Annotated in this window: 60 protein-coding genes; 26 read left to right on the top strand and 34 right to left on the bottom strand. The window is 67.6% G+C overall.

What is annotated here, in order from left to right:
• Positions 1–171: 171 nt before the first annotated feature.
• Positions 172–888 (bottom strand): TetR/AcrR family transcriptional regulator C-terminal domain-containing protein, encoded by a 717-nt coding sequence (locus tag VH571_RS01800; protein WP_423263035.1) that lies wholly within the window; start codon positions 886–888, stop codon positions 172–174.
• 291 nt (positions 889–1179) lie between these two features.
• On the opposite strand from VH571_RS01800, the gene VH571_RS01805 reads away from it, so the two are divergent.
• The 12 genes from VH571_RS01805 to VH571_RS01860 all read left to right on the top strand — a co-directional run bounded on the left by VH571_RS01805 (position 1180) and on the right by VH571_RS01860 (position 8221).
• Positions 1180–1746 carry an RNA polymerase sigma factor gene (locus VH571_RS01805; RefSeq protein ID WP_423263036.1) on the top strand — a complete coding sequence of 189 codons (567 nt, stop codon included), beginning with the start codon at positions 1180–1182 and terminating at the stop codon, positions 1744–1746.
• Positions 1743–2399, top strand: coding sequence for a hypothetical protein (locus VH571_RS01810; RefSeq protein ID WP_423263037.1), 657 nt, complete (start codon positions 1743–1745; stop codon positions 2397–2399). The genes VH571_RS01805 and VH571_RS01810 overlap by 4 nt, the downstream gene beginning before the upstream one ends.
• Complete coding sequence (locus tag VH571_RS01815; RefSeq protein WP_423263038.1) at positions 2399–2725, top strand: hypothetical protein; 327 nt, start codon at positions 2399–2401, stop codon at positions 2723–2725. The genes VH571_RS01810 and VH571_RS01815 overlap by 1 nt, the downstream gene beginning before the upstream one ends.
• Before the next feature lie 238 nt (positions 2726–2963).
• Complete coding sequence (locus tag VH571_RS01820) at positions 2964–3356, top strand: Asp23/Gls24 family envelope stress response protein (protein WP_423263375.1); 393 nt, start codon at positions 2964–2966, stop codon at positions 3354–3356.
• Positions 3353–3544, top strand: coding sequence for a hypothetical protein (locus tag VH571_RS01825; RefSeq protein WP_123941407.1), 192 nt, complete (start codon positions 3353–3355; stop codon positions 3542–3544). The genes VH571_RS01820 and VH571_RS01825 overlap by 4 nt, the downstream gene beginning before the upstream one ends.
• Positions 3541–3936 (top strand): hypothetical protein, encoded by a 396-nt coding sequence (locus VH571_RS01830; protein WP_423263039.1) that lies wholly within the window; start codon positions 3541–3543, stop codon positions 3934–3936. The genes VH571_RS01825 and VH571_RS01830 overlap by 4 nt, the downstream gene beginning before the upstream one ends.
• A complete protein-coding gene (locus VH571_RS01835) occupies positions 3933–4511 on the top strand; it encodes a hypothetical protein (protein ID WP_423263040.1) in 579 nt (192 codons plus the stop codon). Before VH571_RS01830 ends, VH571_RS01835 begins: the two co-directional genes overlap by 4 nt.
• Positions 4508–5113: a hypothetical protein gene (locus VH571_RS01840; RefSeq protein WP_423263041.1), complete on the top strand. Its 606-nt coding sequence runs from the start codon at positions 4508–4510 to the stop codon at positions 5111–5113. Before VH571_RS01835 ends, VH571_RS01840 begins: the two co-directional genes overlap by 4 nt.
• 354 nt (positions 5114–5467) lie before the next feature.
• Positions 5468–6343 carry a DUF2382 domain-containing protein gene (locus VH571_RS01845; RefSeq protein ID WP_423263042.1) on the top strand — a complete coding sequence of 292 codons (876 nt, stop codon included), beginning with the start codon at positions 5468–5470 and terminating at the stop codon, positions 6341–6343.
• Positions 6344–6369: 26 nt separating this feature from the next.
• Positions 6370–7032 (top strand): hypothetical protein, encoded by a 663-nt coding sequence (locus VH571_RS01850; RefSeq protein ID WP_423263043.1) that lies wholly within the window; start codon positions 6370–6372, stop codon positions 7030–7032.
• A gap of 133 nt (positions 7033–7165) precedes the next feature.
• Positions 7166–7615 carry a YsnF/AvaK domain-containing protein gene (locus VH571_RS01855; RefSeq protein ID WP_423263044.1) on the top strand — a complete coding sequence of 150 codons (450 nt, stop codon included), beginning with the start codon at positions 7166–7168 and terminating at the stop codon, positions 7613–7615.
• A gap of 39 nt (positions 7616–7654) precedes the next feature.
• Positions 7655–8221 (top strand): phosphatase PAP2 family protein, encoded by a 567-nt coding sequence (locus VH571_RS01860; protein WP_423263045.1) that lies wholly within the window; start codon positions 7655–7657, stop codon positions 8219–8221.
• A gap of 114 nt (positions 8222–8335) precedes the next feature.
• On the opposite strand, the gene VH571_RS01865 is transcribed toward VH571_RS01860, so the two are convergent.
• The 4 genes from VH571_RS01865 to VH571_RS01880 all read right to left on the bottom strand — a co-directional run bounded on the left by VH571_RS01865 (position 8336) and on the right by VH571_RS01880 (position 10525).
• Positions 8336–8482, bottom strand: a complete 147-nt coding sequence (locus tag VH571_RS01865; RefSeq protein ID WP_423263046.1) for a hypothetical protein — start codon at positions 8480–8482, stop codon at positions 8336–8338.
• Positions 8483–8544: 62 nt separating this feature from the next.
• A complete protein-coding gene (locus VH571_RS01870; protein WP_194601682.1) occupies positions 8545–8898 on the bottom strand; it encodes a hypothetical protein in 354 nt (117 codons plus the stop codon).
• A 169-nt stretch (positions 8899–9067) separates the two neighbouring features.
• Positions 9068–9670: a TetR/AcrR family transcriptional regulator gene (locus tag VH571_RS01875; protein WP_423263047.1), complete on the bottom strand. Its 603-nt coding sequence runs from the start codon at positions 9668–9670 to the stop codon at positions 9068–9070.
• Between the two features lie 255 nt (positions 9671–9925).
• Positions 9926–10525, bottom strand: coding sequence for a molybdenum cofactor biosysynthesis protein (locus VH571_RS01880; protein ID WP_423263048.1), 600 nt, complete (start codon positions 10523–10525; stop codon positions 9926–9928).
• 51 nt (positions 10526–10576) lie between these two features.
• Here VH571_RS01880 and VH571_RS01885 point away from each other — a divergent pair, with 51 nt between their 5' ends.
• On the top strand, positions 10577–11824 hold the full coding sequence (locus VH571_RS01885; RefSeq protein ID WP_423263049.1) for an MFS transporter: 1248 nt from the start codon (positions 10577–10579) through the stop codon (positions 11822–11824).
• 66 nt (positions 11825–11890) lie between these two features.
• Here VH571_RS01885 and VH571_RS01890 read toward each other — a convergent pair whose 3' ends face one another.
• Positions 11891–12823, bottom strand: a complete 933-nt coding sequence (locus tag VH571_RS01890) for a carbohydrate kinase family protein (protein WP_423263050.1) — start codon at positions 12821–12823, stop codon at positions 11891–11893.
• 82 nt (positions 12824–12905) lie between these two features.
• The gene (locus tag VH571_RS01895; RefSeq protein ID WP_423263051.1) at positions 12906–13544 is read right to left on the bottom strand and encodes a general stress protein; all 639 of its coding nucleotides are present in this window, start codon (positions 13542–13544) and stop codon (positions 12906–12908) included.
• 152 nt (positions 13545–13696) lie between these two features.
• On the opposite strand from VH571_RS01895, the gene VH571_RS01900 reads away from it, so the two are divergent.
• Both VH571_RS01900 and VH571_RS01905 read left to right on the top strand, forming a co-directional pair.
• On the top strand, positions 13697–14671 hold the full coding sequence (locus VH571_RS01900) for an AraC family transcriptional regulator (RefSeq protein WP_423263052.1): 975 nt from the start codon (positions 13697–13699) through the stop codon (positions 14669–14671).
• 245 nt (positions 14672–14916) lie between these two features.
• Positions 14917–16365 carry a PLP-dependent aminotransferase family protein gene (locus tag VH571_RS01905; RefSeq protein ID WP_423263053.1) on the top strand — a complete coding sequence of 483 codons (1449 nt, stop codon included), beginning with the start codon at positions 14917–14919 and terminating at the stop codon, positions 16363–16365.
• 22 nt (positions 16366–16387) lie between these two features.
• On the opposite strand, the gene VH571_RS01910 is transcribed toward VH571_RS01905, so the two are convergent.
• The 4 genes from VH571_RS01910 to VH571_RS01925 all read right to left on the bottom strand — a co-directional run bounded on the left by VH571_RS01910 (position 16388) and on the right by VH571_RS01925 (position 21895).
• Positions 16388–18670: a transglycosylase domain-containing protein gene (locus VH571_RS01910; RefSeq protein WP_423263054.1), complete on the bottom strand. Its 2283-nt coding sequence runs from the start codon at positions 18668–18670 to the stop codon at positions 16388–16390.
• A gap of 90 nt (positions 18671–18760) precedes the next feature.
• Positions 18761–20191 (bottom strand): gamma-aminobutyraldehyde dehydrogenase, encoded by a 1431-nt coding sequence (locus tag VH571_RS01915; protein WP_423263055.1) that lies wholly within the window; start codon positions 20189–20191, stop codon positions 18761–18763.
• A gap of 56 nt (positions 20192–20247) precedes the next feature.
• Complete coding sequence (locus VH571_RS01920; RefSeq protein ID WP_423263056.1) at positions 20248–20817, bottom strand: NADPH-dependent F420 reductase; 570 nt, start codon at positions 20815–20817, stop codon at positions 20248–20250.
• Positions 20818–20914: 97 nt separating this feature from the next.
• On the bottom strand, positions 20915–21895 hold the full coding sequence (locus tag VH571_RS01925; RefSeq protein WP_423263057.1) for a zinc-binding alcohol dehydrogenase family protein: 981 nt from the start codon (positions 21893–21895) through the stop codon (positions 20915–20917).
• 100 nt (positions 21896–21995) lie between these two features.
• On the opposite strand from VH571_RS01925, the gene VH571_RS01930 reads away from it, so the two are divergent.
• Together VH571_RS01930 and VH571_RS01935 are read left to right on the top strand one after the other, a co-directional pair.
• Positions 21996–22601, top strand: a complete 606-nt coding sequence (locus VH571_RS01930; RefSeq protein WP_423263058.1) for a cysteine hydrolase — start codon at positions 21996–21998, stop codon at positions 22599–22601.
• Positions 22602–22616: 15 nt separating this feature from the next.
• Positions 22617–23057 (top strand): MarR family winged helix-turn-helix transcriptional regulator, encoded by a 441-nt coding sequence (locus VH571_RS01935; protein WP_423263059.1) that lies wholly within the window; start codon positions 22617–22619, stop codon positions 23055–23057.
• Positions 23058–23072: 15 nt separating this feature from the next.
• Here the strand turns inward: VH571_RS01935 and arfB are convergent, their stop codons facing one another.
• The 5 genes from arfB to VH571_RS01960 form a co-directional block, all read right to left on the bottom strand.
• Positions 23073–23495 carry an alternative ribosome rescue aminoacyl-tRNA hydrolase ArfB gene (gene arfB, locus VH571_RS01940; protein ID WP_423263060.1) on the bottom strand — a complete coding sequence of 141 codons (423 nt, stop codon included), beginning with the start codon at positions 23493–23495 and terminating at the stop codon, positions 23073–23075.
• A gap of 35 nt (positions 23496–23530) precedes the next feature.
• Complete coding sequence (locus VH571_RS01945) at positions 23531–25369, bottom strand: gamma-glutamyltransferase family protein (RefSeq protein WP_423263061.1); 1839 nt, start codon at positions 25367–25369, stop codon at positions 23531–23533.
• 46 nt (positions 25370–25415) lie between these two features.
• The gene (locus VH571_RS01950; RefSeq protein ID WP_423263062.1) at positions 25416–26045 is read right to left on the bottom strand and encodes a TetR/AcrR family transcriptional regulator C-terminal domain-containing protein; all 630 of its coding nucleotides are present in this window, start codon (positions 26043–26045) and stop codon (positions 25416–25418) included.
• Between the two features lie 124 nt (positions 26046–26169).
• The gene (locus tag VH571_RS01955) at positions 26170–27690 is read right to left on the bottom strand and encodes a reverse transcriptase family protein (protein ID WP_423263063.1); all 1521 of its coding nucleotides are present in this window, start codon (positions 27688–27690) and stop codon (positions 26170–26172) included.
• A 143-nt stretch (positions 27691–27833) separates the two neighbouring features.
• A complete protein-coding gene (locus tag VH571_RS01960) occupies positions 27834–30941 on the bottom strand; it encodes a glycoside hydrolase family 2 TIM barrel-domain containing protein (RefSeq protein ID WP_423263064.1) in 3108 nt (1035 codons plus the stop codon).
• A 517-nt stretch (positions 30942–31458) separates the two neighbouring features.
• Between VH571_RS01960 and VH571_RS01965 the strand changes: the two genes are divergently transcribed.
• Positions 31459–32862: an aspartate aminotransferase family protein gene (locus VH571_RS01965; protein ID WP_423263065.1), complete on the top strand. Its 1404-nt coding sequence runs from the start codon at positions 31459–31461 to the stop codon at positions 32860–32862.
• Positions 32863–32988: 126 nt separating this feature from the next.
• On the opposite strand, the gene VH571_RS01970 is transcribed toward VH571_RS01965, so the two are convergent.
• On the bottom strand, positions 32989–33501 hold the full coding sequence (locus VH571_RS01970) for a MarR family winged helix-turn-helix transcriptional regulator (RefSeq protein WP_055960330.1): 513 nt from the start codon (positions 33499–33501) through the stop codon (positions 32989–32991).
• A gap of 470 nt (positions 33502–33971) precedes the next feature.
• Between VH571_RS01970 and VH571_RS01975 the strand changes: the two genes are divergently transcribed.
• The 3 genes from VH571_RS01975 (at position 33972) to VH571_RS01985 (ending at position 39051) form a co-directional block, all read left to right on the top strand.
• A complete protein-coding gene (locus tag VH571_RS01975) occupies positions 33972–34595 on the top strand; it encodes an antibiotic biosynthesis monooxygenase (protein WP_423263066.1) in 624 nt (207 codons plus the stop codon).
• A 197-nt stretch (positions 34596–34792) separates the two neighbouring features.
• Positions 34793–36202, top strand: a complete 1410-nt coding sequence (locus tag VH571_RS01980) for an aldehyde dehydrogenase family protein (protein ID WP_423263067.1) — start codon at positions 34793–34795, stop codon at positions 36200–36202.
• A 191-nt stretch (positions 36203–36393) separates the two neighbouring features.
• Complete coding sequence (locus VH571_RS01985) at positions 36394–39051, top strand: phosphoenolpyruvate carboxylase (protein WP_423263068.1); 2658 nt, start codon at positions 36394–36396, stop codon at positions 39049–39051.
• 82 nt (positions 39052–39133) lie between these two features.
• Here VH571_RS01985 and VH571_RS01990 read toward each other — a convergent pair whose 3' ends face one another.
• The 11 genes from VH571_RS01990 to VH571_RS02040 form a co-directional block, all read right to left on the bottom strand.
• Entirely contained in the window at positions 39134–39490 is a 357-nt protein-coding gene (locus VH571_RS01990; RefSeq protein WP_123941358.1) for a PRC-barrel domain-containing protein, read from the bottom strand.
• Positions 39491–39757: 267 nt separating this feature from the next.
• Positions 39758–39919, bottom strand: coding sequence for a YqaE/Pmp3 family membrane protein (locus tag VH571_RS01995; RefSeq protein WP_194601749.1), 162 nt, complete (start codon positions 39917–39919; stop codon positions 39758–39760).
• 29 nt (positions 39920–39948) lie between these two features.
• Positions 39949–40359: a hypothetical protein gene (locus tag VH571_RS02000; RefSeq protein ID WP_423263069.1), complete on the bottom strand. Its 411-nt coding sequence runs from the start codon at positions 40357–40359 to the stop codon at positions 39949–39951.
• Positions 40356–41471 (bottom strand): Asp23/Gls24 family envelope stress response protein, encoded by a 1116-nt coding sequence (locus VH571_RS02005; RefSeq protein WP_423263070.1) that lies wholly within the window; start codon positions 41469–41471, stop codon positions 40356–40358. Before VH571_RS02005 ends, VH571_RS02000 begins: the two co-directional genes overlap by 4 nt.
• A 54-nt stretch (positions 41472–41525) precedes the next feature.
• Positions 41526–42329 (bottom strand): aquaporin Z, encoded by an 804-nt coding sequence (gene aqpZ / locus VH571_RS02010; RefSeq protein WP_423263071.1) that lies wholly within the window; start codon positions 42327–42329, stop codon positions 41526–41528.
• 76 nt (positions 42330–42405) lie between these two features.
• Positions 42406–43011 (bottom strand): hypothetical protein, encoded by a 606-nt coding sequence (locus VH571_RS02015; RefSeq protein WP_423263072.1) that lies wholly within the window; start codon positions 43009–43011, stop codon positions 42406–42408.
• Positions 43011–43586: a DUF6286 domain-containing protein gene (locus tag VH571_RS02020; protein WP_423263073.1), complete on the bottom strand. Its 576-nt coding sequence runs from the start codon at positions 43584–43586 to the stop codon at positions 43011–43013. The genes VH571_RS02015 and VH571_RS02020 overlap by 1 nt, the downstream gene beginning before the upstream one ends.
• Positions 43583–43939 (bottom strand): hypothetical protein, encoded by a 357-nt coding sequence (locus VH571_RS02025; protein ID WP_123942331.1) that lies wholly within the window; start codon positions 43937–43939, stop codon positions 43583–43585. The genes VH571_RS02020 and VH571_RS02025 overlap by 4 nt, the downstream gene beginning before the upstream one ends.
• Before the next feature lie 11 nt (positions 43940–43950).
• On the bottom strand, positions 43951–44139 hold the full coding sequence (locus tag VH571_RS02030; RefSeq protein WP_055960357.1) for a DUF2273 domain-containing protein: 189 nt from the start codon (positions 44137–44139) through the stop codon (positions 43951–43953).
• Entirely contained in the window at positions 44136–44582 is a 447-nt protein-coding gene (locus VH571_RS02035) for an Asp23/Gls24 family envelope stress response protein (protein WP_055960360.1), read from the bottom strand. Before VH571_RS02035 ends, VH571_RS02030 begins: the two co-directional genes overlap by 4 nt.
• A gap of 178 nt (positions 44583–44760) precedes the next feature.
• The gene (locus tag VH571_RS02040) at positions 44761–45846 is read right to left on the bottom strand and encodes an AraC family transcriptional regulator (RefSeq protein WP_423263074.1); all 1086 of its coding nucleotides are present in this window, start codon (positions 45844–45846) and stop codon (positions 44761–44763) included.
• 185 nt (positions 45847–46031) lie between these two features.
• Between VH571_RS02040 and VH571_RS02045 the strand changes: the two genes are divergently transcribed.
• Genes VH571_RS02045 through VH571_RS02055 form a run of 3 tightly spaced genes read left to right on the top strand, consistent with a single transcriptional unit; the run spans position 46032 to position 47763 of the window.
• On the top strand, positions 46032–46706 hold the full coding sequence (locus tag VH571_RS02045) for an RNA polymerase sigma factor (protein WP_423263075.1): 675 nt from the start codon (positions 46032–46034) through the stop codon (positions 46704–46706).
• A complete protein-coding gene (locus VH571_RS02050; protein ID WP_423263076.1) occupies positions 46703–47353 on the top strand; it encodes a hypothetical protein in 651 nt (216 codons plus the stop codon). The genes VH571_RS02045 and VH571_RS02050 overlap by 4 nt, the downstream gene beginning before the upstream one ends.
• Positions 47350–47763: a hypothetical protein gene (locus VH571_RS02055; RefSeq protein ID WP_423263077.1), complete on the top strand. Its 414-nt coding sequence runs from the start codon at positions 47350–47352 to the stop codon at positions 47761–47763. Before VH571_RS02050 ends, VH571_RS02055 begins: the two co-directional genes overlap by 4 nt.
• Before the next feature lie 28 nt (positions 47764–47791).
• On the opposite strand, the gene VH571_RS02060 is transcribed toward VH571_RS02055, so the two are convergent.
• The gene (locus VH571_RS02060) at positions 47792–48016 is read right to left on the bottom strand and encodes a hypothetical protein (protein WP_423263078.1); all 225 of its coding nucleotides are present in this window, start codon (positions 48014–48016) and stop codon (positions 47792–47794) included.
• A gap of 227 nt (positions 48017–48243) precedes the next feature.
• Entirely contained in the window at positions 48244–48816 is a 573-nt protein-coding gene (locus VH571_RS02065) for a TetR/AcrR family transcriptional regulator (protein WP_423263079.1), read from the bottom strand.
• A 90-nt stretch (positions 48817–48906) separates the two neighbouring features.
• On the opposite strand from VH571_RS02065, the gene VH571_RS02070 reads away from it, so the two are divergent.
• Both VH571_RS02070 and VH571_RS02075 read left to right on the top strand, forming a co-directional pair.
• Positions 48907–49173, top strand: a complete 267-nt coding sequence (locus tag VH571_RS02070; protein WP_423263080.1) for a hypothetical protein — start codon at positions 48907–48909, stop codon at positions 49171–49173.
• A 113-nt stretch (positions 49174–49286) separates the two neighbouring features.
• Positions 49287–50330: an Rv2578c family radical SAM protein gene (locus VH571_RS02075; RefSeq protein ID WP_423263376.1), complete on the top strand. Its 1044-nt coding sequence runs from the start codon at positions 49287–49289 to the stop codon at positions 50328–50330.
• Positions 50331–50861: 531 nt separating this feature from the next.
• Here the strand turns inward: VH571_RS02075 and VH571_RS02080 are convergent.
• The 4 genes from VH571_RS02080 to VH571_RS02095 form a co-directional block, all read right to left on the bottom strand.
• Positions 50862–52157 carry an NAD(P)/FAD-dependent oxidoreductase gene (locus VH571_RS02080; RefSeq protein WP_199726151.1) on the bottom strand — a complete coding sequence of 432 codons (1296 nt, stop codon included), beginning with the start codon at positions 52155–52157 and terminating at the stop codon, positions 50862–50864.
• 190 nt (positions 52158–52347) lie between these two features.
• Positions 52348–54183: a glycoside hydrolase family 13 protein gene (locus VH571_RS02085; RefSeq protein WP_423263081.1), complete on the bottom strand. Its 1836-nt coding sequence runs from the start codon at positions 54181–54183 to the stop codon at positions 52348–52350.
• Between the two features lie 112 nt (positions 54184–54295).
• A complete protein-coding gene (locus VH571_RS02090) occupies positions 54296–54706 on the bottom strand; it encodes a hypothetical protein (protein WP_423263083.1) in 411 nt (136 codons plus the stop codon).
• A gap of 290 nt (positions 54707–54996) precedes the next feature.
• On the bottom strand, positions 54997–55407 hold the full coding sequence (locus VH571_RS02095) for an ester cyclase (RefSeq protein ID WP_055960389.1): 411 nt from the start codon (positions 55405–55407) through the stop codon (positions 54997–54999).
• Positions 55408–55598 lie beyond the last annotated feature (191 nt).

Below are 55598 nucleotides of genomic sequence, written 5' to 3' on the forward strand. Positions count from 1 at the left end.
TGTCAGGGCCACCCGACGCCGAGCTTTAGCGGTGCAGGGGATGCCAATGTAAGGAGCGAGTATCCCCGGCGGGTGTGGCTGGGTTACTTGCGCACTCGCGCTCGCGGAGACGAGCCAGACCCACGATAGCGACGCGTGTTTCCCGCCAGTTCGTTATCAAATAAGGCGGTTTTACTGAGAAAGCTCGCGATCCAAGCGATCGAGGAGCGCTTCGAGAGAGACTTCGAATTCTTCGTCACTCCGGTCTTGACTCAACAGCACACGGAGGCGCTGGACTTCTGGTGCGACGTCGAGTGAGACATTCCCGTCGCCTTCCGGGATCGCAGCACCTCCCTCATCCAAGGGCTCTTCCGCGGGCCCAGCCTCAGCTCCTTTGACTACAGACTGCAGAAGGAGCTGGCCGAGGAGAAAGCTGCTGAACGCCCGATAGGCATCGACGGCTTGGGCGTCGGTGAAGCCGTTTTCGATCAAGGCCGAGAGAAACGTGTTGACCACTTTCACGCTCCGGAGGGGCGGCCGGAGCCACGGTGCCGCTGGGTGACGGGTTGCAACGAGTGGGAACGCCTTGGGATGCTCCGTCGCGATGCGACGCACCGCGTGAGCAACTGTTTGAAGGAACGCCTGCCAATGATCTCCCTCAGCCTCGTCGAGCTGAGACGTGAGGTCGCTCATCAGCGAGGCGACGATCCCTTCAAGCAGATCTTCCTTGCCATGAACGTACCGGTAGAGGGACATCGCTTCGACGCCGAGCTCCTGCGCGAGAGACCGCATCGATAACCCCTGCACACCCAGACGGTCAACCTGCCCGAGTGCGGTATCGACGATCAGGTCGCGACTGAGTTTCGCGGAGGCCGCGGCGATCCCGTTCGGCTTCTTCGAATTGTTCACGGCTAGTTCCCTCAGCAGATCTGCGGATTTTCGCTGACAACAGGGCTGGAGCCCCGGTCGCACCCGACCGCACAACACTAACTCGACTTACACTGTAAGGTCGCGGGAGGCTTACACCGTAAGTCCGCGACGGCCTCCCTCTTCGAGGAGACCGGCACAGCGAAAGGAACAGTTCCGTGACGTACTGCAAGGGCGGCCTCTGGAGGGCCATCGCCGGCAAGTGCTTAGAAGACGTCTGTGGTGTTCGTGCCTCGAGGAGTCTGTTCGCCACCACAGTCGAGGATCTCTGAGATGCCCGTCACTGAGACACACTTCCTCCTGGAAGACGTCGACGACCCCGTCCTCGCCCGCCGGGCCGGCGATGGTGACGTGCGCGCCTTCGCAACGCTCGTCCGCCGACACGAACCAGTCGTCAGGGTGTACGCCCGCCGCATTCTCGGATCCTCGACTGACGTCGACGACGTCGCCCAAGAAACGTTTCTCACCGCGTGGCAGCAGTTGCCGGGCCTGCAAGAAACGTCTCGGATCCGCGGCTGGCTTCTCACCATCGCGTCGCGGAAGGCCATAGATCGGGTTCGAGCGAGACGCGATCATGCATCCATCGACGACCATGACCAGCTGACCCGCCCGGAGGACGGCCCGGAATCTTCCGCCGAAGCGGCAAGTCGGCAACAGGCCATCGGTGTGGCTCTCGCTACCCTGCCGGCGGAGCAGAGACAGTGCTGGGTGCTCAAGGAGCTGGGTGGCTACAGTTACGACGACATTGCCACCGAGATGGGTCAGCCTCTGAGCACGGTGCGGGGACTGCTTTCTCGGGCCCGCAAAAATATGATTCGCGAAATGGAGGCCTGGCGATGAACACCACCCCCGACCCGGCCCCAGACGCCCCCGTAAAGCACCTCCTCGAAGGCGATGTCCCTGCCTCCGCTGTTCTCGCCCTCGAACCCGAGGATCTCGACGGATACACCATTGACGACCTCGCCGACTACCTCGAGGCGGGCATGACCCCCCAGGACCCGGTGATCGACACGTCGCCCTCCTGCCAAATTGCCCTGGCCGCCCTCATCCGTCTTAGATCACTCACTGCCACCTATCTCGTGGATGAGGCGGCGCTCGAGGAGCCGCGAAATGACTCGTGGCTTGTGGCCCTCCTCCAGAACATCTCCATGGACTCTCGCACTGGGCGGCAAATCCCCTACCGCAGTGTCACTCGCCAGACAGAACTCGTGATCACAGAGGGCGCCGTCCGTGGACTGATCCGCGCCGCGGGCGACATGGTGCATGGGATTCTCGTCGGACGAAGTGCCCTCGTGGGCGACGTCACCGTAATCGACGAGCCGATCACCGTCGAAGTCGACGCGACCGTCATCTGGCGGAACAGCATCCCCGATGCAGCCGAGCGACTCCGGGACGCCATTCAAGACACGTTGGCACGAAACACCGACCTGACCATCCGGGCGATCACAGTGACGATCAGCGACGTGCATACTGCCCCCGAGGGCAACAGATAATGGCCACGACCGAGATCGACCTCGCTGCAACGTTGACCGCCCTGGTGGAATCGACACCCGGTGTCACCGGCCTGTATCTGCCCACCCGCGTCATCCCGGGCAGAGACACGGGGCGTCGCGTTCTCACCGGCCTCCACCTTCCCGTACCCGCGGCTCACGTCGTTGTCGATGAGGCACGACAGGCGGTCTCTGCGTCCATCGGAATCGATATGTCTGCGCCGGCGTCAGATATCGGCGAAGCCGTTTGCGCCCGGATTCGAAGGCAACTCGCGCTCACGGGCCACGACATGAGCGTCAAGGTCACCATCGCCTACACCACTGGCTAACGCCCAGTCCGACCGGGCCGCAGAAAAATGTTGAAGCAACTGTGTGACGAATAGCCATCTCGTCTCGTTTCCTTAGTAGCTGCCCCTCATTCGAGGGCCACCACGTACTCGGGGCAGTGGCATTTTCAGGACGCCGACACGGTGTCGCGAACATCACAAACTTCAGGAGACCGTCATGTCGAACACCACCCCCACCCCCAACGCCGTAATTCCCCCGACCGCGTCGAAAGCCGTCTCCATGTCGAGCACCACCGAGTCCGGCACGACCAACATCAACGACGCCGTCGTCTCCAAGGTCGCTGGCATTGCAGCCCGCGAGGTCCGCGGCGTCCACGCACTCGGCGGCGGTGCCGGGCGTGCCATTGGTGCACTCCGGGACCGTGTTGGACAGACCAACCTCGCCCAGGGCATCAGCGTCGAGGTCGGCGAGACGCAGGTCGCCGTCGATGTGACCCTGACCGCCGAGTACCCCGTCGCCCTCCAGGATCTGGCCGACAACGTCCGCAACGCGGTCGCCGACGCGGTCGAGAACATCGTCGGCATGGAGGTCGCCGAGATCAACGTGACTATCGCCGACGTCTTTGTCCCCTCGGACGATGACGACGACGAGTCCGACAGCCGCGTCAAGTGACCCCCACCGTCACTGGGATCGCCATCGCCGCCGCTCTCGTCCTCACCTGGATGACCCTCGGCTTCGGCGCGTTCATCCTTCTTGTTCTCGCGATGGCCGTCGGCGCGATTATCGGTCGCATTGTGGCCGGAGACATCGAGTTCTCGGCACTTCTGGACGTCTTCAGGGGAAAGCGCTCTTCCTCATGACGATGACCGAAACGACCCGCACCACCGGTCAAAACGAGTGGGCGAAACCGCCGGGGCGCACCAAGATCGCACCCCGTGCATTGGACCGGGTCGTTTCGGCCGTCACTGCCGACGCCCTCGGCGTCGAATCGTACAAGGTATCGGTCAACCTCGACGACGACGACGGCTGCCTCTCTCTCACCGTGTCGACTCCCATCCGGGTCCCTTCGCTCCTTCAGATCGAGGACGAACCCGGCGTCGTCGACCAGCAGGGCGGGCCGCTCCTCGGCCGTGCCAAGACGGCCCAGGAACAGATCCGCACCCGTGTGCAGGATCTAACCGGTAGCCAGGTCGCTCGAGTAATCATCAAAATCACCGGGGTCACTATTCACGAAAATAGGCGCGTCCGATGAGTACGAAATCCACGTATTCGCGCATCGCGCGCCGGGAAACCCACTCGCCCCGGGCGGTCCTCGCGATCCTCCTGGCCGTGATCCTGATCCTCGTGGCCGTCTCGGCGATGATCGAGATCATCCTCTCAATCTCAGACCAGAAGCCGCTACTCGTCACACCCGGCAACGCAGCCAACGCGCTTGTCAGGGCAAACACGCTTCCCCTCTGGATCCTTGTCACAGCCGGCATCGTCCTCGCCCTCGTCGGATTGTGGCTGATCATCGTGTCGTTCGCCTCCGGACGGCGACCGCGACACCTGATTCAGACGGACCGAGCGGTGACGGTGATCGATAACGAGGTCATCGCATCCGCTCTCGCGCGCCATGCGTCGTATGCGGCGAACACGGACCCGGACAACACTCGGGTCAGCGTCACCCACCACCGTGCTGTGGTCGAGATGACCCCGATCACCGGACGGACCGTCGACGAGGGCCGAATCAAGGACGCCGTCGACGCACAGCTCGCCACATACGACGTCACCCCGAAGCTCACCTCAAAGATCGAAATCCGGAAGACCGGGAAGGTCGGCGCATGAACACCACCAACCGCGGCGCCAACCGGCTTCTCCTCTTCATCGTCGGCCTCGTCGTTCTGATCCTGGCTGCCACGGCGATCCTTCTCGGTGTTCTGCCGAGCTTCGCCTCATCGTGGAAGTCGACGGCACCTGCCGTGTCGAAGAATGTCTCCACCACTTTCTCGGCCGTGCCCCTTTTCTCGACCGGGTCGAGCTGGCTCGACCTCGCCGTAGTTGCAGTCCTGCTGATTCTCGTGATTCTGCTGGTGCGTTTCATCGTCAGGCAGGGCAACGGCCACACGACCGAGCTGTTCCACGACGACACCACCGAACACGGGTCCACGATCATCAAAGCCGGCGTCGCCAAGGAAGCACTCCTAGAGGCTCTGAAACGGCGAGACGACCTGGTGTCTTCCTCCGTCAGCTCCTTTGATGTCAAAGGCACGAACGTACTGAAGATCAGTGCGACGGCTCGCCGAGGCGTCTCGCCCAAGGTCATCTCAGACGCCATCCAGTCGAACCTCAAAGCCCTCGACCAGCTGCTCGGATTCGAAGTGCCTGCACTGATCCAGATTTCGGGTGGGTTTCGCGCCCGCACTGCCAAAAAGACCCGCCTCCAGTAGAAGACGAGAACCGGATGATCCGCCTCCTGAAGTACCTCCCCGTCGTTGTCTCGATCGTGGGCATCCTCCGGAACAGCCGAAAAGGCGCCACCGGCCAAACCGGTAAGACCCGGAATGGACGCCGGTCCACGTTCCGGAAGTAGCTCTACGGCATCAACTGCCTCCGACGGGAGGAGCATCGCCGGCAGCACGCCATTTCATTGCCAGCCACAGGGGTCTTTTCTAGCCCTTCATCGCCCGAACGGTCTCGCTAGAAGAGACCCCTCGGCATGCCTGCACCACATCACACCCGACACCACCTCGACCGGACGGAACTCCTAGGTTCTGTCCACAATCCGCAAAGGAATGATCATCGTGATCAGCACCGACGAAATCAACACCCTGCTCTCCGGTAACGGCAATGTCGTCTCCCAGGACGGCAAGAAGATCGGCTCCATCGGCCAGATCTTCACCGACGACCGCACCGGTGAACCCGAGTGGGTCACCGCCTCCACCGGCCTCTTCGGCTCCGGCGAATCGTTCGTCCCCCTCAGCCAGGCGACCGTGACGGGCAACGACGTCCAGGTCCCCTACACCAAGGACCAGGTCAAGGATGCCCCGCACTCCGACGACAAAGACGGCTACCTGACCCTCGAGCAGGAGTCCGCCCTCTACGCCCACTACGGCCTCGAGGACACCACCACTGATCAGGCCGACCTCTACGGCAACCCTCCCGTCTACGATCAGGACGCCCCCACCGGACCCGCTGTGACAGGCGAGTACGCAGAAACCGAAACGGGACGCTCTACCGAAGGTCACGACACGTCGGGCGCGAACACGGACGATGCGATGACGCGTTCCGAGGAGCAGCTCCACGTCGGCACTCGCCAGACCGAAGCCGGCAAGGCGCGACTTCGCAAGTACATCGTCACCGAGCAAGAGACCCGCACCGTCCCCGTCTCTCACGACGAGGTCACCATCACCCGCGAGCCCATCAGCGAGGCCAACCGCGGCGACGCCCTCTCCGGTGGGGACCTCACGGAGGAAGAACACGAGGTCGTCCTCCACGAAGACAAGGTCGTCGTCGACAAGGAAGCCGTCCCCGTCGAGCGAATCAAGCTCGGTACCGAAGAAGTCACCGAGCAGCAGACAGTCACCGAGGACGTCCGCAAAGAACAGATCGAGTTCGAGGACGACACCCACACCGCCGGTCGCACGACCACCGGTGACCTCGACGCCGACCGCGTCTAATCGCGATCACAGAGGGAGACAATCACATGAGCAGCAGCGTTGGCGGCCCCGGGGCCGAAGACAACCGAACCCGCGGCGACGACGGACAACACGATGCCGAGCGAGGCCAGTACGGTGCGAACAGTGACACCCTCGCCAACGACCGCCAGTCGGTCGTGGCGAGGGAGAAGGCCGAGTTCGGCGGAATGAAGTTCGGAAGTGCTTTCTTCGGCTGGTTGACGGCCACGGGGCTCGCCGTGCTGCTGCTCGGGATCCTCTCCGGCATCGGAGTCGGCGTCGCCGCGACCAACGGCGACGCCAAGAACGCCGCCGAAGACAACGCGACGACCACGACGATCGTGAGCGCGATCGTGCTCCTCGTCGTCGTGTTCATCGCCTACTTCGCCGGCGGCTACGTCGCGGGTCGGATGGCTCGCTTCAACGGTATTCGTCAGGGCGTCGCCGTCTGGCTGTGGGCGGTCATCGTCACCGTGATCCTCGCGATCATCGGTCTCATCGCCGGTAGCCAGTTCGACGTCCTGTCAAAACTCGGAACAATCCCCTCCGGAAGCATCGACGGAAACATGACCGCCGGCGGCATCATCAGCCTGGTTCTCGTCGTGATCCTCGCTCTTGTCGGGGCGATCCTCGGTGGGCTCACTGGGATGCGGTACCACCGCAAGGTCGACAAAGTGGGTCTCGGCCTGTAACTCGGCCGAGCCTCGAAACCGGTGCGGGCGGCGTCCCCTAACCGCCGCCCGCACCACCCTCCCCCTTCCGATCGACGTCCACCGACCCGACCACGACCGGCTTCCCGCCGATCAGGACCGAAAGAGCCACTCGATGACCGACGCACAGTCCGTCCCCGATCTGCCGGGTGTCGATGACGACTCGGGTGTTCATCTCACCCGCCTCGAGGAACGCCTCAGCGTCAGCACTTTTTCGGTTCCGAGAGAACGGGTGCGGGTGAAGAAGGTCATCGTCACGGAGGAGAGAACGGTCACCGTGACCGTTCGCCGCGAGGAACTCCGCTTCACTCGAGAGCCGCTAGGCGAGAACGGATACCAGGAACTGCCGAGGAGCACCGCGGAAACTCGCGACCTGGACATCGTGTTACACGAGGAACAGATCGTCATTGCGACCGAGGTCGTCCCGGTAGAACGCGTCCGGATCCGCGTGAACACTCTCGTGGACGATGTCCGGGTAACAGGGGACGTCCTCAAGGAGCGCGTAGACCTCGTCACCAGTTCCTCGCGCGACCCGCGATCGGTCGACGGTGCTCATAACTCCTGACGTCTCCCCGATTCACTGCTCCACCGAACAAAGGCACCCATGTCTCCCTTGTCTCGCCGGTCTCGCCGTTCTCTTTTTCCGTCGTTCGTCCGCGCCCTCGACGAGACCGTGGGACACCGCGTGTACAACACCCATGTCCCCTCCCGGATAAATAACGGCCTCTTCGCCTTGTCCAGCAGCGCGGACAAGACCGCGTTCTGGGCTGCGGTCATCCTCGGAGTCGCCCTCACTGGAGCAAACGGCAGAGTGGCAGCCCGCCGGGGCGCTCTCACCCTCGTCGTGTCCACCACGCTGGCAAACCTCGTCGCGAAAACAGCCATTCGCGCTCCCCGACCCCGACTGCGCGGCCTCACGCACCGGCACCTCAACCACACTCCGACGAGCCCCTCGTTCCCGTCCGGGCACACCGCCACCGCGGCCGCGCTCGCCACTGGAGTGTGGGTTGCCGACCCCACCCGTGGAATCGCCATCACCGCCCTCGCATTAGCGGTCGGATATTCGCGCCTGCACATCGGCGCGCATTGGTTCTCGGACGTGGCCACCGGAAACCTCGTCGGCCTCCTCATCGGCCTCCTCGGCGGACAGATTGTGCCTCCGAACAAATAAGACGGCCAGAACTATCAGCCCCTCGCACGCGGCGATAATCGGGGCCATCGTTTGCCTTCGTCAACCGGACGAGCCTGACGTGAGCGGTGTCGCGACCGCCCACCGACTCGATAGCTAACGCTCGGCGCCGGGGCGGTACTGCACCGAGCGGCGATTGCCTCGGGCGCGCACCGCCAGGACGACGAGGGTCACGAAGAGCGCGACGAGGGCGATGGCCATGAGACCCGCCACGATGGCGAGGAAGACTGCGAAGACCGACATGGTCGGAGTTTATCGCAGGGCGTGAGGGGCCGCCGCGGCCCGGTGGTCAGACGGCCGAGAGCTCAGGCCGCGAGGTAGGCCTTGGCGTGGCCGAAGAGGCGCCGGAACCACGGGCCGCGCGCGGCGACGAGGCGAGCGGCCGTACGGCGGTCGATGCGCGCGAGACCCCGGGCCAGGTCGTGGAGGTTGTTGCGCCGCGTGCCGTCCCAGTTGGCGTAAAGGTACGGGCCGCCGAGAGCGGGGATCGATCGAACCCGGGTGCGCGCGTAGGAGTCGGGGCCTGCGAAGTAGTGCGCTTCGCCTCGGGCGATCTGATCGGAGGCCGCCTCGGCGTCGATGACGCCGTCCGGTGTCACGAGGGCGGCGATGGCTCCCGAGTGATCGCGGACGACGAATTCGATGGTGAGGTCGTGCATACAGCCCTTCCGGCTCAGAACAGGGTGCGCGAAAGTCGCACAAAAGAGAGTGATCGAAGGAAGAGCGGTACGGGTCGAGCACTGAGGGCGTCTCGGCCGGAACCCTCGGTGCTTCCAGTGAGAAGTCTACGAGCCGCACCCGGGATTCTCCAGACCCCCGAAGAAGCAGTCAGGCGTTCTTTCCCGTCGCCTTCCGCCACCAGGTCGGTGCTCCAGCGGCGATGATGAGACTCGCGCCGGCCGGGTCGTCGAGGTCACCGGAGTGGAGCCACACCTCGATGGCGCCCACCGTGCCGGAGGCGGCGTAGGAGGCGATCATCGCCCGCGAGAGGTCGTCCATTTCGTCCTCGGGAAGGGGGGCGATTTCGGGGTAGAGGCGCAGCGCGACCTCGATGTTCTCCTGCAGAAACGACGTGAGCGCTCGACGCACGGGAGCGGCACTGGATCCGCCGAGGGCTGCCCGATAGACGGATCCGAGTTCGGCGATGTGGCGGAGAAGAGCCAGCTCGGCGCTCGCCAACACGTCGACCAGTTCGGAGGGTGTCGGATACTCCTCGCCGACATGGCCCGCGAGGTAGTCGAGTAGGCGTTCCGCAAGTGCCATCGTCAACAGCTCCGAGACCGAGCCGGAATGCCGATAGAAGGTGTCACGGGTAACGCCGGCAGTCCGCGCGACCTCCGAGACGCTGACATCGTCGACCCGACCCGAGGCCGCAAGCTCGAGGACGGCCGCGAAAAGGCGGTCACGACTACGACGGGCTCGGGGATCCACGCTGTCACCGTAGCCCTCCGACATCGGATGCCCCGCGACAAAGCACCGCAACCGGCAAGAGACACAGAGAAGACGGCACGACAGAGAAGCCAAAAGCGAGGCCGGCCGACCCAAACGGCCGGCCTCGCGACGGCACGAGTGCCATCTGCCCCACGATCCTGATCCTTACCGTGGGTGCGTCCAAAGTATCAAACAATTGTCAGCAAAACCACGCCGACCGCGGGTCGAACCCAGGCGCGCCCGACCAGCCCAAGATCAGCGCTGGCGCCTCGCCGGAGGCACGGGAGAAGAAAGCAGCACGAAGGTGGCCGCGCCGATGTGCAGCACGCCATCGGCAAGAGGCTCGCACCGCATGCCGCCCCTCCCCCGGAGGGCCGCGAACGCACCGGGTGCGAGCTCGTGGTCCATCCACGCGCACGGATTCGCGGGGCGGCCAGCGCGGAAAGCGACCGGCCCGGATCCTGAGTCGAGGGTGAAAACGGCACCCCGCAATTGGTCGACAGCGACGCCGCGCAGCAGCACGTTGCGCCGGGTCGCGAGAGGATCGAGCGCGTCGAGGCCGAGTTCCCGGGCCGACTCGTCGAGGGCGTCCAGGTCGAACAGCGTCACCGAGGCCGCCCGATGCGCGGGCTTGCCGAAATAGCGGTCGCCGACGATTCCGAGACCGCCGCGGACGGTCACCGAGGTGCGCGACTCGCTTTCCCCCGGAGCGAGTCCGAGCTCGGTCGGGGGCAGGGCACCGTCGCCGGGCCGACCGGCGTAGCGGTGACGAGGTGACGCGAGCAGAGCCTCGATGGTGACCGGCGTCGGAATGCCGAGCACCGGGATCCTCGGCTCGGTCGTCTCGTGCGGCACGATCTCACGGTACGCGGGAATGGATCACTCGGAGCACCGCTTGGGGTGAGCATGACTCAGACGCCTGATCGGCGCGGCTGGCTCGGAGTGCTCTCGGTAGCGCTCGGGTCGTTCGTGCTGGTGCTCTCCGAATTCCTTCCGATCGGGCTTCTGCCCGCGATCGCCGACGACCTCCACATCGGAATCGGCACCGCGGGCCTCGTCGTCGTGGCGACCGGGCTGACGGCGGCGGTCAGCTCGCCCGTCGTGACCGTGCTGACCTCGCGGGTCGACCGGCGCACCGTTCTCTGGTCGCTCACGGTCCTGCTGGTGATCGCCAATCTCGTCGGTGCCTTCGCCCCCACGTTCGGGCTGCTGATCGTCGCCCGCATGCTGCTGGGCGTCGCCCTCGGCGGCTTCTGGGCCATCGGTGCAGGCATGGGCGCCCGACTCGTCGAAGCCCGGTCGGTGATCAAGGCCACCTCGATCATCACGGCCGGCATCTCGGTCGCCACCGTCGCCAGCCTCCCGCTCGGCGCGTTCGTCTCGAGCTTCGCCAGCTGGCGCGTCGCATTCCTGATCAGCGCCGCCCTCGCCGCCCTGGCGCTGGTCGGCCAACTCGTGCTCCTGCCGTCGATTCCAGCGGTGCAGCGCGTTCGCTTCGCCACCCTCGGCGGTCTGCTGCGGGTGCCGCGCGCTCGGATCGGCCTGATCGCGACGGTCTTCGTGTTCCTCGCCCAGTTCGCCGCCTACACCTACGTCGCCCCCTACCTCGAGGATCTCGTCAAGGTCACCGCGGGCACAATCACGCTCGCCCTGCTCCTGTTCGGCGTTGCCGGAATCGCGGGCAACTTCGTCGCCGGGGCCACCCTGTCGCGCAACATGGTCGCGACGCTCACCGTCGGCAAGGTGCTTCTCGCCGTGGCCATCGTGCTGCTGCCGATCCTCGCCTGGTCGGTGCCGGGCGTCTTCGTGCTGCTCGCCCTGTGGGGCTTCGTCTGGGGTGCGATGCCGCTCGGCATGCAGACCTGGATGGCCACTGCCACACCGGGCGGCTCCGAGGGCAGCCTTGCGCTTTTCGTCACGACGATCCAGCTGTCGATCGCTGCCGGATCGGTGCTCGGCGGCATCGCGGTGTCGTCGTCGGGGTACGGTCTCGACTTCACGATCGCGGCGGCGTTCGCCCTCGTCGGCGCTGTCGTTCTGCTGACGCTCGGTCGAGGCGACAGAACCGAGGATCCGGGCCCGGCCGACCCCGCAGCAGCGCCGCTCTCCGAGCCCAGGTCCGCCGAACCCGCCGTCGACGCCCTGCGCCCTTAGGCCCTGCCGGCCAGGCCCTGCCGCTTGAGCCCTGCCGCCTGGGCCCTGCCGTTTAGGCCCTGATGTCTACGCCTCGGACGGCCCGTACAGCTCGTCGGGGGTGGGCGGGTTCGCGCCCGCCCTCGACACCGTGATCTGCGCGCTCACGAGGGCAGTGCCGACGATGGCCTCGAGCCCCTCCTGCGCGAGACCGCCGGAGCGCACCGTGTCGACCAGGTCGTTCGACAGGATGCCGAACAGCAGGCCCGACATGAACGCATCGCCGGCGCCGATCGTGTCGACGACGTCGACGGGCGGTGCGGCGACCGCGATCCGGGCGTTCGGCGAGGCCGCGATGCAGCCCTCGCCGCCGCAGGTGATCGCGACAAGCCCGGCACCGAGGCCGAGATAGCGGTCGAGCACCTCGTCGAGCGTTGCGCCGGGGTGCAGCCAGGCGGCGTCTTCGTCGCTCAGCTTGACGACGTGCGAGACCTCGGCGATACGGTCGACGTCGAGCACCGCCGCGTCTCGGTCGGGCGTGACGCTGGGGCGCGCGTTCGGGTCGAAGGAGAGGAGCACCGAGTCGTGCGCCGCGGTGAAGAGCTCCGCGACCGCGTCCGCCCCGGGGTGGAGCACGGTGGCGATGGAGCCCGTGTGAACGACGGCGACCCCGGACGGCACGGAGAGGGACCCCGGGTTCCACGAGATATCGAAGTCGTACTGCGCCGAGCGGTCGGGCTGGATCCTTGCCTTTGCCGTCGATGTCGGCTCGTCGGTAACCGAGGCGGAATCGAGCTGCACACCCGCCGAGTCGAGGTGTCGGCGCAGGGCGTTTCCGCGCTCGTCACGCCCGAGCGAGGTGCGGAACGACGTCGGCACACCGAGTCGGGCGAGCCCGAAGGCGACGTTCATCGGGCTACCGCCCGGGTGCTCGGCGGTCGAGTCGCCGTCGACGACGATGTCGATCAGCGCCTCTCCGACGACGAAGACGGACGGGAGGGCTGTCGGGGCGGTACTCATGCCCTGCACTGTAGTCGGCTCGGGATGCACGGAGCCCCCGCGACGCAGGGTCGCGGGGGCTGATCGTCTCGAGACCGGACGCCTACTTGTAGACGTTGTCGGTCAGCATCTGCTGCGCCTTCGTCGCGAACTCGCCGCGGACGAGCACCTCGTAGCGGCCCGCCTCCATCGTCTTCACCGACGAGAAGTCGCGCTGGCCGCGAGTCATGGCGTGACCGACGAAGCCGAAGAGGGCACCCCAGAGGGCACCGACCACGATGGCAGTCAGGAGCGCCGGAATGATCTGCACTCCCGGCACGAAGACCGCAAACAGCAGGCCGAGGAAGAGGCCGAACCAGAGGCCGCTCAGACCGCCGCGGCTCGCGGCCTTGCCCTTGGTCAGGCGACCGGAGACGTTCTCGACCGTGCGGATGTCGTGGCCCACGATCGAGACGTTCTGCACCGGGAAGCCCTCGTCGCTCAGGTAGTCGACCGCGCCCTGTGCGTCTTCGTACTTCGTGAAGGTGGCGACCACCTGCGGATAGGCGCCACCGACGAAGGCTCCGACGCCGCCGGCGGATTCAGCTGCCGATCCGGTGGACTCGGCCTGGGGCTGCTGCGGGGGAACGACGGGCTGCGTTCCGGGGGCGGCGTATTCGCCGTACTGCGGAACGGCGGGACGCTCGGTGGGAGTGTCGTCGCTGGGGCCTCGTGCGGGCCCGGTGGGGGTGGGGTCGGTCATCGGGGTCTCCTTGCAGGGGTGTGAACCACCCACTCTGGCCCGAGACCCTGAAGTCTCTCCGACAGCTGCCGAGAAACGTGGTCTGAGCACTGGCGCAGAAACCGCGAAAGGGGATTTACCGGCGATCAGATCACGTGCGAGAATCCACCACGATGAGCCAGAACGACGCCGCTTCGCGATCCGACGACGCGATGCAGCGGGCCGCCTACGGGGGCCACGAACCCGACGAGGCCATCGACCTCTATTCGGGCGGATACAACGGGTCCGGGTTCTACGCCGAACCGACAGACGGGCCCTTCTCGTTCCGCTACACGGTCGTGGGCGACGACGAGATGACGCTCCGCTCGTCGTCGTTCACCGCCTCGATGCGGGGCACCATCGAACCCGAAGATGAATACGTGGTCTCGTGGATCACCGCCGGCAGAGCGGTTATGGACATCGGCGGCGACGAGGTTCAGATGTCGACCGGACGGCCGGCGATGTTTCCGACAGGCAAGCGCTACGCCTTCCACTTCAGCGACGTCAGACAGAATCTCATCCACTTCAACGCGGGCTACCTCGAGCGACTCGCCGCCGAGCGGACGGGCGGAGAACAGCAAAAACTGCATTTCGACCACACGGCCCAGCTCGATCCCACCGCACTGAAGCGGTGGCACGACGTCGTCTCGTCGGTGGCGCGGACCATGCTCGGCAACGAGCCCGACCCTCTGCTGCGTGCCGAGGCCAAGCGACTGGCGGCTTCGGCGCTTCTCGACACGTTCCCGCACCAGGGGCCACGGGTCGCTGCCGTCGCCCTGCCACCGGGTAACGCGCGCCTGGCCACGGCACTCGAATACATCCATCACCACGCCGCCGAGGCCATCACCACCTCGTTGATCGCCCAGGCGGCGGGCCTCAGCCTGCGCGGGCTCCAGCACGCCTTCAATAACCAGCTCGGCACCACACCCACCGACTACCTGCGCGGGGTCAGGCTCGATCTCGTCCAAGCCGAGCTGCTCGCCGCCTCGCCGACCGACGCGACGGTGGGCGCAATCGCGCAGCGCTGGGGCTTCGCGCACTCCGGCCGTTTCTCGTCGGCCTACGTGCGGCGGTTCGCCGAGTACCCGGCCGTGACGCTTCGGCGCTGACCACCCGAGGTCGGTACGGAGACCAGCAGTCGCTACCCCCAGCGCGACTCGCGATCACTCGGCATTCGCTCGGCTACCCTGCCGTACCCGTCGCGAGCGGCGGCGAAAATCGTAACAAGGGCGGCAAGGATCCCGAGCCCGGCAAACACGAAGATGGCGAGAGTCGCGCAGTCCAATTGATTCATGATGCGATCCAATCGCGATCGAGCCACCGCGCCAAGGTCCAATACGGCTAAGGTGGCACCATGCTGATCGGAACAACCGCCCTGACCGGACTCCTCGGCGAGTGGCGAGTGGGCGGCCACGCGCACGCCGACCTGGCCGCGAAGCTCGAGGTGCTTCTCCTCGACGGGCGAGTCGCGTCGGGTACCCGCCTGCCCGCCGAGCGGGAGATGGCGAAGGCGTTGGGGGTCAGCCGCACCACGATCGTGTCGGCCTACCGCGTGCTCCGAGAGAAGAGCATCCTGCGAAGCGTTCAGGGCTCGGGCAGCGTGCTCGAGCTCCCCTCGGTGCCGCGACGTCGTGACCCGGCGCCTCTCGACCTCGACCTCAGCAAAGCCGTGCCCCGTGCCTGGCATGAGCTGCCCGACCTCTCGGCGCGAGCGCTGCAGCGTCTCCCGCACCACCTCAGCCACGCCGGAATCGACTTCTTCGGGCTACCCGACCTCCGTTCCGCGATCGCCCGTCGCTACACCGAGCGCGGCGCGCCGACCTCCCCCGAGAACATCCTCGTGACGCTGGGCGCCCAACACGCCATCGCTCTCGTCGCCCGCACCCTCCTCGGCCGCGGCGATCGAGTGGTCGTCGAGTCGCCGAGCTACCCGCACGCGCTCGACGCCTTCCTCGCGGCGGGGGCGCGCCTGATCGCGAGCCCGCTCGACAGCCGAGCCGAAGCGTCGCTCGAGAACGGCGCCTCGACCTACGACACCGACCAACTGGTCGACACCCTGCGCGGCGTACGACCCGCGCTCGCTTACCTCATGCCCGACTTCCAGAACCCGACGGGCGCGTCGCTCGACGACGACGAGCGCCTCCGCATCCTGCGCGCAGCAGCCCAGACCGGCACCCCGCTGCTCATTGACGAGACGACGGCCGACCTCGACATCGACCGGCCGTTCACCGCAACCCCGTTCGCCGCGGTTCCGCACCACGGCGCCACCGTGATCACAGTCGGGTCGCTCAGCAAGACCGTGTGGAGCGGGCTTCGCATCGGCTGGATCCGCGCTGATCGGCACCTGATCGAGCGGCTCGCGCTCGCGCGCCCGGCGGGTGACATGGGCAACGCCGTCATCGAGCAGCTGGTGGCTCAGGAGGCGATTGGCGACCTTCCTCGGATCCTCGAGTCTCGTCGCGACGAGCTCCGGCACGGCCGAGACCATGCCACCGCGCTGCTGCGGTCGCTCGTGCCCGAGTGGCACGTGCCGGCGATCGACGGTGGTCTGGCGCTCTGGGTGCACCTCGGGGCACCGCTCAGCAGTGGGCTCGTGCAGGCCGGTCGGGCACGCGGTGTGACCGTCACCGCGGGCTCGCGCTTCGGCATCGACGGTGCCTTCGAACGGCGGGTCAGGATCCCCATCACCGCCGACGAGGCCACCCTGACGGAGGGTCTCACCCGCCTCGCCGATGCCTGGACCGCCGTGCGATCAGGAGGCCACGCGGGCCGCAGCCTGAGCGATCCCGCGTTCGTCGCCTAGTCGAAGTGCGTGCCGCGGCGACTTAGTTCTTACCCTTGCCCTTATCCGGGTTGCCCTTGCCGGGGTTGCCCTTGTCGGCGTTGCCGGTGTCGTTCGTCTTCTTGTCAGTGCCGGCCGCGCCGTCTTTGGAGTCGTTGGTCGCAGCGGGCTTCGGCTTGGCGACCACGCCGATCTCCGACTGGGGAGGCGCGGGGAACTGCGCCGCACCGGGATAGGCGGCATTGAGGTCGGCGATGATCGTCTTGTCCATCGTGAACTTGAGCCCGTAGCCGTACTGGCCGTTGATGTAGGTCTTGTAGAAGCCCGCGCTCCCCGAGATGTTGCCCACCCAGGTGGCCTGGGCGATCTTCGAGGTCGACGTGACGAGCCAGTTCTGCACGGCGCCGTCGGTGGTGCCGGTCTTGGCGATGATCGGCACACCATCGCCCGGGTTGGCGCTGGCCGCCGTTCCGCCCGGCTTGAGGACGGTCTGCAGCGCGTACGCCACGCCATCGGCCACGTCTGTCGACATGCCCTGCGTGCACTTCGTCGCCGTCGGGGCGATCCTCTTGCCGTCGGCGCCCTCGATGCGGGTGATCGAAACCGGGGTGCAGACCACGCCGTGGTTGGCGATGCCGGCGTAGGCCGTGGCCATCGTCAGCGGGGCGATGTAGTTGGTGCCCAGGATCATCGACGGCGGTGAGGTGAACGGGTTGGCGTCGGGGTCGGCCGCGTGGATGCCCATGTTGAAGGCGGTCTTCTGGATGTTGCAGAGGTCGAGCTTGCGACCCATCGCGGCGTAGGCGGTGTTGATCGACTCCTCGGTGGCGAGAAGCACCGTCATCGAGGCGGGTGCCGCCTCGGCGTTCGCGACGTTCCAGACTTCGTTGCCGAGCCCGTAGCAGGAGTTCGTGAACTCCGAGAAGGGGAGAGCGTGCTCGGTCGTGTTGACCGACTCGTTGAGCGTGTGCCCGGCCTCCAGCCAGGCGGCCAGCGTGAAGGCTTTGAACGACGAACCGGTCTGGAACCCCTGAGAGCCGCCCCGATTGTGGTCGGTGTTGTAGTTGACGCTGGTCGTACCGGCCGACGCCGAAGCAGTTTCGTCGAACTTGGTGTTCTGCACCATGGTGACGATGCGGCCCGTTCCGGGCTCCACCGCGACGTTCGAGGCACCCACGTTGAGCCCCGGCACGCTGGCGGGCATCGACGCGCTGACCGCGGCCTGCGCCTTCGCCTGCAGGTCGAGGTTGAGCGTCGTGTAGACCTTGAGGCCACCTTCGGTGAGCTTCTCGATGCGCTCCGCGGAGGTCTTGCCGAACGCCTTGTCGTTGATCATCGACAGCTCGACGTACTTGCAGAAGTAGCCGGCGTCGTACTTGACCGCGGTGGCGCAGCCGTTGGCCTGCGGGGTGATCTTCGGCCTGACCGCCGTGGCGATCGCCTTATCGCGCTGGGCGACGGTGATCTTGCCCTCTTTCTGCATGCGCGTGAGCACGTAGTCGCGGCGGTCTTTGGTCTTGGCGTAGTGGTTCGCCGAGCCGTTGTCTTTGTTCGACGGGTGGTCGATGCGGAGGTTCGACGGGTTGTTGATGATCGCGGTGAGAGTCGCCGCCTGCACGAGGCTGAGGTTCTTCGCCGGAACGCCGAAGTAGTACTCGGCCGCGGCCTGGATGCCGTAGACGGTACCGCCGAAGCCGACGATGTTGAGGTAGCTGCGGAGGATGTCGTGCTTCGAGTACCGCTTCTGCACACCGATGGCGTACCGCATCTCGCGGAGCTTGCGGGCCGGCGTCGTCGCCGTGACCTCCTCGTAGCACTTGGTCGCTGCCGCGACAGCCTTCTTCGACGTGCCGTCGTTCTCCTGGGCGCATCGCTGCACGAGGACGTTCTTGACGTACTGCTGAGTGATCGACGAGCCACCCTGCACCGAGTGGCCGATGCTGGTCGAAAGGGCTCCGCGAATCGTGCCCTGGAGGTCGATCGCTCCCTCTTCGAAGAACCGCGGGTCTTCAGTGGCGATGGCCGATCGGGCGACCCACGGCGACATCTCGGCGAGCGAGACGTCGGTGCGGTTCTGCACGTAGAACGTCGCGAGCTTGACGTTCTTGCCGTTCTTCTTCGCGTAGATCGACGACGACTGCGCGGGCTGCGTGATCTTGAGGAAGCTCGGCAGCGCGTTGAACGTGTCGGCCGCGGTCACGACCCCCTCGCCGGCGACCGCGATGGACGGCACCACGAGCAGGGCGGCCAGGAGTCCGGCCACGGTTGAGAGGCCGACGAAGCCCAGGAGGGCGCCGACGACGCGGGGTGCAGATGATCGGGTCACGCCCTAACGGTAAACGGCTCACGCCCGGATAGCGAAGAGGGCACATGTATTCGTCGGGAAATAGTCCTCGAGAGGTAGCCGCTCGACGGGTCAGCCGAGGTACGACATCACGTGCTTCACACGGGTGTAATCCTCGAAGCCGTACGACGAGAGATCCTTGCCGTAGCCGGAGTGCTTGAAGCCGCCGTGCGGCATCTCGGCGACGATCGGTATGTGCGTGTTGATCCACACGCAGCCGAAGTCGAGCCGCTTGGCGCAGCGCATGGCGGTGGCGTGGTCGGTGGTCCAGACGCTCGACGCCAGGCCGTACTGCACGTCGTTGGCGAAGCGCAGCGCCTCGGCCTCGTCGGCGAACTTCTGCACGGTGACCACGGGGCCGAAGATCTCGTTCTGCACGGCTTCATCGCGCTGGGTGAGGCCCGAGACGACGGTCGCCTCGTGCAGGTAGCCGATCGAGCCGACGCGGGATCCTCCGGTCTCGATGACGGCCGTCTCGGGCAGACGCTCGAGGAACCCCTGCACCTGCTCGAGCTGCGCCCGGTTGTTGACCGGGCCGAAGAAAGCCGAAGGATCCGACGGCGCACCCACGCGGGCATGATCACGCGCGCGCTCGGCCAGCGCCTTCACGAACTCGTCGTGGATGCCCGCCTGAACGAGCACTCTCGTCGCCGCCGTGCAGTCCTGGCCGGCATTGAAGAACCCCGCCGCAACGATGCCCTCCACAGCCGCGGGAATGTCGGCATCGTCGAACACGATCACCGGGGCCTTGCCGCCGAGCTCGAGGTGCACCCGCTTGAGATCCTTGGACGCTGCTTCGGCAACGGCCATGCCCGCCCGCACAGAGCCGGTGATGGAGACGAGCTGCGGGATCCTGTGGTCGATCATCGCCGCTCCGGTCGACCGGTCGCCCGTGATGACGTTGAGCACCCCCGGCGGCAGGAACTCGGCGGCGACCTCGGCGAGCAGAAGCGTCGAGAGCGGGGTGGTGTCGCTCGGCTTGAGCACCGTGGTGTTGCCCGCGGCGAGCGCGGGCGCGAACTTCCAGACCGCCATGTTGAGCGGGTAGTTCCAAGGTGTGACCTGGCCGACGACGCCGATCGGCTCGCGGCGGATGAACGACGTGTGGTCTTTCAGGTACTCGCCGGCACTCATGCCCGACAGGTGGCGCGCCTCGCCCGCGAAGAACCGGATCTGGTCGACCGACATCAGGATCTCGTCGTCGACGAGAGTCGCGCGCGGCTTGCCGGTGTCGTGCGACTCGAGGTCGGCGAACTCGTCGGCGCGAGCCTCGATGGCGTCGGCGATTCGGAACAGCGCGAGCTGCCGCTCGGCGGGAGTCGTCTCGCCCCAGGTCTCGAATGCCCGCGCCGCCGCCTGGTAGGCGCGATCGACCGATTCAGGATCCGAGACGGGCGACAACCCGTAGACTTCTTCCGTCGCCGGGTCGATCAGGTCGAAGGTGGTCTCGCCGGTCGCCTCGACGTACTCGCCGTCGATGAAGTTCTGGAGCGGTGTCGTCATGCGCCGAGGCTAACGCGCGGGCCCCGACCCGTTCGAACGACGTTTCGGCAGGCTTGTCAGCGAACGATGCCGAAGCCGCCGGTCCAGCCGATCTTCTCGCCCGCCGCCAGGGTGAGCTGCAGGAAGCCGAGGGCCTCGAGCTCGTGGGCACGCTGGAGCGAGCCCGCGTCGATGGCCTGGACACCACCCGCGGTGATGAGGCCGGCGAGGGTCTCTTTGGCGGCCGCGTCGTCTCCGGCGATCAGCACCGTGGTGTCCACTTCGCCGACCTTCTTCGTGGCGAGGGTTGCGGCGAAAGTCGTGTTGAAGGCCTTGAGGACGGACGACGACGGCAGTTTATCGGCCAGTTCGGCTGTGGCAGACGAACCGTCGGCGACCACAAGCGAGTCGAATGTCGAGAAGTCGAGAGGGTTGGTGATGTCGACGACGACCTTGCCCGCGAGCTGGTCGCCGTGGCTGGCGACGATGGCGTCGAGGGCCGGGTACGGAACCGCGAGCACGACGACGTCACCGGTCACAGTGCCGCCTTTGGAACCGATGTGTTCGACCGAGGCGCCGCCGGCCGTGAGGACGCTCGCGATGGCCGAGCCCATGTTGCCGGAACCAAAGATGGTGACATTGGTCATGAGAATGCTCTTTCTGTCGAGCCCGTCCGTCTGACGAGGCAAATGGTTGTTGCTACAACCAAAGTACTGCACGATGGTTGTAGATGCAACTAATGGATCACCGAGTGACGACGACTAGCTTTCCGGTCGCGACACCCGACTCCATATCGGCATGGGCTACCGCGATCTCGTCGAAGGCGTACACGCGGCCGATCGGCACGCTCGCCCATCCCGCCTCGACGGAATCGAGGAACGCCTGCAAAACCTCCGCCGGCAGATCGCTGGCCTCCCCCGAGTACGCGGTGAGTCGCACCCCGTTCGGCAGATAGTCAAGGGGGTAGAAGTCGGGCACGATCCATTGATCACTGAGCATCCCGGTGAAGCACACGGTGCCGTGCCGAGCCGTCGCCCGCAGCGTGTCGCGGAGCGTGGGCGCACCCACCAGCTCGACCGCCCCCGACACTCCGACCGGAATAATGCGGCGAACCGCTTCCGCAACGCTGCCATCATCGATCAGAATGTGGTCGACACCCACCGCCTCGAGGATTCCCGCTCGTGCGGCATCTCGGGTCGTCGAGATGACCGTGAGCCCTTGTTGCTTTGCCAGAACAGCCAGCGCCAGGCCGATCGACGATGTTCCGCCTCGGATGAGCAGGCTGTCTCCCCGCCTCAGGTCAACACCCGTGGACAAGGATCCGTGGGCCGTCTGCAGCATCTCGGGCACGGCACCCAGGACCGACCAGTCGAGCGAACTCGTGAACGGAACGACCGAGGCCGCCGGCACAGACACGTATTCCGCGTAGCCGCCGTCGATTGCCCGTCCCATGCCGCCCATCAGTGCTGCCACCTGCGTACCCGGTTCGAACTCGCCACCCGGGGCGCTATCGACGACCCCGACGGCCTCGATGCCGGGGACGCGCGGGAACGAACCGAACGAGCCGAGGCCCTGACGAAAATGAAGCTCCGAGCGATTCAGCCCGAAGGCGCGCACCTCGATCAGCACCTCCCCCACCGCTGCCTCAGGGCGAGGGACCGTGTGAATCCGCAGAGCCTCGGGCCCGCCGGGCCCGTCCAGCACTATCGCGCGCATGGCCGTCATCGTGATCCTTCGTTCGGGGAGCAGGTATGGTTATACATTCCAAGGAACATACTTCCTCGGAGCGCAAATCTGCCTCCATTTATCTCGTGAAAGCCGCCCTATGTCATCGTTCGTCCCCTCCAGCAGCGCAGTTCTCGTCATCGACATGCAGAACGACACCGTCCACGCCGACGGCGCCTACGCAACATCGGGGGCCGTCGAGCATGCCCACTCTCAGAACGTGATCGCGAACGTAGGCTCCGTCGTCGACGCCGCGCATGGCGCTGGAGCGCCTGTCTTCTACAGCCGTATCGTCGTCTACCCCGTCGCCGGTCTCAGCGGCGACAACGCCCCCATCTTCCGGATGCTGGCCCCCGACACCTTCAGGGTCGACAGCTGGGGAGCCCAAATCGTCGATCAGCTCACGCCACACGCCTCCGATGTCGTTCTCGACCGCACCCGCATGAGCGTGTTTAACGGCACCGGCATCGACATCATGCTCCGCAACCTCGGCATCGAGACGCTCATCGTCGTGGGCGCTTGGACGAACATGGCCGTGGAACATACTGTCCGCGACGCTGCCGACCACGGTTATGCGGTCACACTCGTCGAGGACGCCACGTCGAGCCTCGGCGCGGAGTGGCAGCACGCGGCGACGAGCTTCGCCCTGACCAACATTGCAACGGTCAGCGACACCTCTACCGTCATCGCGGCACTCACCGCCTGATCGCGGGGCGAGACCATGAGCCTCTACGACGTCTTCTTCGCCCTGACCCGTGTCGAGATCCACCTGTGGGATCGAGTCGACGAGGCGCTGAGGGCGGAGGTCGACGTGCCGCTCGGACGCTTCGAGGCCCTTCTCGTCGTGCGGAGGCTGGGGCCGTGCCGGATCCTCGATATCTCTCGTGAACTCGTGGTCACCGTGGGCGGCACGAGCAAGCTCGTCGACCGGCTCGAGGAGACGGGCCTGTGCGTTCGCGCCCCGAACCCGAACGACCGGCGCTCGTCGCTGATCACGCTGAGCGAGTCGGCGGCCGCCGTGCTCGAACGAGGCGAGGCAGTCATCGAGGCGACCCTCCGATCCCATCTTGGAGCGCACCTCGGCGGTGACGAGTTGGCGGCCCTGCTGGGCAGTCTCCGCGTGGTCCGGCGCGGCGCCGAGAGCCCTCCGACTGCTCAGTGACCGATCGGTCGCTCGCTACTCGGCCGACGGCCGCCGACGCTGCTGCTTCGTCTCCGACCGCGCGCCCTTCGCGGCCAACCGACGGCGATCCGAACCTCGGGTGCGCTTCGTCGCACGTCGGCTCGGCCCCTCGGGCGCGAGGCCGGCAGCTACGAGCTCGGCGAGCTTGAGAAGGGCGCTCTCGCGGTTGCGCAGCTGCGACCGCTGCTCGGACGCCGAGACGGTCAGCACTCCGCCGACGAGACGACGGCTGAGCCGCGCACGCAACAGCGACTTCTGCTGCTCGCTCAGCACGGCCGACTCGGCGGGACTCCACGAGAGCTGCACCCGGCTGTCAGACGTATTGACGTGCTGGCCGCCCGGCCCCGACGATCGCGAGAATCGCCACACGAGTTCCCCGGCGGGAATCGTGAGCGCGGGCGACACCTCGAGATCCATGCGCCAAGCGTTGCACGGCGGCTGGCGAGTCGGCGTCAGCGGCCCGCGGCGTAGGCCTGCGCGCCCCGGGGGTTCGCGGCAGCCCCGACGACGCCGGTCTCCGGGTCGCGACTGACGCTCGAGAGGCGGCCGAGCTTCCAGTCGCCGGCCCGGGTGACCACGTGGCCCCGCGCAGTGAGCCCGTCGATCACGTCGTCCCCCAGAGCGTCTTCGACCACGACGCCCCCGGGCTCCCAGGTGCGCGGCCAGAACGAGCCGGGGAAGGCCGTCGTGTGGAGGGCCGGCGCGTCGGTCGCCTGCTGCGGCGAGTAGCCGCCGACGATGGTCCGCAGCAGGTAGAGCAGCTGCCACTGGTCTTGCTGGTCGCCGCCGGGTGAGCCGAGCGCGACGATCGGCTGGCCGTCTTGGAAGACCAGCGTCGGCGTCAGGGTGGTGCGCGGACGGCGGCCCGGCGTCAGCGTCGATGCGGTGCCCTCCTCCAGCCAGGTCATCTGCAGGCGGCTGCCGAGACAGAAGCCGAGCTCAGGAATCGTCGGCGACGACTGCAACCAGCCGCCCGACGGAGTCGCCGAGACCATGTTGCCCCAGCGGTCGACGACGTCGATGTGGCAGGTGTCGCCACGAGTGTCGCCCGACGGGGCTGTAGCGAGGTCGCCGAATGTCGGCTCGCCGACGCCGGCGAACCTCACACCGGCGAATCCCGAACCGTCGGCGACGGCGGGAGGCTGGTAGCCGGTGCGGATCGGAGGCATCTCGGAGCCTCCGCCACCGACCCGGCCGGGGCGCACCTCGAGGGATGCCGTCTCGCCGATGAGCTGCCTTCTGGCTGTCGCGTACTCCTCCGACAGCAGAGCGTCGAGGGGGACGTCGTGATCGCCGTAGTAGGCCTCGCGATCGGCCATGGCTAGTTTCAGCGCCTCGATGATCGTATGGGCCCCGGCTGCCGTCTGCGGATCGAGCAGTTCGTCGGCGAGCGGCTCGAGCATGGCCAACACCTGCAGAAGGGCCGGCCCCTGACCCCAGGCTTTGGTCTTCGCAATCGTCACGCCGCGGAACGAGAGGGTCGCCGCCTCCTCGAACGACGCCCGGAAGGCTTCGAGATCGGACGCGCGGATGACGCCCGCGTGGTCTGTTCCCGTCGAGTGGCGGTGCGGTGTCCGCACGAAGCGGTCGATGGCCTGTGCCACCTGACCCTCGGCCCACTCGGTGCGGGCCAGCGCGATGCGGTCCTCCCGGGTGACGCCCTCGGATCCTGCGCTGATGAGGTTCTCCAAGACGGCCGCGTACGCGTCGTTGACGATCAGTTCACCCGGCGACGGGAGGCGACCCCCGGGCATCCAGCGGTCGGCGGAGGTCGGCCAGTGCTCGCGGAAGAGATCGGCGACGGTGGCGATCGTCGTGGCGACGCGGGCGGTGAGCGGGTGGCCGTCGCGGGCATAGCCGATCGCGTACGAGAGCACGTCGCTGAGCTCCCAGGTGCCGTGCTCCTGCAGCAGCAGCAGCCAGGCGTCGACGGCGGCAGGGACGGTGGCGGCGAGCGCGCCCGACCCGGGGACGAGCTCCAGGCCCTCTGATCGGTAGTGCTCGACAGTCGCACCGGCGGGCGCGGGGCCCTGACCCATGAGCACGACAGGAGTCGAGGGGTCGGCTGCAGTCGCGAACAGTGCGACCAGGTCGCCACCCGGCCCGTTGAGGTGCGGCTCCACCACATGAAGCACGAACGCACCCGCGACGGCGGCATCGAAGGCGTTCCCGCCCCGCTCGAGGACGGCCTGGGCCGAAGCCGTGGCAAGCCAGTGCGTCGACGACGTCATGCCGAAGGTGCCCTTGAGGTCGGGTCTCGTCGTGAAGTCGCTCGGGGCGGTGTAGACCATGGTGCTCGTCTCCTCTCGATCGCCCGCGCCGCGATCCGTGGCACGGTCAGCCCTCGAGGCTACCTCCGGCGAGAGTGCCCTCGACGAGACCGACACTCACCTCGACCGAGCGGGTGACGAGCTGGCTGCGCTCCTCCTCGGTCAGGTAGCCGACGAGCCCGTAGACCGTCGTGCTGTCGATGAGAGCGAAGAACTGACGAGCGGCAAGAGGCGCATTCGTCACGTGGAAGTCGCCGCTGGCGTTACCGGCGTCGAGGATCGAGACCGCCAATTCCTGCCACGTGGTCATGCACTCGCGCGCGGCCACGGCCACGAAGTCGTTGTGGCGGCCGATGCTCCAGGCATCGGCCCAGATCGTCTTCGACAGGCAGTGGTCGGTGGCGAGCAGGGCGGACACGAGGATCCGCAGCGCCTCCAGCGGGGTCGACGCCGCGGCTGCTACCGCCCGGACCCGCCCCAGCTCGCTCAGCGCGAGGTCGGAGAAGGTGCGAGCGGCGAGTGCGTGCATCGAGGGTTCTTCTGCGGCGATGACCCCGGGCGACAGGCTCGAGACGGACGCCATTCGGCGCAGCGTGATCGCTGTCAGGCCCGACGACAGGGCGATCGTGCGCGCCGCCTCGTCGATGGTCGCGCGGGCATCGGGCAGCGCGGGCGCAGAAGATCCGGGCGAAGTCATCCCCCCAGATTAGGGGACGAGGCGTTCTACGCCAGTCCCCCGTCTGGGCTGGACGGGCCGTTGGGCGCTGAGATCGCAGTAGTGGTCGGGTGCACCGACCACGAGCGCGATCTCGGCGCGCGAGTCACCAGCGGATGAGCTCGAACTCGCGGCGCAGCCGGGCGCCACGCTCCGGATGCAGCTGCGACGCCCACGCGATCCGGCCGAGCAGTTGCTGCCGGAACGCCGGATGGCCCTCGCGGTTCTGCCCCTCCGGCCCGTGGGTGACGCAGTTGTGGACGACCGCCCTGAGTCGGTCGTACTCGCGACGCCCGGGAGCAGTGGTGGCGTTGACCACGATGCCGGTGACGGTCTGCCGGGTGCCGGCCCGTCGGATCCTCGTCTTCGGAGCATTGATCGTGTGACCCGAGTCGACGACGATCGCCGTGGCCCCGCGGACGAACTCCCGCACCGTCGAGGCCAGTGAGGCGTCGCCCGAGAACGCGAGGTCGTCGGCGTAGCGCGTGTAGGTGGCGCCGAAGGCGTCGGCCCAGCCTGCGAGCCGCGAGTCGAGGCGCTGCAGGCTCAGGTTGGCGAGGGCCGGCGACGAGGGCGCACCCTGCGGCAGGTGCGGCGTCGACAGCGCCTGACGCAGGGCGAACCGCGCCGAGGCCGAGCCGCCCTCGGGCATGGCGCGCAGCACCCTCGGCGGAACCGAGTGCGTGCAGACGCCGGTGAGCAGGTGGGCGACCGTCTCGGGAAGGCCGGCCCGCCGGAAGAGTCCGTAGATCTGCTTCGCGGTGACCGACGCGAAGAATGAGACGAGGTCGAGCCCGATCACGACGTCGCGGCCGGTGTGCGCGGCTGCTCCGGTGATCGCGCTGCGGCCCGCGACGAAGCCGTGCGCCGCGTCGTGCAGCGGCATCGGCGCGAGCAACTCGTCGAGGATGATCCGCTGCATCGTCCGTAAACGGTCGAGCGGAACCTCGAGCAGACGAGGCACCCGCCCCGGGCGAACGCGCCACTCGTAGCGGTAGTGGTGCAGCGGCCCCTCTTCGGCGAGACGGTTCCAGCCCTGGGTGTCGGCGAACCACTCGAGGCGCCCCACGGTCACGCCGAGCAGACGCGCGAGGTCGACGACGGTGTCGACGCGCGGGCCCGGCCCCACCGCGCGGGTGGGAGCGATGGCGCGGCTGCGGATCCTGACCGGCGTTCGCCGCGTGCCGCGCCGGAACGACGCTGCGAAACCCGGCAGGTCGGCGATCACGCGAGCGAGCAGGCGAGGTGAATCGGGCAGCGAGCGAGGCAAGGACTCGAGGATCCCGCCCACCGCCACCCGAACGAACGCCCGACGCGACCCGACGACGCTCGACCCGGCCGCCAGCAGGCTCGGCGCCGACCACTCCGGCGCCGCGTGGAATGCATCGGCCAGCGCGCGGGCGACCTCGGCGAGAGTGGCGCCGGGCGGCTCGTGCGCGATGTCTGCGTTGGCGTCGTATTGCGAACGGCCTCCGAACGACTCATCCGCCGGTGCGGGAGGCTGAGCGCGCGAAGCGCGCTGAGTCTCTCGCGGTGTCGTGTTCTCGTCGATCTTCGTCCCCCGGGGTAGCCCCGGAGAGGGCGGCACAGCTCGTGTGCCGCCCGCCTCGCCCGGAGGCCGTTGCATGCCGCTCACAGTAGAAGTCGCGCCGCCGCACCGCAACTGGGGCCCGCCCGAATTTGAAGGAGAAACACGCGCGCGCGGCCCCCGATCCGCATGAAGTGGTCGCCGAGCGGCGGTTTCTCCTTCACATTCGCACGGGCACGCAGCTACAGCGCCGAAAGCACCAGCCTCAGCGCACGCGCCTCAGGACGCAGCGCGAACTCGGGCCACACGTCGACACCGCAGGCGCGGGAGCCGAGGCCGTTCTGCGCCGCATCCACGTACAGGTGCGTGCCGGTCGACGTCGGGAGCTCGTGCGGGTGAGCGGCGCCCGCGATCTCCTCAGCCGTGTGCCGTGAGAGCGTGAAGCCCGGCCGGCGCCCGGCCCCGTTGGCGAGCGCCGCGACCCTCAGCCAGGGCGAGCCGGCAGCGGCGAGGTCGAGCGACCGGAACGCCGAGCGGTGACCGGTCTCTTGCGGGCGCGCGTACTGGGCCGACAGCTCGTCGATCCCGGCGGCGAACCGGCCCACCCGGGCGGCGCGCATGCTGTCCGGGTACGACTCTCCCGGACCGGTGCCGAACCACGACGCTTCGTCGACCGCTCCAGGAAGATCAAGGCGCATGCCGATACGCGGCAGGATCAGATCCCACCGCGACGAGAACGCGATCGCCACGCTCAGCAGCACGTCGTCTCCGGAGGCCTCCCACGTCGTCTCGACGCTGACCGAATGGCGCGACGCCGCCGCGGCGTAGCGCGCGAGCTGCCGCACCGAGGTGCCGTCCGGTTCAGAACGCAGGATCCGCCGGGTCATCCGATCGAGACCGGCCGCCTCCCACAGGAGCCCCAGTGCGAACCCGGGCTCGCCGGTGCCGAAGTTCGGCGTCACCCCGGCAGAGTCGTACTGCCCGGCGTGCGAAAGAGAGTCGTTGTCGGTGGGTGCGCGGAACAGCGCGAGAGTCGGATCGGCGACCGGCCGACCGGCGAGCTCGACGAGTTGGCCGCCCTCGAAGACGGCGGGGCCGAGGCGGTGCACGCCCGCGGGAGGAGCCTCGAGGGAGCGAGCGGAACGGCTGCCGAGCGCCGACCGGAGCGGCCTTGCCGACCGAAGCGGCGTCAGATCGTGCTGCCCGGCCGCGACGACGTGCCCGGCGGGAGCCCACGCGGCCTCGGCCGACGTGACGGCCTCGACGGTGAGCCAGGTCTCGCCGTCGGCGCCCACGTCGATCGTCGGCAGAGGCAAAGCGACCGACGACCCCGCTGCAATGCTCGGCACCTCGAGGGCGCCTGAAGCGACCTCGACCCCGTCGACCTCGGCGTGCCAGACGAAGCGGACATCGTCGGAGGGGCGCGAGTGGCGGTGGTTCGAGATGGTGAGGCCGGATCCTTCGCTCTCGCCCGAGAACGCGAAGCGGAACGGCGCGACGACCGCCGCGTACTCGTGGAGACCCGGGGTCGGCGTCTCGTCGGAGAGGATCATGCCGTCCATCACGAAGTTGCCGTCGTGCACCACCTCGCCGAAGTCGCCGCCGTAGCCGAAGAAATCGGTGCCATCGGCCGTGCGGGTGCGGATGCCGTGGTCACGCCACTCCCAGACGAAACCGCCGTGCAGGCGCGGGTGCCGGTCGACGAGGTCTTCGTACTGGTCGATCGCTCCGGGCCCGTTGCCCATCGCGTGCACGTACTCGCAGAGGAGGAACGGGCGCTGGCGCAGACGAGCCGACTCGGCCGCGGTCGCCCCCTGGATGAGCTCGGTGGTGTCGCAGCCGATCAACTCCGTCTCGGGAATCGACGAGTACATGCGCGAGTAGACGTCGGTGTACGAGCCGGTGCGGTCACCCTCGTAGTGCACCGGACGTTCGGGGTCGCGATCGTGCACCCAGGCGCTCATGGCGGCGAGGTTCGTGCCGGTGCCCGCCTCATTGCCGAGCGACCAGATGACGATGCTCGCGTGGTTCTTGTCGCGCTCGACGGTGCGCTCCATGCGGTCGACGTAGACGTCGCGCCAGCGCGGGTCGTCGCTCGGGTTGTCGACCCAGGCGTCGGCCGGGCGATCCCACCAGCCCTCGAGCCCGTTCTGCGACGCTCCGCGCTCGAATCCGTGCGTCTCGAGATCGCACTCGAGCACGACCCAGAGGCCGAGCTCATCACAGAGGTCGAGCAGGCGCGGGTGCGGCGGGTAGTGGCTCGTGCGGATCGCGTTGACGTTGAAGCGCTTCATTCGCGCCAAATCGTCGCGGGCGTGCTGCTCATCGAACACGCGCCCACGGTCGGGGTGCGACTCGTGCCGGTTCATACCGTGGAACACGAGGCGACGGTCGTTGACCAGCAGCAGATCGCCGTCGATGCGGACCGTGCGGAAGCCGACGCGCTGGGTCACCGTCTCGCCGACGCTCGTCACGGTCGCCTCGTACAGGCGCGGCGACTCGGCCGACCAGGGCTCGGCGCCCCCCACACTCAGCGGGACGACCTCGGCCGGGCTCGCCCAGGTCACGTCGACGCCCAGCTCGGCGATCGTGAGCCGCACCGGGAACGCCGACTCGTCGGCACGGATCTCAGGATCCAGCGACCCGCCGTCGCGCTCCGACCATCCGGTGCGCAGCCACACGTCGTCCAGCCCGCCCACCGGCCGCGCCACCACCGTGACCTCGCGGAATATGCCCGGCAGCCACCACTGATCCTGATCCTCGACGTAGCTCGCGGCCGACCACTGGTGCACCCGCACGGCGAGTGTGTTCCGACCCGGGCGCAGCACGCCGGTCACGTCGAACTCCTGCGCCAGGCGACTGCCCGCGCCCGTGCCGATCTCGACACCGTTCAGCCACACCTTGTAGGTCGACTCGACGCCGTCGAAGCGAAGGAGGTGCGTGGCGGCGGCGGTCCAGGCGTCGGCGCCGTCAGCACTGTCGCCAGCAGCTCCCTCGGGCTGTCCGCCGGGGATCTCGAAGTCGCGGCGGTAGTCGCCGGTGGGGTTCGCGTCGGGCACGAACGGAGGGTCGACCGGGAACGGGAACTGCACGTTCGTGTAGATCGGCGAACCGTAGCGGCCGTCGTGCCCGAGCACCCAGTGTGAGGGCACGGCCATCGACTCCCAGTCGTCGACGCTCGTGTCGGGATCGACGAACGCCGTGTCTCCGGCGGCGTGCGGAAGAAGCCGGAATGCCCACTCGCCCGACAGATCGAGACTCAGCGCGTCGGTGTGCAGCCACGACCGTGCCGCAGCTCGGCGACCGGTGCCGGGCGTGATGGCGGTGACGTAGTCGGGGGTGCTGCTCATCGGTGGATCTCCTTCGATCGGGGGCGATGTTCACGCTAACATGCCTGCGGCCGCGGGGCCGATTGCCGCCGATTGCCGGTTGTCGAGTGCCGCCAAATGCCGCGCGGCCCGGGCTCGCCGATGCATTGGGCGGCACTCGCGGCCGAGCGTCACTCGGACGCGCCACCGCACCGGCAGGCCGGGCACCGAGTGCCGCCAAATGCCGCGGCGCGCGGCCGTGGTGCGGCAATACGCGGCACTCGGGGTCGCGCGCTGCTCTGAGGCCGAGGGGAGGCACCGCGAGCCGAGTGCCACATGCCGAGTGCCGCCAAATGCCGCGCGGCACGGGCTCGCCGATACATTGGGCGGCACTCGCGGTCGAGCGTCGATCGGCCGGGCCACCGAGTGCCGCCAAATGCCGCGGCGCGCGAGCGTGGCGCGGCAATAGGCGGCACTCGCGGCCAGAACGGCAGAGCGACGCACCCCGCGCGACAGAACGTCGATTTCCGCCGGCGCAGGGGCCCGGCACCATGGCCCGATGACGACGACGAATGACGCGCTCCTCCGCACCGACAGCAACTTCACCCCGCTCGAGGCCGCCGGTCGCGATCACCTGTGGATGCACTTCTCGCGAATGGCGCCGTTCCAGTCGAAGCCGATGCGGGTGATCGACCACGCCGAAGGAATGTACCTGTGGGACGATCGCGGCCAGCGGATCCTCGACGGTCTTGCCGGCCTCTTCGTCGTGCAGGCCGGCCACGGCCGACACGAACTCGCCGAAGCCGCCGCCGAGCAGGCCAAGAAGCTCGCCTACTTTCCGGTATGGGGCCATGCGAACCGGCCCGTGATCGAACTGGCGGAGCGTCTCGCTACGTACGCACCGGGATCCTTGAATCGGGTCTTCTTCACGTCGGGCGGCGGCGAAGCCGTCGAGAGCGCGTGGAAGGTCGCGAAGCAGTACTTCAAGCTGACCGGCAAACCACAGAAGCACAAGGTCATCTCGAGGATGGCCGCGTACCACGGCACCACGCAGGGAGCGCTGGCGATCACCGGCCTCCCCGCGATGAAGCAGGCGTTCGAGCCGTTGACACCGGGCGGATTCCGCGTGCCGAACACCGACTTCTATCGCGCCACCGACGAGTGGAACGGCGACGAACGAGCCTTCGGACTCTGGGCGGCGAACCGTATCGAGGAGGCGATCCTGTTCGAAGGCGCCGACACCGTGGCGGCCGTCGTGCTCGAGCCAGTGCAGAACTCGGGGGGCTGTTACACGCCGCCGCCCGGATACTTCGCTCGAGTCCGCGAGATCTGCGACAAGTACGACGTTCTGCTGGTCTCCGACGAGGTCATCTGCGCGTTCGGACGGCACGGCACCATGTTCGCCTGCGAGAACTTCGGCTACGAGCCCGACATCATCACCTGCGCGAAGGGCATGTCGTCGGGCTACGGGCCGATCGGCGCGATGATCGCCAACGAGCGCGTGATGGAGCCCTTCTTGCACGGTACCGACTTCTTCCCGCACGGCTACACCTTTGGCGGGCACCCGGTCTCGGCGGCCGTCTCGCTGGCCAACCTCGACCTCTTCGAGCGCGAGGGCCTCAACCAGCGCGTGCTCGACAACGAGGGTGCCTTCGGGGCCACGCTGTCGAAGCTGCTCGACCTCGACATCGTCGGCGACGTGCGCGGTGACGGCTACTTCTGGGCCATCGAACTGGTCAAAGACAAAGGATCCAAGACGACGTTCGATGCGGCCGAACGCGAGCTCCTCATCAAGCAGTTCTTACCCGGCGCGCTGATGGAGAACGGCCTCTACTGCCGGCCCGACGACCGCGCGAACCCGGTGATCCAGCTCGCGCCGCCCCTCATCGCCGGGCAGGCCGAGTTCGACGAGATGGAGCAGATCCTGCGCGCGACGCTGCTGGAAGCTGCTCGGCTGGTGTGAGGGTGCGCGCTCGCGGGGGTGTCGCCGCCGAGGTCGCGTGAATCGGCCGTTGTCACAGCGCCGCGGCGCGCGAGCTAGGCCGATTCGCACGATGTCGCCGTGCGCCCGTCGCGGTAGCGGGCCCAGCTAGGCCGGGTCGGCCGGATTCGAGTCGGTGCCGAGCCGCCGAAGCAACTCGATGAGCTGGGCGCGATCCTGGCGGGTCAGTGGCGCGAGCTTCACCTCTTCTTCGGCGACGAGCTGCAGCATTGCCTGGTCGACCATTTCGCGACCGGGATCGGTCATGTGCACGAGTACGCCGCGACCGTCGTCGGGGTTTTTGCGGCGTTCGACGAGCCCACGCTCTTCGAGCAGGTCGAGCCGGTTGGTCAGCGTGCCGCTCGTGACCATCGTGATGCGGACCAGCTGGGCGGGGCTGAGCTGAAAGGGCTCACCGGCGCGGCGCAGGGCGGCGAGCACGTCGAACTCCCAGATGGCCAGGCCAGCGCTCTTGAACGCGGCGGCTCGAACGGTATTGAGGTTCAGCGCCACACGGCGGAGGCGCGACATCACGTCGAGGGGCGAGAAGTCGGTCTCGGGAAGCTGACCGGCCCACGCATCGATCAGGAGATCGACCTCGTCACTGCGTTCGGATGACATGGCTCCGAGACTACTCAGTGCTTACTCGGAAGCCGCCCAGCAACGAACGGCTTCCCTTCGGGGACCGTTCGACAGGGTCCGCACGTAAGCGGAGAAGTCGGAGCAGTCCGCCCTCCTTCACTCGCGCGATTGTTTTCGGTGACCGCGCGGTAGCAGGAGCTTGTAGGCCGCATAGGCAAACGCGGCCAGCGCGGTCATTGTCGCGACTCCGAAAATGATGTCTGAGGATGTTGGCACGAGAGGGTTCACGCACCCACGATAGCCCCGGAATCCGACAGACGGAATGATTTGTCTAGTATGTTGAATTCTGACTATGTTCATCCGGGCAAACGGACCGGGGATCTACGCGCACGGGTGGATGTAACACGGCCGGGAGGACCCCGTAAAGGTTCCCTCCCGCGGCACACACCAGAAGCTGCCCAGCAAGGGAGGTAACGAGACCGAAACACGCGTCGGCGAGAATCGTCAGCATGTCTCCAGAAGAGACGCGGACCGCCACTGCGCCACAAGCGCCCCCGGCCACTCCCGTCACCGTGTCCATCACCCGTATCGTCCAGCCGGATCGGATTCCCGAAGCCACCGGCTGGGTGCAGGCCGGGGTGAATCTCGCCAATCGCTATCCGGGATTCCTCGGATCGGGGTGGGTGCGTTCGCACGGCACCAGCGACGAGTGGCACATGCTGTATCGCTTCGCGGATCCCGACCTCCTCGACCGGTGGGAATCCTCGCCCGAGCGGACCGCCTGGCTCGCCGAGGGCCGCGACCTCGTCGTCGAGTCGCGCGTCGAGAAGCGGACAGGCATCGAGGGGTGGTTCGACTCCCACGAGAACGGGGCCCGGGGCGCCGGGTCGGGTTCGGATGCCACCGCGGTGCCGCCGCCACGCTGGAAGCAGGCGACGAGCATCTGGGTCGGCTTCTTCCCTGTCAACCTGCTCTTCACCTACCTGACCACGCTGCTCATCCCGGGCTGGACGTCACTGCCGATCCTGCCGAAGGTGCTGATCACGACGCTGACGCTGACGCCGATCATGGCGTACTGGGTGCTGCCGCTGGCGACGCGGCTGCTGAGGCCCTGGCTGAACGCGCCGCGCTGACGGCTCGGGCGCGCTGACGGGCGCGCGGCCCCGGCGGCGCGGCGGCTCCGGCGGCTCCGGCGGCTCCGGCGGCAATTTGAGAGCGATCCCGGTACCCCGCCCCATTTTTCGGCGCCGCGGCCTGGACCGCCCACCGAATCGCTCGCAAATTCGCGGCGCCGCGGCCGAATTCGCACCCGCACGCGCGAGGATGAGGCATGACCGACGCCGCTCTGACCGTCACCCGCCTGCGAGACGCGTTCGACGCGGGCCGCACCAAGCCGCTCGCCTGGCGCACGGCTCAGCTGACGGCGCTGCGCGCGTTGCTCGTCGACCACTCCGCGGACCTCGAGCAGGCGCTGTTCGACGACCTGCACAAGAACGCCGACGAGGCGCGCCTCACCGAGATCGACATCGTCGTGGCCGAGATCGACCATGCACTGGGGCATCTGCGCGAATGGTTGCTGCCGAAGCGCAGCCCGGTGCCGCTTCTCATCGCCCCGGCCACCGCGCGGATCGTCCGCGAGCCGCTCGGGGTCGTCCTGATCATCGCGCCGTGGAACTACCCGGTCCAGCTCCTCCTCGACCCGCTGGTGGGGGCACTCGCGGCCGGAAACTCGGTCGTGCTGAAGCCGAGCGAGTTGGCGCCGGCCACCTCGGCGACTCTCGCCCGTCTTGTCGGCAAGCACTTGGATCCTGACGCCGTTGCCGTGATCGAGGGCGGTGCCGACGCGACGACGGAGCTGCTCGAACAGCGGTTGGACCACATCTTCTTCACCGGGGGCGAGCGCGTCGGGCGGATCGTCGCCAGGGCCGCGGCCGAGCAGCTGACACCGGTCACGCTCGAACTCGGGGGCAAGTCGCCGGTGTGGATCGATGACACGGTCGACCTCCACGTCGCCGCGAAACGCATCGCCTGGGGCAAGTTCATGAACGCCGGGCAGACCTGCGTCGCGCCCGACTACATCCTGACCACTCCCGCGCTCGCGCCCCGGCTCATCGAGGCTGTCGCGCAGGCGATCCACGGTTTCTACGGCGACGATCCGGCCGTCAGCCACAGCTACGGTCGCATCGTCTCGGACTCCCAATTCGACAGGCTCGTCGCGCTGCTCCCGGAGAGCGGCCCCGACGGAGAGCCGACAGGCGGTGCGGTGCTCGGCGGCCGGCACCATCGCGCGACCCGGTACCTCGAGCCGACCATCCTCTCGGGCGTGAGCCTCGACGACGAGATCATGCAGAACGAGATCTTCGGGCCGATCCTGCCGATCGTCGAGGTACGTGACCTCGACGAGGCGATCCTCGTCATCCGGTCGCGTCCGAAGCCGCTCGCTCTCTACGCGTTCACCGAGTCGGAGGAGGCGAGGCGCAGGATCCTGGAAGATACGTCGTCAGGAGCCGTCTCGTTCGGCGCTCCCTCGGCGCACCTGTCGGTTGCCGGTCTGCCGTTCGGCGGCGTCGGCACCAGCGGCATGGGCGCCTATCACGGCGAGCGCGGTCTGCTGACGTTCAGCCACGAGAAAGCCGTGCTGTCGAAGCCGCTGCACCCCGACACTCTGCGCATCGCGTACCCGCCGTTCACGCGGGGCAAGGACGCGTTCGTGCGCAGCGTGCTGGGGCGGCTGCGCTGACTCCGCCGGGCCGCCTCCGAATTTGAAGGAGAAACGCGCGGCCGGCGACGAACTCATGCGGATCGGGCGGGGTCGACGGCGTGGATCTCCTTCCAATTTGCAAAGGGGGCCGGGAGCCGAGCGACGTAACGTCCCGCCGACTCGTGGTAACTATTAGGGGTGACGACCCGACGCCTCCGAAGGAATCTGCCATGACCGTATTCGAAGGCGCCCGACGCGGCGACGGCCACAGCCGCGAAGACGTGCGGGGCGCGGTCGACGCGTCTCTGCGCGAAGACGTCAGCTACCTCGGCAACCTGCTCGGCCGTGTACTCACCGAGTCCGGCGGCGCCGATCTGCTCGCCGACGTCGAGCGCGTCCGCCGCTCCGTGATCGCCGCCTACGAGGGCGACGCCGATGCTTCGGTCGAGGCCGCGCAGCAGCACATCGACAGCCTTGATCAGGAGCGCGCCGAGGAGGTCGCTCGCGCGTTCACCTGCTACTTCCACCTGTCGAACCTCGCCGAGGAGCACCACCGCGTGCGCGTTCTGCGCCGCCGCGGGTCGACCGCCGGGTCGGCCTCCGACTCGCTCACCGCGACCCTCGACCTGCTGACCGACGAGGTCGGAGCCGAGCAGGCCGCCGAGCGCCTGCAGAACCTTCGCTTCCAGCCCGTGCTGACCGCTCACCCGACCGAGGCCCGCCGCCGCGCCGTCGCTTCGGGCATCCGCCGCATCAGCGACCTGCTCGAGGCGCGCGACCGCAGCGAGAACGACGTCGAGACCGCTGCCGTCGAGCGCCGGCTGCTCGAAGAGATCGACACTCTGTGGCGCACCTCGCCGATCCGGACGACCCGGCCGACCCCGCTCGACGAGGTCCGCACGGCGATGAACATCTTCGACCAGACCCTGTTCGAGGTCGTGCCGCGCGTCTACCGCCTGCTCGACGACCGTCTGCAGGGGCCTGACGCCGGGGCCAAGCCGCCCGTCGCCCCCGCGTTCCTCCGCCTCTCGAGCTGGATCGGCGGTGACCGCGACGGCAACCCGCACGTGACCGCCGATGTGACGCGCCAGGCCGCCGAGATCGCTGCCGAGCATGTGCTCCTCGGCCTCTACCGCGCCGCGTCGCGCATCGGCGGCACTCTCACGCTCGACGAGGACGACACCCCGCCCAGCGCAGGGCTCACGGCTCTCTCCGACGCGCAGTACGCCCTCGACCCCGACCTCGCCGGACGCATCGGGCTCCGCTCGCCGCACGAGACCCACCGCCGCGTGCTCCTCTTCATCTCGGCGCGCATCGAGGCCACCCGCCGCGGTGACGCCCTCGGCTACTCCTCCCCCGACGTGCTGCTCGACGAGCTGCGCACCATCCAGTTGTCTCTCCGCGACGCCGGGGCTCACCGCGCTGCCTACGGCGAGTTGCAGGGGCTGATCTGGCAGGTCGAGACGTTCGGCTTCCACCTCGCCGAACTCGAGGTGCGCCAGCACTCGCAGGTGCACCGCAACGCCCTCGCCGAGGTGCGGGCGGGCGGCGAGCTCAGCCCGATGACCGTCGAGGTGCTCGAGGTCTTCCGCACGATCGCCTCGCTGCAGAAGCGCTACGGGCATCGCGCGGCCGCTCGGTACATCGTGTCGTTCACGCAGTCGTCCGCCGACATCGAGAACGTGTTCGCGCTGGCGGAGATCGCTTCAGGATCCGGCGAAGCCGCACCCGTGCTCGACGTGATCCCGCTGTTCGAGACGTTCGCCGACCTATCGGCGAGCACTCGGATCCTGAGTGAGGCTCTCGCGAGCGAGCCGTACCAGGCACGCCTCGAGGCCACGGGCCGCAAGGTCGAGGTCATGCTCGGCTACTCTGACTCGTCGAAAGACGTCGGGCCCGTGTCGGCGACCTTCGCCCTGTACGACGCGCAGGCGCGGATCGCCGACTGGGCCGAGTCGAACGACATCGAGCTGACGCTGTTCCACGGACGCGGCGGCGCAATGGGCCGAGGCGGCGGGCCGGCGAACGAGGCCGTCATGGCTCAGCCTCCCGGATCGGTCGACGGTCGCTTCAAGATCACCGAGCAGGGCGAGGTCATCTTCGCCCAGTACGGCGACAAGACGATCGCTGCGCGCCACATCGAGCAGATGGCGGCCGCGACGCTGATGGCGTCGAGCCCGTCGAACGAGAAGCTCAACGCCGACGCGGCCGCCCGCTACGGGTCGCTCGCCGAGCAGATGGACGCGGCATCGCGCGAACGCTTCTTCGCCCTCATCAAGGCCGACGGATTCGCGAAGTGGTTCGCGGCCGTCACCCCGATGGAAGAGATCGGCCTGCTCGCCCTCGGCTCCCGCCCGGCCCGCCGCGGCCTGTCGGTCGAATCGCTCGAAGACCTCCGGGCGATCCCGTGGGTGTTCTCGTGGTCGCAAGCCCGGATCAACCTGGCCGGCTGGTACGGCCTCGGGTCGGCGCTCGAGTCGATCGGCGACGTCGACGTGCTCCGCGACGCGTTCGCCAACTGGCCGCTGTTCGCCGCCATGATCAAGAACGTCGAGATGTCGCTCGCGAAGACCGACGAGACGATTGCGCGCCAGTATCTGGCTCTCGCCGACCGCGCCGACCTCACGGACGCCGTGATGGACGAGATGACACTGACCCGTGACTGGGTCATCAAGATCAGTGGATCGACGGATGTGCTCGGCGGTCGACCTGTGCTCAGTCGCGCTGTCCGCCTCCGCAGCCCCTACGTCGATGCCCTGTCGCTGTTGCAGCTTCGTGCGTTGCGCGGCATCCGTCGATCGGTGGAGAAAGATCCGGCTGACGCCGACCACCGCCTGCTGCTGCTGACGGTCAATGGCATCGCCGCCGGCCTCCAGAACACCGGCTGATTTTTTTCGGCCGCCCCGCACTTAAACGAACACAGCGCAGGATCCGAGTTTGGTTGGCCCGGATCCTGCGCTCTGCGTCGTTCTAGCGGCGGCCGAGGCGACGCTCGCCGCCGGAACCCGTCTGGTACGGCACCTCGTAGTACGTGTAGATCGCGGGCTCGTCGGCTGCCTGGAGCTCGCCGTCGGTCGCGATGAACGGTGCGTCTTTGATCTTCTTCTTGCCGTATTCCACCTTGAGGTGCTTCGGCGCAACGGTGGCGCCCTGAAGCGGGACGAAGACGAGCTTCTTACCGCCGAGCACACCGGTTTCGACCGTGGCGAATGCCGGCTGGTCGGTGGAGGTGTCGAAGTACAGGCTCTCGAGCGTGCCGACTTTGTCGCCGCTCTGGTCGACGACCGGCAGGCCGATCCAATCGCGCAGGTTCTCCGGTTCGAACACAGGTGCCTCCTTGTGGCGGGTCGGTGCCTCCGACCTCTGAGACAACGGTAGTCGGCTAGGCCGTGGCCTGTTCCCGCGCCGGAGTGGCGTGGCGCTGGGCGGCGCACGGCGAGATGGCCCGAACTACGTCGAACAGGGCTCGCAGCCGGAGATTGGGCCATCTCGCGCCGCCCGAGAGCGAAAGCGCGCGCCGAGATCGCAATTGCGGTCGGTTCAGGACGACCACAAGTGCGATCTCGGCGAGACCGTCAGGCGCAGGCCCCCAGATCAGTTACGAGTGACGCGGTAGATGCCGTAGATGACGCCGGGAACGTGACCGAGAAGCTGCAGCAGGAACGCCCAGAGCACTTTGATGCTGGGGCCGTCGACCAGGAGCACCGCGATGAACGGGAAGAAGAAGCAAAGGACGATGAGAAGGATCTTGCGCACGGAGTGCCTGCTTTCTGAAGAGAGATCGGCTAATTGTTGCCGGTGAACTGACCGATGAGCTGCTGGATGAAAGGAATGACGTCCTGCACCTGGTCGACGCTGGCGAAGGCCGTAGCGACCAGGGGCCAGAGCGAACCGACGAGAGTCGCGATGATGGCTGCGACGGCGGTGATCCAGGCCAGCGCCCCGATGCGGGCGACGAATGTCAGCACGAGGAACCCGAGCCCGACCACGTAGCTGATGACGATCGCAGCAGTGATCGCCCCGACGGGAACGCGCAGGGCTCCGAAGGTGGTGGCGTCAGCCGCGCCGATCAGACCGAGAACGGGAAGAAGGATCCCGGCCACGATCACCACAGACACGATCACGCCGGTGATCAGCGCTGCCCAGACCGCGCGGGGCCGGCGTCGCTGCCCCGCGCTGAACGAGCGGGTCTTCACGCCCGCGTCTCGTCACTGGCAGAAGTCGCCTTCGCGTCGAGCTGCACTCGGGGCGCGTCGGCCTGAGCATCGATCTCGGCGAGCTTCTCGTCCGCCTTGGCATCGAGTTCGTCGAGCTTTTCGTCGGCTTTCTCGTCGAGTTCGTCGAGCTTCTCGTCCGCCTTCGCCTCGAGCTCGTCGAGGGTTGAGACGGCCTCCGGGGTCGAGACGGCACTCGGGGTCGAGGCGGCATCAGCACCGGAGCGGTCGTCCGCAGCCGCCGCCACCTCGTCGGCCGTGGCTTCCGCCTTGGCCTGGAAGTCGGCTACGCGCTCGTCGGCCTTTTTGGAGAAGTCAGCGACCTTGTGGTCGGCCTGCGCCTTGAGCTCGCTAGCTTTCGCGCCGGCCTGCTCGACGAGGTCGGCGGCTCCGTTCCGCAGCTCGCCGATCTTCGTGTCGGCCTGCGCTCGGAGGTCGTCGACCTTGGCGTCGGCATCGGCCTTGAGATCGCCGGCCTGCGCCTGCAGCTCGCCCGCCTTGTCGCCGGCCTTGTCTCTCAGCTCGCCCGCCTTGTCGCCGGCCTGCTCAGCGAGATCGCCAGCCTTGTCTCTCAGCTCACCCGCCTTGTCGCCGGCCTGCTCGGCGAGATCGCCGGCCTTGTCTTTCAACTCGCCCGCCTTCTCACCGGCACGGTCGATGGCGTCCAGAACCGCGGGATCCTTGTCGTACGGCCCGTGAATGTCGGTCACCGTGATGTTGATCACGACGCTGCCTGAGACGAGCTGCGTCGCCGCCCGGCTCACCTGATCGCGCGTGGTCTCGACGACCTTGTCGACGGGGTGGGGGTACTCGACGACGAGGTCGAGGTCGACCGTGGTGACGCCGTCCTCTTCGGAGACCGTCACGCCCGGTGCACTCGATGTGCCGCGGATCTGCCGGCTGGCTCGGTCGAGCGTTCGGGCGGCGAGGCCTCCGAGGTGGTGCACGCCGGTCACTCCGGAGGCGGTCTCAGCCACCGTCGTGCTGAGCAGCTGGGCCGGGCTCTCGTCGGCACCGTGGGTGGCGTCGATTCCCGTGAGGTCGACTGGGGAGGGCTGCGGACGGGTGGCGTCTCCCGTGACGGTGTCGGACATTCGGTTCTCCTTCGGTGAAGCGGAATAGCAGGATGGGACTCGGCGGGTGAGGGCCTAGTCGGTGAGGGCCAGGGCGCGGGTTCGCGACAGCTGGCGGTGGAGGATCCCGGCGATCGCGGCGCCGACGAGCGGAGCGACGAGGAAGACCCAGAGCTGCGAGAGCGCGGTGGGCCCGCCGTACAGTGCGGCGGCGATGGAACGGGCCGGGTTTACAGACGTGTTGCTGATGGGAATGCTGATCAGGTGGATCAGGGTGAGCGTCAGGCCGATTCCGAGCGGAGCGACAGCCTTGTATTCGGGCTTGGCGGTGATCGAGAGGATCAATGCCACGAAGACGCCCGTGAGGATGACCTCGGTGAGGAAGACCGCTCCGAGCCCGAAGCCTCCGGGTGAGGCGTCTCCGAACCCGTTCGACGCGAATCCACTGTCGCGGGCCGCGGCGAAGTAGTTTCCGGGGCCGCCCGCGGCGATGACGGCGAGCGCGCTGGAAGCCACCGCACCGCCGACGATCTGGGCGACGACGTATCCGGGCACGTGACGCCACTCGGTGCGACCGGCGATGGCCAGACCGACCGTGACGGCGGGGTTGAAATGCCCGCCCGAGATGTGACCGACGGCGTAGATGCCGGCCATGACCGTCAGCCCGAAGGCCAGGGCAACGCCGACGAAACCCACACCGAGCGTGTTGGCGCTGGTGGGGAACGCGGAGGCGTACAGAGCCGTGCCGACACCGCCGAAGACCAGCAGGAATGTGCCGAAGACCTCGGCGAGAAGCCGGGAGGTGGCGGGGTAAGTCTGCGCCTTCTGACCGCGCTGTTCGGCGGTGGACCGGCTGACAGGACGCTTGCCTGTGCTCATGAGAAACCTTTGTTGACGTGGTGAGTAGAGAGAAGGGGCCCGGAGTACCCGAGCCCCTCTCGACGGAGACCCGAGATCAGACGACGCGAGCGGTTCCGCTCATCTGGGCACGGAGACCGCCGACGATCTGCACGACGATCGGCGTCTGAGTGCCGAGGAGGGCATCCCATTCGGCAACCGCCTTGTCGACGGTGGCGCCGATGTCGACGGGCGAGACGCCGCGGCGGGTCTGCACGGTGACGCGAAGCACAATCTGCTTGTTGACCTCGAACGCGGTGACGTCGACCGAGATGATTCCGGGATCGCGGGTGAGGCTCTCTTCGAGAACCTGCTCGGCCACCTTGGCATCGACGCTCAGGCTGCCGCCGGTCGTCTTGTCGCGACCCTCGCCGCTGTCGACGGTGAGGAGCGTGTTCGTGCGGCCGTGCCCCTGACGGAAGATGAACCAGAGAAGCAGCACGATCAGCACGAGGGCTGCGGCCGCCACGACCCAGAGGATCCAGGGCTGGCCACCCGAGAGGGCATCGGACGTCGGCCCCGTGGCGTCGTCGGCGCCCTGCGACACCGGCTTCTGCACGTCGGGTAGGAGGGCACCGACGGCGACTGCGCCGCCGGCGAGGAGGAGGACGAGCCCGATCACGAAGACGAGGGCGCGGTTGAGGAAGCGATTCGTGTTGGTCATCAGCTCAAGGTTCCTTTCTCGGAGACGCGAACCCGAGAGCGGAGGCTCGGGCTGTAGTCGTACGACTTCAGCTCGTCGTTTACGGCCTCCTCGATGCTGCGGACGTCCGCAGTACGGCCCGACGTCGGTGTGACGTCGACGTCGACGGTGCGCTTGCCGACGGTGACCTTCACCTGGTCGGGATCGATGTCTCCGGCGTAGGCACCGGTCTGGGCCACGCTCTGCGCGATGACCCGATCGTCGACCACCGATGCAGTGCGCTCGGAGACCGAACCTCGACGCCCTTTTCGCCCGGGAGCGAGCGAGACGACGATGAGAACGAGCCCGATCACGGCGACGACGGCGCCTCCGGCGGTGAGGAGGCCGACCGGGCCGCTCACGGCACCGAGCACAGCGACCGCAGCGTCTTTGGGCGAGACGAGGAGTGCCGGCTGGCCGAGAGCGGCCAACACGGATTCCATGCCGAACCAGGCGAACACCACGATCAGAAGGACGGCCAGGGCGATGGCGATGCCCGATCGGGAGGAATGGGTCTCACGGCGAACAACTCGCCGGTAGATCGCCGGGCTGGTCATGAGACCCTCTTTCGTTCTCGGAGTTCGACACCCGTGATTCGGAGGTCGACCCGCCCGACGGAGGAGCCGGTGAGCTCCAGGCATCGGTTGCGGATGGTGGTCTGGGCCGCGGTCAGACGCTCGAGCAGGGTTCCGTTCGAGCGACGCCCGACGACGCCGAGGGGGCTGATGTGGATGGGCGTCTTGGCGATCACGGTGAGCGAGCCGTTGTCGTCGGTGAGTTCCACCGAGACGTCGGACGCACTGACGCTGAGGGCGTCCGCGGTGACGGCCGACACGACCCGACGCACAGCGCGCGACGTGATCTTCGTACGACCGTGGAGGCCGGAGGTGGCCGGCACAGCGTCGGCCATCACCGCCGCGGTCACGAGGACCGCCGCCCGCGGAGCGTGTCAGAAAGAGACTTCACGTCGAGCTTGCCCTCGACGACCCGTCCGACACCCCAGCCGATCACGATGGCGACAGCCACCAGGATCATCGCCCAGAAGCCGAACGCGACTGCTGCCAGTGCCAGGACGGCACCGATCAGCATTCCTTTGGTGGTGGGGGTCACTTGACGCGGCTCTCGGTCTCGTCGTTGTTGTCGTCGTCGTCGGACGGGATGTAGACGTCGGAGACGGTGACGTTGACCTCGGTGACCTCCATGCCGACGACAGTCGAGATGGCCTCGGTCACACTGGCGCGGACGCTGTCGGCGAGCTTCTGAAGCTCGACGGGGTACTCGGCGACGACGATGATGTCGGCGGCAACCTGCTTCTCGCCGACCTCGACCTTGATGCCCTGGCCGCGGTCCTGCTGGTTGATGGCGCTGCGGATGGCGCCAATGGCACGGGCTGCTCCGTTACCGAGGTCGTGCACGCCGGGAACCTCGCGGGCAGCGATGCCGGCGACCTTCTCGACGACGCCCTCGGCGATGGTGTTCTTGCCGGTGGCGGCGTGGGCTCCGGCCGAGTTCTTGGCGACGGTCGAGCTGGAAGTCGGGGTGACGTTCGTCATTTTTCTCTCCATTAGCTGGTGGTGGTGCTCACCGGGGTCCCGGTGAGCGAGGCCCGAAGTGATCAGGCACATCATTCAGACGCATGCACCCGGACTCGCGTCATGCTCATCCAGGAAATCATCAGATTTTGTTCAGTTGGTGGCGCTTTCCGGCTAGCGATTGGGGCTCTATGTACCCCTAACGCCGGAGCGTTTCGTTCGGTTTTTCCCCGAAGCGTTGCTGGTACGCGGTGGCGAATCGACCGAGGTTTCCGAACCCCCATGCCCGTGCCAGGTCGTTGACGGTGGCAGTCTTCGGGGTGTGCTCAAGAAGGTCTCTCCGCACACGGTCGAGCCGGATCCTGCGCAGGTATTCGGTCGGTGACAGTTCGAGGTGCCGCTGGAAGGCGTTCTGCAGTGACCGGGTGTGGAGGCCCACATTCGCCGCGGCATCCGCGGGCGTGATGGGCAGATGGGCGTTGTTGTGCAGGAACTCCACGGCGGCCCGGACCCTCGTGAGGCGAGGCACGAGGAACGCGTCGGGCACGTGCTGGGTGTGCCACGGGAAGACGTCGAGCAGAGTACGAGCCAGCTGCAGATTCGTCTCCATCCGCACCAGGCGCGTGGCTGCGGCGTCGGTCAACACGGGGGTGGCCGCGGTGACGGCTCGTCGCCACGTGGCGACGGCATCGTCGGGCAGCGGCGTGCCGTATCGGAAGACGAGCGGTTGAACGCCTCCACCGTGGCGCTCCGAGGCGACGCCGTCGAGGAAGGGGCCGGATATCTGCACGACGTTCTGCCGACTGGGCTGAGCCTCGAAGACGAAAGGGACCGTCGTCGGCAGGAGCACGGGTTGCCCCTCCGCCAGCGCGAACGAGGTGTCGCCCACGGTGAGGGCGGCCGCGCCCTCGCGGAGCCAGGTGACGACGTAGTCGTCGAGCTTCGACACCTCGCTGATCATCGTGCCGGTGACGCTCGCCATGCGGAGGGTGATGTGAGCATCGCCCGACGAGGCGAATCGAAACTGGAACGGGCGCGACGAGGGCACACTGCGAACCCGAGCACCGCCGTAGAAGCGCTCCATCAGACGAGCGGCCTCCTCACGACTCCGACCGGACATCTCCCGCTGGGCGAACGGCGCGCCCCCCTCAGTGAGAACCGGATCGGGGTCGCCACCGACGGTCGCGGGATTCGCCGTGCCTGGCAGATGTGCTGCGGGATCCTCGATGCGCTGCGAAACGACGTCGTCATCGGCATCGGGCGCCGAGGGCAGGATGGTGCTCACTTCTCTCCTTCTGTCGATCGCATCGCGATCGGACTCGGACGGGGACCACGAGGGTTCCGCCACTATGGAGACGTGTGCCGACGCGTGGATGTCACGAATTCGCATGGAAGTATTTCGGAGGGAGACGTTTCGAGGATGGCTCGTGTTCGCGCCCCACTACACGGGTAGAACGATCGGGTTACCCCTTGCCAGCTCCGAGCACCGTCGCGAATGGGCCACTGACTGGCGGGCCGAGTGAACGAAGTGGTATTCAGGAGAAGCAGACCGTAGCCACACGGACAGATCGAGCAGGGGAGGGCGTCATCGACGATCACGCCCAGCTCTCCACTGCCGCCGATGCCACGCTCGCGGCACGAGCGATCGACGGCGACATCCAGTCGTTCGAGGTGCTCGCCCGGCGTCATGGGCCGCTGATGCGCGTGTACTCCGCAAAACTCCTCGGCTCCGATATCGAATCGGACGACGTCGTCCAAGAGGCGTTCCTCACCGGGTGGAGACAGATCTCCGAGCTCGACAGCCCGGCGCACATCCGCAACTGGCTGATGCGCATCGTCACCCGCAAAGCCATCGACCGCATTCGAGTCAGGCGCGAGCACGACGACATCGACGATTGGGATCCCCCCGCGCCCGCGGCGACGAATCCCGAGCGGATCGTCGAGACTCGCCTGCAACTCGACGCGGTGTCGGAGGCACTCGACCGGTTGCCAGCCGACCAGCGACGGTGTTGGCTGTTACGTGAGACCGCCGGTTACAGCTACCAAGAGATCGCCGACGCTCTCGAACTCCCGATCCCTACCGTCCGCGGCCTCCTGGCCCGGGCACGCCGATACGTGCTCCACGAAATGGAGGCATGGCGATGACACCCGACGACCGTGCCGCTCCCGACGACGGTGCCGTTCCTGCCACCCCAGCCAACCCCGACGACCTGCCCGTCTCCGCCGACGACGACCTCGACGGCTACACGATGGAAGAGCTCGGCGACTACCTCGACCGAGGCCGGACCCCGTACGACCCCGGAATCGAGAACTCCGCCTCGTGCCGCCTCGCGCTCAGCGGAATGACACGCATGCGCGAGCTTTCGCAGACCGTGCTCGTCCGCGAATCCCGTGCCATGCCGGGTCGTGACGACACCTGGATCTCCGGGCTCCTCGACACGATCAAAGCCGAGATCACGTCGGGTCGGGACATCCCCGTGAGCCACTCGGATCCTGCGCTTCGACTCGCTCTGACCGAGGCGGCCGTGCGCGGAATGATCCGGCGAGCCGGCGACACGATGGGCGGCCTCATCATGGGCCGGTGCACTCTCGACGGCGACGTGACCACCCCGGGCGAGCCGATTCGCGTCGATGTCACTGCGAGCCTCGAGTTCGGCCTCTCGCTCGCCGACACGGCCGCGAAGCTCCGCGAGCGCATCGGCTACGCCCTCGCCCGCCATACCGAACTCGTGGTGAGCACGATCGACGTGACGATCGACGACATCTACACGACCGGAGGGCCGCGGTCATGAGCGACGAAATCGAGCTCGCACGCGGAAACGATGCCGCGCTCTCCGGAGACGACGACACCGCGCTCTCCGGGCAGGACGACACCGCGCTCTCCCGCGAGCTCACCGCCGCGATTCGCTCCACCGAGGGAGTCACGGGCGTCTATCCCGCGCAACCGAGCATCGAGGCGGCCGTCGATGCCGTCGCCGTGCGGCTCGCCCTCCGGCAACCCGACGTCCTCGTCGACATCGATCGCGCTGACGGCTTCACGACCGTGAGCGCCCACATCGCGACCAGCGCGGCCGTGCCCGCCACCGAGACCCTGCGAGCGGTCGGTGAGCTCATCCGAAGCACACTGGGCGAGGCGGGGCCCCTCGCCATCAACGTCAAGGTGCGACTGATCGACGACACCGGTCGGCCCGCCTCGAAGTAGACGCTGAGCTGATCGGTTCGACCTACCGCTAGTCGGCTGCGATCAGGGTCGAGATGTCGTCTTGCACCCGGGCGAAGAGTTCGCGCGCCTTGTCGGCCGTGATCACTCCGCGGTCGAGCGCGTCGACGACACCGAAGATGCGAAGCCGCAGCTCGGCGCGGTTCATGAACGAGACTCCGGCCGACGAGTCGAGCTGGGCGAGGAGACTCAGCCGCGTGGAGATGATCGATGCCTCGAGGACTGCACGCGTCATGAGAATCTCTCCGCGGGCTCCGTGCCCACTGGGTTCGGTTGTCGCGAGGGCGGTTGACTCCTCGCGGGCTGCCGTCGACGTGCAGACCGCAAGTGCGCTACTGCGAAAGGCCTCCCAGGGGAGCAGTCAGCAGCGTCTTCGATGTCCGAGCCGAACACGGCTGAGATTACGCTCGTGCGCTGGTCTGCGCCAGAGCGTCGAGGATTCGCACAGGTGCGGCGCGAGTATTACGAGTGGGCCATCGACCGGAGGTCAGCAGCGATCAGGGTCTCAGCCGCTCGCCGAGCCTGCCCCGCTGCCGTGTTTTCGCCGCTGATCGCCGCGGTCGTCTGAGCCCCTTCGGCGAGGATCGCCAGCTGGGCCGCGAGCTCGGGCCCTCCCCCGGCGTCGGAAACGAGCCGCGCGACGTACTCCTGAAACAACCTCTTGTGCACGCGCGCCGCGTTCGCGACGCCCGGCGACACGGCTCCGAGCTCGCCGAACGCGTTGATGAACCCGCAGCCGCGAAACGAGTCGGTGTCGAACCAGTCGAGCAGGTAGTCGAACACGGCCAGCACGCGGCCTTCGGGCACTTTCTCCTCTTCGACCGCGGCCTCGAGCCCCGTGGTCCATCGCTCGTGCCGGCGCACCAGCACCGCGAGGACGATCGACTCCTTCGACGGAAAAAGACTGTAGAGACGCTTCAACGACACCTCGGCCGCCTGCCGCAGATCATCCATTCCGACCGCCTGAATGCTGCGTGCGTAATAGAGCTCGTCGGCCGTGGCGACGATCCGATCGCGAATTTCGTCTTCCGTCATGAGACCAGTCTACTTGCGCGAGAACGATCGTTCCCTTATCGTTTTGTCTACCAAGAGAACGATCGTTCTCCAGAGCGAAGGATCCGCCCCATGTCTTCCATCACCACCTCCCCCGAGGCCCTCACCACACCCATCACCGGCCACTACGTGACCACTCCCGCACCGCGCCACGGCGTCATGGGCTCCTACATCAGCGGCCTCGAATCGCGCCCCTTCGCCGGGACCTACACCGGACGCACCACGCACCTGGACGTCGTCGGCTCGTACGTCGCCGCTGAGAAGGCTCAGCCGCGCTCCGCCTCGGTCTCCGTTCGGTACACCTCGACCGGCTCGATCCGCCTGCCCCGCGCCGCGTAGCCGTTCTCGCCGTTTAACCGCGCCGCAGTGTCGGTGGTCTTCGATACCGTTTTGACACCATGAACGAACCGACACCCTTCCGGCCGACCGGCACGAAGACCGAGGCCCCCGCGATGCGCTGGCAGGGTCAACGGGTCGATGCGGTCGACGGCGGTGCGCTCCCCGGTCTCGCTCAGATCACCGGCCTCGTACGAAGCGTGCAGACCCCCGAGTTCCAGGGCATCACGTTCCACGAGGTGCTCGCCAAATCCGCTCTCAATCACGTGGCGGCGACAGCCCGCGTGATGCCGGGCGAATACACGATCAACCCCTACCGCGGCTGCTCGCACGCCTGTGTCTACTGCTACGCCCGACCCACCCACGAGCACCTCGGCATGGGTCTCGGAGACGACTTCGAGACGCAGATCGTCGTCAAGACCAACATCGCAGAGGTCTTGCGACGGGAGCTGTCGCGCAAACGCGTTCTGCCCGACCGGGTCGCCCTCGGCACCAACACCGACCCGTACCAGCGGGCCGAAGGGCGCTACGCGCTCATGCCCGGCATCATCGATGCCCTGACCGACGCACGAATGCCGTTCTCGATCCTCACCAAGGGCACGCTGATTCGACGCGACATCGGCCGTCTGCGTCGAGCCGCTGATCACGTCGACGTGCAGCTCGGGCTGTCCATCGCCGTGCTCGACGACGACCTCCAGCGTTCGATCGAGCCCGGCACCCCGTCAGCGACGGCCCGACTCGAGACCCTCAAGGCGATCCGCGACGCCGGCCTCGACTGCACCGTCTTCGCGGCGCCGCTCTTGCCCGGGCTCACCGACAGCGCCGAGCAGATCGACTCGCTCGTGGGCGCCCTGGCCGATGCCGGCGCCACCAACGTGCTGCCGACGCTCCTCTACCTCCAGCCCGGCGTGAAGGAGCTGTACTTCGCCTGGTTGCAGCGCGAGCGACCCGACCTCGTCGCCGGCTACCGTCGCCTCTACGCCGGCGGCACCCAGGCGAGTGGCGACTACCAGAAGCTCGTCTACCGGCGCCTTCGCGATGCTCTCGTGCGGCACGGGCTGCCGATCCCCAATCGCGACACCCACGAGCTCTTCCAGCTTCGCGGCAAGCGCCCGTCGCCCGCGCCCTCCGAGGTGCCCGCAGCGCCGACCCTGTTCTGACGTCGCTCGCCGGGCTGTGCGGCGGGTGAGTCGGGGTTCGGGTGCTCGCTCGCGGGGCTGGTGCTCGTGCTGGTGCCGGCTCTGGTGCTGTGCTTGTGTCGGCTCAGGCGGCCTCGCGAGATGGCCGAACCTACCGCCACGCGCGCCCGTCCGCGTAGACCAGGCCACCTCGCGCGCGCGGCGCCGCGTCGCTTGCCGAGATCGCACTTCTGCTCGCCCCCACCCGACCCCAACTGCGATCTCGACCCGCGAGATGGCCGCAACTACCGCCACGCGCCCCCAAACGACGTAGATCGGGCCACCTCGCGCGCGCGGCGCCGCGCCGCTCGCCGAGATCGCACTTGTGGTCGCCCCCACCCGACCCCAACTGCGATCTCGGCACGGACCCCCTCGCCGCACGCCGAAGGCGCCGCGGCCGCGGTGCGGGCCGAAGGCCTCGCGCCGCGCGCGCCGAAGGCGCCAGCAAGCACCAGTAGGTTCGCCGCCCCCGAACGCCTCTCGCCCAGCGAGAAGCGTTCGAGGGCGACGAACCTACCCGCGAGCGTCGGTCGTAGCCGGAATCTCTTCTGCCCGGTCGCCGTTCTTGCGCACGGGGCGCACGTCGCCGACGATCGGCACGGCCTTGCGGTAGGCGAACCAGGCGTAGCGCGAGATGAAGTGCGCCATAGTGGTGACCCGGTTGCTGTTGCCGAGCAGGCTGTAGATGTGGATGACGATCCAGGTGTACCAGGCGAGCACGCCGGTGAGAGTGATCCCGCCGCGGAGTTGGGCGACGGCGGCGTGGCGGCCGATCGTCGCCATGGTGCCGCGGTCGTGGTACTTGAAGGCCCGGGTCGGCTTGCCGGTGAGCACGCGCGCGATCTGCTCGGCGACGTGCGCGCCTCCCTGCAGTGCTGGCTGCGCCAGCTGGTCGAGCGGCTTGGGCGTGAGCGCGATGTCGCCGACGGCGAAGATGCGGTCGTGGCCTTTGACGCGCAGGTCGGAACCGACGAGGATCCGGCCACCCGCACCCTGCTCGAGCCCCCAGCCGTCGACTTCTCCGTGTGCAGTCACTCCGGTGGCCCAGATCACGAGCTCTGCCGGGATCTCTTCGCCGGACGCGGTGACGACGCCGTTCTTGCGCACTTCGGCGACGCCGGTGTTGAGGCGGAGTTCGACGCCGCGTTTGCGGAGCGCGCCCTCCGAGTAGCGGCGCAGTCGCGGTGCGAACGGCTTGAGGAGTTCGCCGCTCCGGTGCACCAGGGTGATCGTGATGCTCTTGCGGTCGATCTCGGGGTAGGCGGTCACGAGCGCCTGGTCGCGGAGCTCGGCGAGTGCGCCGGCCATCTCGACGCCGGTCGCTCCGCCGCCGACGATGACGACGCGGACCTCGGAGGTATCTTCGCGGACAGCGGCCTTTTCGAGTTGCGTGAAGAGCTCGTCGCGGATCCTGAGCGCCTGTGATCGCGAGTACATCGATTTCGCGTACTCCTTGGCGCCGGGGGTGCCGAAGTAGTTGGTGTTGACGCCGTTCGCCAGAACGAGTGCGTCGTACGAGATCTTCTCGCCGTCGGCAAGTTCGATGACCTGCGCCTCGGCATCGATGGTTTTGAGCAGCCCGTGCTGGAAGTTCGCGTTCGGCTGGGTGCTGCGGAGGCTGCGGAGGAAGTAGGTGACGTCTCCGGCGTTGAGGCCGCCGGTCGCCACCTGGTACATGAGCGGCTGGAACATGTTGTAAATGTGGCGGTCGATCAGGGTCACCCGCACCGGCGCATCTTTGAGTGCCTTCAGCGTCGCGATGCCCGCGAAGCCACCTCCGATGATGACGATGTGCGGCAGCTCGGCCATTTTTCCTCTTTCTTGACGAACGAGGAGGCCGGCGAGGGCGCTGGTTCGTCGTCTTCGCTCGAAATCAACTGCAAGGGTATCCCCTGATTCGCTCGCCTTCCGAATTTGAAGGAGAAACCCGCGACGACGCCGCCCGATCCGCCTCACTTTCGGTTTTTCGGTGCGGATCTCCTTCAAATTCGGGGCCGGACTAGCCGCGACGGATGATGCGGGCCTCCCACGGGCGCAGAGTCGTCGCCTCTCCGGGGTCGGCGTAGTTGCCCAGAACCAAGGATCCGCGCCCCCACGAACCCGACCCGAGCACCGTGGCGTCGAGCTCCTCCGACGAGAAGTTGCCCACGACGAGGAGCGACTCGTCGGCGAGGGTGCGCGTGAACGCGAAGAGCGTCGGATGGTCGGGCTCGAGGAGCGTGTACGAGCCGAGAGCGACGACCTCGGACGAGTGCCGCAGCGCGATGAGCCGACGGTAGTGCTCAAAGATCGAGCGATCGGACTGTCGGTCGGCGTGCACGTTGATCAGAGCGGCGTTGGGGTTCACCGCCAGCCAGGGTGAGCCCGAAGTGAAACCCGCCTCGGATCCTTCGGTCCACTGCACCGGAGTGCGCGCGTTGTCGCGCGAGCGGAACCGGAGCGACTCGAGAAGCTCTTCGGGGTCGCGGCCCTCCTCGCGCTGCTCGGCGAACCAGTTGAGCGATTCGATGTCGCGGTAGTCGTCGATCGATGCGAATCCGGCGTTCGTCATGCCGATCTCGTCGCCCTGGTAGACGTAGGGCGTGCCCCGATGCAGGTGCAGGATCGTCGCGAGCAGAGTCGCCGACTCGAAGCGGAACTCGTCGTCGTCGCCGAAGCGGGAGACCGAGCGCGGCTGGTCGTGATTGGCGAGGTAGAGGCTGTTCCAGCCGGTGTCGGCGAGGCCTTCCTGCCATCGGCTGAGCGAGCTCTTCAGGTCGCGGAGATCGAGCGGCACGTTGTCGAACTTCGAGGCCGGGCCGTGATCGAGCCCGACGTGCTCGAACTGGAACACCATGTCGAGCTCGAGCCGATCGGCGCCGGTGAAGAGCTTCGCGTCGTCGACCGTCACCCCGGGCATCTCGCCGACTGTGATCAGGTCGGCCTCGCGGCCGGCGAACACGCGCTCGTTCATCTCGCGCAGGTACTCGTGGATCTGCGGGCCCATCGAGAACCCCTCGCTGTCGCTCACGAGGTCGCTCTGGATCTTGGCGATGTGGTTGATGACGTCCATGCGGAAGCCGTCGACACCTCGGTCGAGCCACCAGTTCATCATCGAGTAGATCGCGTCGCGCACCTCCGGGTTCTCCCAGTTGAGGTCGGGCTGCTTGGGCGCGAAGAGGTGGAGGTAGTACTGGTCGTCGACCGATCGGTTGACGGTCGATCGGTTGACGGTCGATCGGTTGTCTGCGGAACCGTCGGTCGATCGGTTGTCGGCGTGGTCGTCGATTGATCGGTTGTCAGCGTGGTGGTCGGCGGCTGCGAGCTGCGTCCAGGCCGGGCCGCTGAAGGCGCTGCGCCACAGGTTCGGCTCGGTGCGGCCATCACGGGGGCTCCGGTCGACGCCGTCGCGCCAGACGTACCAGTCGCGCTTCGGGCTCGTGCGAGACGACTTCGACTCCCGGAACCAGGCGTGCTCGTCACTCGTGTGGTTGACGACGAGGTCCATCACGAGTTTGAGGCCGCGCTCGTGTATCTCGGCCAGCAGCAGGTCGAACTCGTCGAGGGTGCCGAAGAGCGGGTCGATGTCGCGGTAGTCGCTGATGTCGTAGCCGTTATCGGCCTGTGGCGAGGTGTAGATGGGCGACAGCCAGACGACGTCGACACCCAGGTCGACGAGGTGGTCGAGGTGCTGCCGAATTCCGCCGAGATCGCCGATGCCATCACCATTGGAGTCGGCGAAGCTGCGCGGGTAGATCTGGTAGACGACGGCCTTAGTCCACCAGGCGGGCGCGGGTGCGGGTGCTGCTGCTGCTGGTACTGCGGGCGACTGGGCTGACTCGTCGGCGAGGCTCATTCATCAAGCCTAGGCGCGGGCCCCCTGCAAATTTGAAGGAGAAACGCGCTGCCGACCCCCGCCGATCGGCATAAGTCCGTTCGCCCGGGCGCGGATCTCCTTCAAATTCGGGTCAGGCGGCGGCGGCGGGCGCGAACTGCGCAGCACGCCGGGCAGGACGCAGGCTGACGCGGAACGACCGCGGCACGTCGGCCCCCGCGGCGATGAGCTCGCGGCCGTCGCGGGGATCGCGAAGCGGCAGCTCCCCCGAGAACAGCGGCACGGTGGTGTACCCGGCGGCGGCTTCGCGGGCTGTGACGAGGGGCAGCGCGCGGCGGCTCAGGGGCAGCGCGATCGCACCGGCGAGCAGCAGCACGAGCGGCAGCCCGACTGGCGAGAGGTCGGCTCGGCCACTGGCGGCAACGGTGAGCACGGCCCCGACCAGGCTGAGCACGCCGAGGCCCACGCACGCGACGGCGACCACGGTGACGAGTGACCAGATGTAGGCGGAGGTGCCGCGGACGAGTCCGGTGACGGGGTTCATGCGCAGCTCACTTCTGCCGGGTGATGAGCCGCAGGATCCTGCGCTCCTCTGCCAGATTAGGCACCGCCCGCAACCCGGCGCGCCTCCACGTTGGGGTGGCACCCGCGCGGGGGACGCTCGCGAGGCTGGCGCCGACCCGCATGATCGGCACCGACCCGCGCGACCGGCACAGACCCGCGCGACCGGCCCACACCCGCGCGATCGGCACAGACCCTCGTCGCCAGCAGTCGAGGTGGCCCTGGGTCCACCTCAGCAGCCGACTCCGAGGGTCTAGCCGGAGGATGCCCCGCTCAGGCGAGGCCGAGCTGCCGCAGGATGCCCTGCTCGTCGGTCGAGCCCCACCGGTCGGAGGCCTTGCCGTCGGTGAAACCGATCACCTGCACGTTGCGCACAGTGAAGCGCTTGCCGGTCGCTGCGTGCCCCTGGTACTCGCCGGTGTGGGTGGCCGAGAGGTCGGCGATGGTGATGTACTTCGTCGGCGTCACGATCGTTTCGAGCTCGGTGCGCTCGACGTCGCTGAACGACGTGCCGAACTGCTCCCAGAACCAGGCGATTCCGCCTCCTCCGGCGGGCTGACCGTCGGCCGGGTCGTGGTCGACGAAATCGACGTCGAACCGGTCGCCCATCTCGAGCGAGGTGTCGCGCATCCGCGCCAGCGCGTCGATGGTGGCCTGGCCGCCCTCGGTGATCTCGGTTGCCATGGTGGATCCCTTCTCGCCGTGCCCGCGTGGCGACGGCTGTCGTCTTCGCCGAGTCAACGCCGCGCGTCGCTTAAGAGATCAGGATCCGGGGGACGCCGCTCGGCTAGGCGACCTCGCCGCGCACCGTGTCGCGGTCACACCCGCGCGCCGCGGCAGGTGGGCTAGTCCGCGAGACGTAGTACGGCGAGCGG

This window comes from Frondihabitans sp. 4ASC-45 (genome assembly GCF_049472575.1).
In the GTDB taxonomy this organism is placed as follows: Bacteria; Actinomycetota; Actinomycetes; order Actinomycetales; family Microbacteriaceae; genus Frondihabitans.

Coding starts and splice junctions, on each gene's coding strand:
- VH571_RS01805 (WP_423263036.1), top strand. CDS start 1,180: ATGCCCGTCACTGAGACACACTTCCTCCTGGAAGACGTCGACGACCCC.
- VH571_RS01810 (WP_423263037.1), top strand. CDS start 1,743: ATGAACACCACCCCCGACCCGGCCCCAGACGCCCCCGTAAAGCACCTC.
- VH571_RS01815 (WP_423263038.1), top strand. CDS start 2,399: ATGGCCACGACCGAGATCGACCTCGCTGCAACGTTGACCGCCCTGGTG.
- VH571_RS01820 (WP_423263375.1), top strand. CDS start 2,964: ATGTCGAGCACCACCGAGTCCGGCACGACCAACATCAACGACGCCGTC.
- VH571_RS01830 (WP_423263039.1), top strand. CDS start 3,541: ATGACGATGACCGAAACGACCCGCACCACCGGTCAAAACGAGTGGGCG.
- VH571_RS01835 (WP_423263040.1), top strand. CDS start 3,933: ATGAGTACGAAATCCACGTATTCGCGCATCGCGCGCCGGGAAACCCAC.
- VH571_RS01840 (WP_423263041.1), top strand. CDS start 4,508: ATGAACACCACCAACCGCGGCGCCAACCGGCTTCTCCTCTTCATCGTC.
- VH571_RS01850 (WP_423263043.1), top strand. CDS start 6,370: ATGAGCAGCAGCGTTGGCGGCCCCGGGGCCGAAGACAACCGAACCCGC.
- VH571_RS01855 (WP_423263044.1), top strand. CDS start 7,166: ATGACCGACGCACAGTCCGTCCCCGATCTGCCGGGTGTCGATGACGAC.
- VH571_RS01860 (WP_423263045.1), top strand. CDS start 7,655: ATGTCTCCCTTGTCTCGCCGGTCTCGCCGTTCTCTTTTTCCGTCGTTC.
- VH571_RS01865 (WP_423263046.1), bottom strand. CDS start 8,482: ATGTCGGTCTTCGCAGTCTTCCTCGCCATCGTGGCGGGTCTCATGGCC.
- VH571_RS01870 (WP_194601682.1), bottom strand. CDS start 8,898: ATGCACGACCTCACCATCGAATTCGTCGTCCGCGATCACTCGGGAGCC.
- VH571_RS01885 (WP_423263049.1), top strand. CDS start 10,577: ATGACTCAGACGCCTGATCGGCGCGGCTGGCTCGGAGTGCTCTCGGTA.
- VH571_RS01890 (WP_423263050.1), bottom strand. CDS start 12,823: ATGAGTACCGCCCCGACAGCCCTCCCGTCCGTCTTCGTCGTCGGAGAG.
- VH571_RS01895 (WP_423263051.1), bottom strand. CDS start 13,544: ATGACCGACCCCACCCCCACCGGGCCCGCACGAGGCCCCAGCGACGAC.
- VH571_RS01900 (WP_423263052.1), top strand. CDS start 13,697: ATGAGCCAGAACGACGCCGCTTCGCGATCCGACGACGCGATGCAGCGG.
- VH571_RS01905 (WP_423263053.1), top strand. CDS start 14,917: ATGCTGATCGGAACAACCGCCCTGACCGGACTCCTCGGCGAGTGGCGA.
- VH571_RS01915 (WP_423263055.1), bottom strand. CDS start 20,191: ATGACGACACCGCTCCAGAACTTCATCGACGGCGAGTACGTCGAGGCG.
- VH571_RS01920 (WP_423263056.1), bottom strand. CDS start 20,817: ATGACCAATGTCACCATCTTTGGTTCCGGCAACATGGGCTCGGCCATC.
- VH571_RS01925 (WP_423263057.1), bottom strand. CDS start 21,895: ATGACGGCCATGCGCGCGATAGTGCTGGACGGGCCCGGCGGGCCCGAG.
- VH571_RS01930 (WP_423263058.1), top strand. CDS start 21,996: ATGTCATCGTTCGTCCCCTCCAGCAGCGCAGTTCTCGTCATCGACATG.
- VH571_RS01935 (WP_423263059.1), top strand. CDS start 22,617: ATGAGCCTCTACGACGTCTTCTTCGCCCTGACCCGTGTCGAGATCCAC.
- arfB (WP_423263060.1), bottom strand. CDS start 23,495: ATGGATCTCGAGGTGTCGCCCGCGCTCACGATTCCCGCCGGGGAACTC.
- VH571_RS01945 (WP_423263061.1), bottom strand. CDS start 25,369: ATGGTCTACACCGCCCCGAGCGACTTCACGACGAGACCCGACCTCAAG.
- VH571_RS01950 (WP_423263062.1), bottom strand. CDS start 26,045: ATGACTTCGCCCGGATCTTCTGCGCCCGCGCTGCCCGATGCCCGCGCG.
- VH571_RS01955 (WP_423263063.1), bottom strand. CDS start 27,690: ATGCAACGGCCTCCGGGCGAGGCGGGCGGCACACGAGCTGTGCCGCCC.
- VH571_RS01960 (WP_423263064.1), bottom strand. CDS start 30,941: ATGAGCAGCACCCCCGACTACGTCACCGCCATCACGCCCGGCACCGGT.
- VH571_RS01965 (WP_423263065.1), top strand. CDS start 31,459: ATGACGACGACGAATGACGCGCTCCTCCGCACCGACAGCAACTTCACC.
- VH571_RS01970 (WP_055960330.1), bottom strand. CDS start 33,501: ATGTCATCCGAACGCAGTGACGAGGTCGATCTCCTGATCGATGCGTGG.
- VH571_RS01975 (WP_423263066.1), top strand. CDS start 33,972: ATGTCTCCAGAAGAGACGCGGACCGCCACTGCGCCACAAGCGCCCCCG.
- VH571_RS01980 (WP_423263067.1), top strand. CDS start 34,793: ATGACCGACGCCGCTCTGACCGTCACCCGCCTGCGAGACGCGTTCGAC.
- VH571_RS01985 (WP_423263068.1), top strand. CDS start 36,394: ATGACCGTATTCGAAGGCGCCCGACGCGGCGACGGCCACAGCCGCGAA.
- VH571_RS02005 (WP_423263070.1), bottom strand. CDS start 41,471: ATGTCCGACACCGTCACGGGAGACGCCACCCGTCCGCAGCCCTCCCCA.
- aqpZ (WP_423263071.1), bottom strand. CDS start 42,329: ATGAGCACAGGCAAGCGTCCTGTCAGCCGGTCCACCGCCGAACAGCGC.
- VH571_RS02015 (WP_423263072.1), bottom strand. CDS start 43,011: ATGACCAACACGAATCGCTTCCTCAACCGCGCCCTCGTCTTCGTGATC.
- VH571_RS02020 (WP_423263073.1), bottom strand. CDS start 43,586: ATGACCAGCCCGGCGATCTACCGGCGAGTTGTTCGCCGTGAGACCCAT.
- VH571_RS02025 (WP_123942331.1), bottom strand. CDS start 43,939: ATGGCCGACGCTGTGCCGGCCACCTCCGGCCTCCACGGTCGTACGAAG.
- VH571_RS02035 (WP_055960360.1), bottom strand. CDS start 44,582: ATGACGAACGTCACCCCGACTTCCAGCTCGACCGTCGCCAAGAACTCG.
- VH571_RS02050 (WP_423263076.1), top strand. CDS start 46,703: ATGACACCCGACGACCGTGCCGCTCCCGACGACGGTGCCGTTCCTGCC.
- VH571_RS02055 (WP_423263077.1), top strand. CDS start 47,350: ATGAGCGACGAAATCGAGCTCGCACGCGGAAACGATGCCGCGCTCTCC.
- VH571_RS02060 (WP_423263078.1), bottom strand. CDS start 48,016: ATGACGCGTGCAGTCCTCGAGGCATCGATCATCTCCACGCGGCTGAGT.
- VH571_RS02065 (WP_423263079.1), bottom strand. CDS start 48,816: ATGACGGAAGACGAAATTCGCGATCGGATCGTCGCCACGGCCGACGAG.
- VH571_RS02070 (WP_423263080.1), top strand. CDS start 48,907: ATGTCTTCCATCACCACCTCCCCCGAGGCCCTCACCACACCCATCACC.
- VH571_RS02075 (WP_423263376.1), top strand. CDS start 49,287: ATGCGCTGGCAGGGTCAACGGGTCGATGCGGTCGACGGCGGTGCGCTC.
- VH571_RS02080 (WP_199726151.1), bottom strand. CDS start 52,157: ATGGCCGAGCTGCCGCACATCGTCATCATCGGAGGTGGCTTCGCGGGC.
- VH571_RS02085 (WP_423263081.1), bottom strand. CDS start 54,183: ATGAGCCTCGCCGACGAGTCAGCCCAGTCGCCCGCAGTACCAGCAGCA.
- VH571_RS02090 (WP_423263083.1), bottom strand. CDS start 54,706: ATGAACCCCGTCACCGGACTCGTCCGCGGCACCTCCGCCTACATCTGG.
- VH571_RS02095 (WP_055960389.1), bottom strand. CDS start 55,407: ATGGCAACCGAGATCACCGAGGGCGGCCAGGCCACCATCGACGCGCTG.